Source organism: Candidatus Binatia bacterium (assembly GCA_029248525.1).
Classification (GTDB): domain Bacteria; phylum Desulfobacterota; class Binatia; order UBA12015; family UBA12015; genus UBA12015.
Genome location: JAQWJE010000014.1, coordinates 115,343 through 173,013 on the forward strand (window position 1 = coordinate 115,343; position 57,671 = coordinate 173,013).

Consider the following 57,671-nt stretch of genomic DNA (forward strand, 5'->3'; position numbering starts at 1 on the left):
GCGACGAGCTACCTGAACTTGCAGGAAAGATGGCAGTCACACGCCCGGCAGAAGGCCGCGCCCTATCGGTTGGCAACGGGCGAAACCGCCTACCTTGTGGACGTTGCGATCGACGGCGGCACTCGAACCGTAAAGGCGGCGATGGCACTTGGACATGGCACGCTCGACGGGCTCTGCGGCGATTGTTTTCTCATCCGCTCCGACCCCAGCCTCTGGGGAGGCGAGGAGCGTTATGCCGTGCTTCTGCAGGCGGGCGTCCGGGCTTGGAGTTTTGAAATGTCGCCAAGCGCGCAGAACTACCTCATCGAAAACTCTGGATGCAAGGGAGACGCAACCACCAGCGAATCGTGTTGCATCCCGGACGTCCAGGCAATCGATTGTTCAATTGTCCTCGATTGAAAGAACATCTCACATGCAAAACAGCGATTCTCTGAAATCCGATGGCCCGTGCCGTATCAGTAGCCGCGGACGAGACACTGTCGGGACTTCGCGCAGTTCTCGACAGCTTTCCGCAGTACCAAACGAAAGTCAGGAGAAGTAAAATGTTCGGACTGATCTGGCGTATCTACACGGGTGGAATTTTCGTTTTTTTCCTTCTCTTTCTGATCGTCGAAGAACTCCCTTTTGCGACGGCGCTCACCAACTCCATTCTGTGGCCGTGGGGGGTCTACCAGCAATACATCGCCGGCTCCTGAAACAGCCCATTACTCGCGGGATGCCGCGCCTATCCAACGCCTGCCGGGGATACTCACCAAATCTGTTCCGTCGTCAGGGGAAAGTATATTCATGCAAAGAATCGCCAAATCTCTCGCCTGTATTCTCGCCGCATTTCAACTTGCCAGTTGCGGATCCTCCGACTCCTCAATCGACACCAACAATGCGAAGACCACCGATCTCCTTCGCAAGCTCGACTGGGACACCTCAATTTCCGATACCGTGAAGGAGGAACCGGTAGGTGGAATCCAAACCCTGCTCGAGGACTCCCGGTTCACCGGCCCGGTGCACCAGATCAATACTCTGGCGATATTTGCCGACTGGTTCTACCAATGCCTTCCTGAGGGTTCTGATACCCGCCATTTCCTCGATTACTTCATTGCCAGCGCCTACCAGAGCGAGAACTTCATCTGGAACCAACGGGGCCTCCTTCCGCTGGGCTACGAGGTCGGCTTGCCGGTCGTCCGCGGGTCGACAGACTACCTGCCCGCGGTCTCCTCCTGGGCGACGGATAGCCAACGAGGCCGGCAGTTTCCGGTACTCAACTCGTCTGCGGCCGATGCCGTGATCGGCCTTGTCATGAACGAGTTTTCTCGTGATTCGTGTGCTCTCGGCTTCGGTCAATGGCAGCAGAGCCACGTCTCGGGATCGATCCTCAGTCTACCTTGGTCCGTCCCGGTAAATACCGATCAGAATCCGGTCCTCTTCAAGGATATCCCGCTCGCGGACGGAAATATCCGGATCGAAAACCCGAACCGCCACAAATTGGTCCTCGGCCCCATCACCTGGCTCTCCATGGGGCTTGATGTGCGCGTCTGGCACAATGAACCCGACCAGGCACGCTTCGCCACCGCAGTGTCCCGAGGAAAAAAAATCTGGCAGAAAGTACACGAGAATGTCGCGGTGAACCATGCTCTCTGCTCGGAGTTCCAATCCGAAGCAGGAAAAGGAGGCTTCTTTCGCACCGAAATCGACGAGCTGGTCAATGCCTTCATGAAGGTGCTCTGCGAGAGGCCCGCATCTTGCGCGACAGAACCGGAATGGAGGCTTGTGGTTGGCGCCGCAGCCCGCGCGATCGAAACCGTCGCTTGCAACATCCCGGGGCATAACTGGGATCATATGACCTATGATCGCGGTGTCGCCGCGCTGGCAGATGCACAAAACGCGCTCAGCAATACTTCGGGGCCCGGCGGAGGCCCCGACCTCGCCTCGATCGGCAACGCGGCGACCGCAGTGCAAAAATTCTACTTTGGCGAGAACTTCGCCCAACGACCGTTTCTCGATCCGCCCGTTGCGCCTCTGCTGCCGCCGGCGACCACGATACCCGCGCCATAGCCACAGCCCGGCGAATCGGAGGCGGGGCGATCCGCTCGGGGCGACCTTTCGAGAGGAAGTTTTGCGGTCGGGACGCCAAAGGCAAGGGAGACGCACTCAGGTCGGCTGACACGACGGAAATTTCACGCTAAGGAGAGCCCTGTGTCAGAAGAGCAGATTGATCAATCGACCAATGTTTTTGGAGAACCCCTCGAGGACTGCAGCCACAATCCTCTGACCGGATTTTTCCGCGACGGATGTTGTAATACCAGCAAACTCGATGGGGGCTCCCACACTGTGTGCGTCGAGCTGACGGCAGAGTTCCTCGACTTCTCGCGCCTCCGCGGCAACGACCTCTCGACGCCGCGACCCGAGTTTGGCTTCCCCGGTCTCAAACCCGGAGATCGCTGGTGCCTATGTGCCGCACGGTGGCTCGAGGCGCAACAGAACAAGGCGGCTCCTCGGGTGTGGCTGACCAGGACCCACCAAAGGGCGCTCGAAGTCGTGCCCCTGAAGATCCTGCGCGAATTCGCGATCGACCTGAACTGAAGCTTCAAGCTCGGGTGCGGCGCGCGCGCCTGCCGGGCCGCAGCCGGTAGCGCAGGGGCATTCGCTTTACACCGCCAAGAAAGCTCGAGCGCATTCGCTCGACCGGGCCAGCAAGCTCCACCGACTCCAACCGCGCAGACAGCTCCTCGAAGATCACGCGCAACTCCAGCCGCGCCAGGTGCGCGCCCAGGCAGAAGTGCTCTCCAATGCCGAATCCTACGTGCGGGTTCGGGTTTCGATCCACGCGAAACCGATCGGGGTCCTCGAACGCATCCTCATCTCGATTCGCCGACGGGTAGAGCAGACACATCGACTCGTTCGCCCGGATCGTCTGACCACGAAGCTCAAAGTCCTCGGTCGCGGTGCGGCAGAACTGAATCACAGGGGCCGTCCAGCGGGCGATCTCCTCGACGGCATCATCGACCAGAGAAGGGTCTTTTTGCAGCTTTGCCATTTCCTCGGGATGGTCGATCAACGCGAGCAGGCCTCCACTGGCCGAGTTCCGAGTGGTCTCGTTTCCCGCAACGACCAGCAACAAGAAGTAGGACAGGAGCTCGAAGGCCGGCATCGGCCCCCCGTCCATCTCCACGTTCGCCAGAACACTGACCATATCGTCGCGCGGCACCTTGCGGCGCTCCTCGGCAAGATCCGTGAAATACTCGAACAAACCAACCCGCGCCTGCTCAAGTCCGTCATAAGGCTCATCGCCGCTCTGATATTCCTCGTCTGCGGACCCCGCGATCTGATTGGTCCACTGAAACATCAAATGCCAGTCCTCGCGCGGCACCCCGAGCATATCGGCCAGAACGTTTAGTGTGAGAGGCGCGGCAAAATCGGCCACGAAATCGCCCTCGCGCTCCTCGCCATCGCCGGCCATCTCGTCCAACAAATCGCGTGTGATCCTCCGAACCTCCTCGCTGCGTCGCTGGATACTGCGCGGCGTAAACCAACCGGCACCCACGCGGCGAAACGCCTGATGGTCCGGTGGGTCCATATTGAGCAGGTGACGGGCGAGAGTCCTCTCGCCCTCGACCGGCGCGCCCTCTTCAAAGATCGCCAGACGGGGGCCGTTCAGGAAGCGATTTGGTTGCTTCGAGATGGAGACGATGTCCTCACGCTTCGTAATCGCCCAAAAGCCCACCCCTCCTTCGAGCTCGAACCAATGAACGGGCGCTTCGTTTCGAAGCCTCTTCCAGGCAGCGTGAGGATACCCATGCTGTGCGAACGTATCGGGCCCGATGATATCTTCGGTCGTCGGCAAAGAGGACTTTTGCATTCTCGTATCCTAGCAGGCTCCAACGATGGCGACAGGAGGCAAGTCTGGAATGTACCTGCAATGCCTCGCCCGGCAGGTCTCCAGCAAGAAACTCCACAATCCGCCGCCAGGCACTGGCATCCTGCAGAAGGAAGGCATGGCCGCCATCAAAAAACTCCAGCTCGGCATTTGGGATGCGCGACAAGAGGCGTTCCATATTCGCGAGGTTGCCAAGCCATCATGACGCCCCATACCCCGCGCGTTCGAAATAGAACCGCAAACCCCGAAGTTCGACGAACGGCATTGCGCCGAAGTCCTAGCTACCGCTGAACTTCGCGGGGCGTTTTTCCATAAAGGCCGACATCGCCTCCATCAAGTCATTCGAGTTCAGGGTCGTCGCCATGGTCCAGAGACCGTTGAGCAACAGGCTTTGCTCAGTGGTCAGTTCTTCACTTTGTCGCAGAATGAACTTCGTTCCGCGCACCGCCAAAGGGGCGTTGGCGGCTATGTCCTCCGCCATCGCCAATGCCGCGGCCTGAACGGCGGCTTCGTCCTCGTAGACATCGTTGACCAAACCGATTTTCTCCGCACGCTTCGCGTCGATATCCTTGCCGGTATAAGCCAGTTCGGCGACATGACCGTCTCCGACGATCCCGGGCAGTCGCTGCAAGGTGCCCACATCGGCAACAATACCGATTTTGGTCTCCCTGACCCCGAACGTCGCATCCTGCGAGGCGAGGCGGATATCACAGGCCGTCACCAAGTCGATCCCGGCACCGAGACAATGCGAGTGAATCGCCGCGACGACCGGCAACGGGCATTCGGCCACGGCTGTGATCGCATCCTGAAAGGCGCGCGTCACTTCCATCTGTCTGAGATTCGCAAGAGCGCCCGACGTCTTGCCTGCCCCCCGATCGTCACCCGCCGCCGGCTGGTTGCCCAAATCACCCAGATCGATACCAACACAAAAGCTCTTGCCACGACCTGCCAGCACGACAGCGCGAACTTCGGGTTCAGCTGCAATGGCATCGATCGCAGGTCGAAGGTTACTCCACATTTCGTGGGACATGGCATTTCGCTTCTCCGGGCGATCCAGCCAGAGCGTGGCTACGTGCCCATCGATTTCGATGCTCAATACGGGCGAGGAAAAATTCATGATTGGCTCCTTGTCTTGGTCGTCGGCGACCTGAAGGCATTGTTTGCCTCAAGGACATCACCCTCGTCAACTCTCCACCGGCCTCGCGTTTCGACGCACCCGTACCGAGGGATTCCGCATCCGCTCCTGGGGCAAGCCCGCTCACGGGACGATCTTCAGCTCGATCAGCGCAAGGCTGGCCGTGCTGCCCAGCGCGCCGCCTTGAGGCTCAAAATCGACATGCAGTCTGCCACTCGTATCGGCAGCAAGCCCCTCAAACATCACAACCGTGTCCTGGTTCCCCGCAAACCCGTCGCCGGAAGCCAGCTCATCACCAGACGAGTTCAGCGTCCGCGATTGCGGCGCGCCGGCCCCCGATACTCGATAGACGACGGTTTCCATCTCGAGGCCGGCCCTGCTGGCAAACAGACGGAGTTGCAGCGAGGCGTCCGGATCAAGCCCCTCGAAAGTTAGTGAACCTCGGCCGACAAGCACCGTGCCGGTCGCAGATACATAAAGAAAATCTGCGGTGGCTTCCGGCACCGCGAGATCGCCCAGAAACGCTTCGGAAGGATCGAGGAGGCCACCGTCACGCAAGCCTGCGCTAAACTTCGTCGCACCGGAAAACGTCAAGCGAAGCGAAGTGGCTTCTCCTGATGTCGTGACAAGACTTCCCAGATGTTCGCCGGAACTCAACAACGTATTCGCCTCGACAGGATGCCAGCTGTTCCAATGCCGGCCAAAACCATCTGGCGAGGGCGCCAGCAGTCCATCCTCCGGATTTCCGGGGCCGAGGTCGACAAGCAGGGTGGTTCCGGGCTCCAATGGATCGAACACTGCTGAAAATTTCGGCACGGTCGCTTCGAGATGCTCACGAATTTCCTCTGCCCAGATGGCATACCCTGCGTCGGATAGATGGAGCCCATCCGAGATGAAGAGATCGGCCGCAGGGGGCTCTCCGGTTGCCAGGAAGGCCGGAGAAGTATCGATGAAATGCAGTCCACGCCACTGGCTTGCCAATGCCGCGATCTCCTCGTTGGCCTGGTTGGCCTCACTCCACTGATCCCAGCGCAACGGCGTCGGTGTGATTGCGATGTAGTGAATCGAGACATCGTCCCCCAGTTCCTGAGCGACTGTCTCCACGATACACCTGTAAGAATCGACCACGACTGTCGGTCCCAGGTCGACGGCGATATCGTTGGTGCCCACGAAGATCACGACAGCTGCGGGGTCGTGACGGATTATCGTTTCGTCGATATATTCGACCAGATTCCAGCTGATTGCTCCGCCGAAACCTCTTTGAATCGGCGCCCAGGGAGACAGGTCTTCCTGGAGTTGTTCCCAGAAGCGAATACTGGAACTGCCGGTGAACACCATACGGCCCGCTTCGAACGGGGCCGCATCGGTCTGTTCCTTCCACCGCGACATCAGACCGTCGTATTGGTTCAATGAAGAAACCGTTTCGCACGGAGCATCCTCCCACGCGGGAAGCGCTGGGCCTGAATCGCTATCCGAGCATCCAGCCGTCAGGGAAATGCAGCACAGTAGAGCGATCTGCCATGGGAAATTTATCAAAATTCTCATTCGCAACCTCTATTCTTACCAATCCTCACCCGGCCCCGGCGAATCTGATTCTCGCCCGGCATGAATCCATGAAACACGAAATCACCAATAAGCCGCAAAACAACGAACAGACAAGGTCTCCCTTCTGACGCAAAATTCGGGCCCGCGTCAAACTTGCTGGTCCTGCGCCGCCCTTTGAAGACTTCCAACAATGCCTTCGCGCGTCCCGATTCTGAACGACGGGTTTTGGCGATCGTTCGGTTCGAGGATGCAGGTAGACAAAACAGGAGGCACTATGTTCAGAATCTTGATCGTACTGGTAACGTTGCTCGTGCTGACCGCACCGGCAGCCGAAGCATCCCGCTACTACCGCACCCGGCCGGCCTGGCGCGCAAAACCGTCCGCGATTCAGGTTCGTGCGGCTCCCGGTTCCCGAATACGATTGGTCGTCAAACGACCGCCTCGGCCCGGGCCTCGGTATACGTGGCGCGCAAGCGAGTGGGTCTGGCGCCCCCGTGGTTGGTATCGAATACCGGCCGCATGGGTCCTGCGGCCCTCTTCCGATCACAACCAGTGCAGGCACCGCTGAGCGGCTGCGACGATCGGGAATCGCAACGGGCCCGCCCTGGGCCATTCGGGCGGGTCAGGCTGCGGCGGGAAGTCCGGCGATCACGGCCTCCGCGAAGCCCGCGGTTCCGAGACTCCCGCCGATATCCGCTGTGGTCTGGCCCGTCTCGAGAGCATGGTCGTAGCCGGCCTTGATTCGCCGCGCGGCGGCGGCACATCGGCCATCGCTTCGAGTCTCTGCGAGATGATTGAGCATCATCACACCGGACATCAGGAGGGCGAGAGGATTTGCCCGATTCTGGCCGGCGATGTCCGGCGCAGAGCCGTGAACCGCCTCAAATATCGCCCGACCGTCACCGAGATTCGCCCCCGGGACGACACCAAGCCCTCCCACAAGGCCTGCGCAAAGATCACTGACAACATCCCCGTAAAGGTTCTCCATCAGGAGAACATCGAAGCGAGAGGGATCCTGCACCAATTTCATGCAGCCGGCATCGATGATCAATTCCTCCAATTCGATATCCGGAAAGTCTTCGTGAACCTCACGGGCGCACCGCAGGAACAGCCCATCACTGAGTTTCATGATATTCGCCTTATGAAAGACGGACACCCGATTGCGGCCTCGACTCGCGGCATAGGCAAAACCCGTCCGTGCAATCCGCAGGCAGGCTTTTTCGGTGGCCACCTTCAGCGAAGTGACTACCCCGTCCGTGATTTCATTCTCCACACCGCTATAAAGGCCTTCGGTATTTTCCCTGACGACGATCAGGTCCACGTCCTCATAGCGCGTCGCTACACCCGGCAAATTCCTTACAGGGCGGAGCGCTGCATGCAGCGAGAGTGTGCGCCGCAGCTGCACATTGACCGAAGAAAAACCCTCCCCGACCGGCGTTGTACAGGGCCCTTTCAGCGCGATCCCGGTTCGACGAACAGCGTCGAGAGTGCGACCCGGCAGGACTTCGCCCTCACGCTCGATCGCCGCGAGACCGGCAAGCTCCTCCGTCCACTCAATAGGAGCGCTCGCCGCATCGAGCACCCGCCGGACTGCCTCCGAAACCTCCGGCCCGATACCGTCGCCGGGGATCAATACAACTTCATGGTCTGACATTCACCTGAACCTCCGTTCTCATCCAAGCCCTTATTTCCGGCCGGCGCTAGACGTCACGGAAATACTTTCTCATCGGGCGCCACTCGTGGTTTGACCAATCCACGGTCTTTGGGGCAATAAATGCCCCTATGTCGTCCCAACTTCGCCCCCTGCTCTCCGCTGCACCTCTCAGGCGGCGCGCACCAGGCTGCTCGTGAGCGGGTTGAACACCAAAGAGATTCGGTTCGGCGCACACTTCTGGGCCCTGGCCGGATTCGGATTGCTGGCCCTGAGTTTGTCATGGCCTCTCGCAGCCCATTTGCCCACCGAGTTGCCCGCCCCGCCAGTCCGACCCGAAGGCTCTGGTTTCTTCGAGCGCGCCGACCTCGACCTTCTCGTCTGGATCCTTGCGTGGACAGCACGGAGCGTGGTCCTCGCCCCCTTTGAACTCTTCGACGCAAATATTTCCCACCCCGCGCGAAATGCACTCGCCTCCTCTGAGCACCTGATCGGGATGACCCCTCTGGCCACACCGCTATGGTTTGCCACCCGAAACCCGATCCTTACCTATAACCTGACCGCCCTTGGGGTCAGCGTGATTACGGCGTTCAGTCTCTGGTTGGCCGTGATTGAGGAAGAAAAGGCCCCTGTAGCGGCATTCGTTGTCGCCGCACTCTTCGCCTTCGATCCCAATATCAGCCTTGTCTGGGTTCGCCTCCACGAAAGCGCGATCTGGCTTTTCCCACTGGTTCTGCTGCTTGCCTTGCGCGTGGCACGAAATCCCAGCGGGCCGGGTTTTGCGATGCTGGTCCTCGTGACAGCGATCCAATTCCTCGCGGGCGCCTACCTGACCTTCATTCTGGCAATTTTTCTCGTTGCGCTGAGCCCGGCCCTGGTCCTGGAGGCCAGGAAGTACGGACGCTCGGGACTGCTCCCGCTGCTTGCACTTGCTTGCGGAGCGCTCCTCGCCGCCCCCTCCGCCTTGCCGTATTTGGATAGTGCGAATCCGCCAGGCTCGAGCTTGGAGCGAATCCTGGCCAGTGGCGCTCGGCTCAGCTTTACCGATTCGATACAACGCTTGTTCGAAGGCTCGGGGGTGCTGCTCTTCCCACTCGCGACTCTGGGACTGGTCTTTGGTCGCGCTCCTCGCTCGCTTCGCTTCTGTCTCGCGGGTGCCGTTTTATGCGGCGCTTTGCTGGCAATGGGACCACAGGGCTCTCTGATTCCGGGAACCGACCTTCCCAGTCTCTACCGACTCCTCATGGATACGATCCCGGGGTTCGGTACGATGCGAGCACCGGTACGTTTCCTCGTCGTCTCTCGCCTCGCCGTGGCGCTACTGGCGGGGTTCGGTTTGAGCTTCGCCTTGCGCGGCAGCCAAAGCTGGCGCTCTGGTATTCAGAAGATCATGCTGCCCACCGCGATCGCGGTGCTCTTCGCCATTCAGCCCGCGTGGCCCCTGTCACTTACGGGCCTCCTTCGCGCTCCATACACCACGGGCGCGCACAGCTGGCTTGCCGAGAACGGTGTCGATGGCGCCGTCCTCGACTTGCCGCCAACAACGCAGGTCGGCGATCGCCAGAGAGAGACCGGCCTTGCGATGCTGGGAGCGACCGAACACTGGCTGCCGCTGCTCAACGGATACTCGGGGTACCAGCCACCTTCGTTCTGGATGCTGATGTCAGTGGCGAGTCAACTCCCCGATCCTGCGGCTTTCGAGACCCTGTGTCGATTCACGGACCTGCGCTGGATCGTCGCTCATTTTGGACGCATGGACAAAAGTGAGGCAGCCTTCGTGAACCAACTTCCGATTGTTGAGCGCGCACGCTTTGGTCGCGATGTCCTTTTCGAAGCGCGTGTTGGCTGCGGCCGCGAAAAAGAACGACTCCTCGCACAGATGGAGATCCCCAAACCAGAGAGCCTGGACGGCTTGCCGACCACCGAGCTGCCCCTGCGAGATCGCCACAGTGACATCGTAGTCGTTCCGCTCGGCGCCAGCGAGGGCGGAACGTTCCGGCGAGCCCTGGTCACAGTCACAAACACGAGCACAAAAAGTTGGCCCGGTCTGGATATCGAACGCGCCGGTCGAGTTGAACTGGCGGCACGACTCCGGCTGGAGGACGGCACCGTGATCAAGGATTATCATATGCCGCTGGGTCGGGATCTTGCACCCGGACAGAGTCTCACTCTGGAGTTTGCTGCACCCGGCGCGATTCCGTGGGCCACATCCGCCGTCGAGTTCGGGCTGCGACAACGCGGCTTCGGCTGGTTTGCCGACCGCGGGGGTAGCGGCATCGAGCGCTTTCTCCTCGGGCCAGACGTCGCAGGGTAATGACCGCGGACTCAATCTTCGGGCGACCCGCTGGCTGCCGCGCGGCCTCTCTCGCGTTCGTAGAGACGAATCACCTCGGGCCCGACAAAATCGTTGGCCAGTCGCAAAGAGCCTTCGGCATCGAGATGAGTTCCATCCGGACGGAACAAGGGGTCCAATTCGCCGCCACTCGAGTCCCGAAGGTAAGTCGCTACGTCGAGGACGACAACCTTCCCCGGCCGCAGAACCTCGAGTTCCCGCACGAGTTCGTTGAAACGAATCATCCTCGCGACATCAGACTCCGGATAGGCTTTCACGGGCGCGGCACCGGTTTCCGGATCACGAACATCGATCGCTGGATGAGTGAGCCAGACGACCAGCGCCCCTCGCGCTGCGAGAAGGTCCACAGCCTCCAGAAGTTCCGCGCGAACCGCATCATCAACCGCGGGATCGCCCAGATGCATCCAGGAGCCCCCGTCGACGAAGCGCCGGTCGCAAACCTCCCAAGGCCCGAACGAGACGACCGCCACATCGGGATCCTGCGTCAAAATATTCGCTTCCCAAGCCGCACCTCGAGGCTGACAATGCGCCGGCCGCGGCAGTACTTTTCCCTGATACCGATAGTCCCCTTGCCGCAACAGTCCGCATCCCAGCTCCGAAACACCAATCCGCGGCTGACCCAGCCCCGTGCGTTCAAGCCAATGCGACAGACCAATCGTCAGCGCGGCCCCGGTCGAGTCGCCAAAAACGGCCACTCGAGGAGAGCCCGATCGGGCCGACGACTCCGGAGCTTTGACCGGCGGCAGCTGCTTCATGCGCTCGAACATCGGAACGATCTCGGCGACATGAGGCGACGGATCATATCCTCCGTCGGCAAAGCGCGGGACCGCGATGGCAGATCGGGACAAGGAGACGACCAGCACAAGAGCAAAGCCGGTGGCAAAATAAGGCCTCGCTCCACGAAGCCACTTTCCGCTGCGAATCGGAGATTCCAGAAAACGGTAGGAGCACTCGGCAAGAGCAAATGTGATCGAGACTCTCAGGAGCAACAAGGCCGGCTCCGCCAGGCCAGTCCTTTGTTCGTTCAGCAGCAGAAAGATGGGCCAGTGAAACAGGTATGCGGCGTAGGAAACACGTCCGGTCCAACGAAGGAATCGATTGGCGAGAAAAGTTCGCAAAGGCCCCTCTGGTTGTACCGACGCGAGAATCACGCCGAGTGAGAGAATCGTATAAAGCGCGAAGCCGCCTTGGTAGAGCCAAACCGAATTCAGATCAACGACAGACCACGTCCAGACCATGAGCACGAGACAAACGAGACCCACAACCTGCACCAGCAACCTTGCAGACCCTGAGAAGGCCGGGCGCCCGAAAGTCCAGACCGCCAGCGCCCCTCCCAGCAAAAGCTCGGCCGCACGTGTATCCGAACCATAGTAGACGCGGTCGATCGGTGCGCCTTGCCCTATCAGCAGGACTCCGATCACGACCGAAATACCGCTCAGACCGAGAAGGACGGCTGCCAGCACCCGATGCGAGCCACGACCGAGCAGCAATGCCCCCGCAGCCACAAGAGGAAATAGAAAGTAGAATTGCTCCTCGATGGCCAGCGACCAGAAGTGCTGGAGCGGAGACGGCGCCGAAAACAACTCTGTATAGGCCGTATTCGAAATGTAGAAGTGCCAGTTCGCTACGTAGAAAAGAGACCAGAAAACATCTTCCGCGAGAGCCGTTCGTTGCGCCGCCGAGGCTATGAACCGGGCAAAGATCGCCATGATCACGAGAGTCAGGAGAGCCGCCGGCATCAGGCGCCGGAAGCGACGCGCCCAGAAAGCTACCAGGTCCAGCCGCCCCGACCGCTCCCACTCGCTTAGAAAGAGCGAGGTGATCAAATAGCCGGACAAGGAAAAAAAAGTCGCGATCGGCAGAAAGCCTCCGCGCGCCCACTCGAACTGCGAATGGAAAAGAATCATCCCGAGCAAGGCAAAACCACGGAGACCTTCGAGTGCAGGCTCGAACTTGATTCGCTGAGGGGACGACATGAACGCTCCTTTTTGACCTAACCGCCCAGTATTCGTCAACCCGCGGCTCCAACCATGAGGCTTGCCCAAAACCGCATCGACTGCGCCGGGGCCAACGGAACTACATCCACGACCGCCCCGAAGACTCCACTTGGTAGAGGCTTCGATCGACAAGAGGCGCGATCGTCGATCGATCGACATAGGGTAGGTAGATCGATTCCGAAGCCAGCACAAACTGGAGATTGAGGCTCCGATGACGCCGCAAGAATGGACTGCTTGCGTACCCGATCTGCTGAAGTTTGTATCGCTCGAAGCAGAGATACTCGACTCCGATCAGACCCCTTCGGATATAGATGAACTCGTCGTCAAAGGCGTAGCCCCAGCGCCGCCATCGGAGCCAGGAGACGACAACGACGAGGATCGCCAAGGCCAGGCATCCGAGCGACACGACCAGCGGCAGAGCGATTACGACGGAAGCGACACAGGCGAGCGCCGGCCATATCGCCCAAAGAGAGTAGCGATTGATCAGCCTTTTGCTTGGGGCATGAAAGTCGATATTTCGCATCGCCGAATCAGGCATCGCGTCCGCTATCAGATCCCATGCCTCATCCGGGGTCACCGAAGGCACGAGCAGTTGGTCAGACTTCTCTACGCCCGGCGGCTCCGGCAGCCCGGAACTGTTCTGCTTGAGCAAAAGGTTCACCCGGCCCAGCACCAGATCAAGCCAGCTCTGCCGGTAGTGAATGCTCTGCAAACGTCGCGTCGGCATCCCAAACTCTTTTTTCGTCAAAAGCCCGGCCCGGCAGCAATAACGGCCACCTGCACGAGAGAGAGTGTAGCCGTAATAGGTCAGAATCGAGCCCATGATGGAAAACAACAACAGGCCCGAAATGACTAGCACGGCAAAACCGACAGCCGTCAGGGCCAACGCAACCCTGCTTTGATCCATAGCCGACGTCGGGAGCTGAAAATCCACCCCGCTCTCTTTGAGATAGGAAGGGATCGCATCCCCGATGCGCTGCAAAAAAGGCACCAGCACCCCGACAAATAACCAGATCCGGTTATTTGTCAGCCCATGAACCGTCAGATCTCCCAACGAACGACGGTTCAGGACCACTTCCCGCTCCTCATCGAGATCTTCCTCGGGCGCCCGAATGGGTTTTTTTGTCGCCAACAAGTTGGCTCGGAGCTCTCTCGCGCGGTCGAGGCGAATGGCGACGAGATGTGCTTCGCCCTGACTCGATCCGGCGGTATCCAGCCGGAGGCTGCAGTAGCCGAAAAGCCGAAAATATAACGGCTGTTCGATATGGATGTTCTGAATCCGATCAAAAGGGACGTGCGTTTGCTTGCGGAACAGAACGCCCGACCTGATCTCGATGCGGTCGGGGCCGACTCTGTAGCGGTAGCGCAACCAAACCAGCCCGCACCAGAAGGTGCCCAAGACAGGAAGAAGAGCGACAAGCCACAAGAAAGCCCCGAGTCGCTCCCCGATCTGATTGCGAGCGACAAAAAGTGGGGGAATGAGGTAGACAAACTGGCTCCCGAGCGCACGCAACCCGCGAAGCATGAAGAAGACCACAGCGAGCGGGGAGATCCGTTGCCAGGCGCCTTCGGGCGGTCCAGTACCGGTCGTTTCAGGACTCGTCATCGCGCGCGTCCCGGTGCTGAAGGATGAACTGCCTCAGGCGTTCGGCCTCGCTTCGCTTCAGTCCGGGGATTGCAAATGTGTGCTGTTGACCTCCTGCACTGAAGGCAAGCACGTTGGCCAGATCATACCTTCGCTCCAAAGGGCCTTGCGTGAGCTCGACATGCTGAATTCGGGCGATCGGCTGCGTGACAACACTGACGAACCACACGCCGGACCGAAAACTCAAATCGTGGTCACGAAGCGCGTAGGCTTTCCTTGGATCGGCCAGGCGCCGGTACACCGCCATCAATAGCCCCGCCATGGTCAGGACCGAAAAGGCAACGGAGACCGGACCCCAAAGTGCGAATGGCAGCTGCCTTTGAAACAGAACAGCAAGAACCGCCATCAGGGCAAAGAGCGCAACAACGGAACAAATCACACGCTGGCGCATGAGCGCATAGCTGGGCTCGAGGGATCGGAACGCCAGATCTCCTACCGCTGGAAGTTCGTCATCCGTCTTAATTTCGTTCGAGAATCCCAGTCTGAGTTCTCCCTGGTTTTGCATTCCTTCAATCCGCCAACGCCCGCCCCACCCCAAGATCGTCCGAGCGCACCGGTAGGACGCATATCCATGCTGATCTGTGCGCCTCAGGCTTGATCGATAGCCCCGAAGTTGCCCCTCCGCCAGAGCAACAGAACAACAGCGGGAGTCAACTCGATTCTACTCAGACGCGCGGCAGAGCGGCCCCCGCTGCCGCCCCGAGGTTCAATGCCGCAAACCCTACCCCGGACGGCGGTTGCCGGGCGGCCCCCCCGTGGCTGGAGCTACGGTGCCGACTCCTCGGCATCCTCGCAAGTTGGGGGATAGCATTCGTAGTCGCCATCATCCTGCAGTTCGCAATCCGTGTAGTCTCGACACCCGCAGCCGCTCACGATGAATGCGGTGCCAACTACCGCAACCAGCAGGCTTGCAAGCCAGAGGCGCGTCCGTGTGTTCGTTCCTCGAGAGACAGATTTTTTTCGTGGGCCTCGTGATCTCACTTTCATCACCGACATCTTGCCCCAAGTTGAGGACAGCGGTTGTCCATCCGTCAAGCGACAGACCAGATCACCGCTCTCGTTGAAAGTCTTGCCCGCCGGCCGTGGAGAATGCGCGACGGATGTTTGGAAAGGATCCGGAAAAACGCTAAATCGTGCCAATGCTCGATAAAAATAGCCGCATCGCGAGAGCGATGCTCTTGGCCATTCTGGCAACGTTTTTCGCGCCCCCGGTGGCCGCACAAGAGCCAGGCGCGGCGTCCTCCTATGTGGAGGCCATCGAGCAACCGACAGACGCCGGCGGAGTGATGGACGAGGTTGATGCAGCAGCGGCGCAGGTCGAGGAAGGTGCCCCCGACCTTTCCGCGGGCGAGCGGATCCGAATCGAGGAAATCGTCGTCACAGCCCGTAAGCGGGCCGAGCTGCTTGAGGATACGCCCGTCTCGATTACAGCGCTCAGCGAAAACCTGCTGCGCGAGGCCAATGTGAGCCGCTTCAGTGAGATCGAGGACCTGGTCCCCAACCTGGAATTTATCGGGGACAACTCGAATGGGCGGATCTATATCCGAGGCGTCGGGCAGGCACAGACCGGTGCCGCCTTTGACGCCGGCGTTGGTCTCTACATCGACGGGATCTATCTCCCCCGATCCCAGGTGTTGGTCTTTGACGTCGTCGATATTACGTCGATCGAAGTCCTTCGAGGACCGCAGGGCACCCTGTTCGGTAAAAACACCGTCGGCGGCGCCATCAACGTGACGACCGCGAAACCGAGCGATACTCTCGACGCCTCCGCATGGCTGAATGTCGGTAATCGAAACCGGGTGGAGAGCCGGGTCATGTTGAACATTCCGATCGATATCGGTTGGTTCGAGGACCGGCTCGCAACCCGCATCGCATTTGCTTCGGAGAATCATGATGGCTTCGACACCACACGCTATCCGAATCCAACCACCGGAGCGGCGGCCCGTTACACGTCTTCCGTGGCCAACCTGAGCTTTCTCGGATCTTTGCAGCTGGAGATCCTGCCCGAGTTGATCCTTGACGTATCGGGGTCCTGGCTCGAGAATCGCGCGGTCCAGGGCGTCGGCGAGTGCGTGATCGTCGAGGAGCAGGGACTGGGGCTTAACGATCCGGACTATTACCCCGCTTGCCGCGCGACCCGACCTTATGAGTATTCAGCCAACCGCAGGTCGAACCGGGGTGGCCGAAACTGGGGAAGTTGGGGGACATTGGCCTGGAGCCCCGGGCAGATGGGTTTTCTGGAAGATCTGAGCCTGAAATATATCGGCTCGTGGCGCGGGCAAAGCAACCACGCCCTCACCGATCTCGACCTGACCGACGTGTCCATGCTGATCCTCGCCAGCGATGGCGGAGGACCGGGGCTTCTGCTGGGCAAGCCAGGCCAATCGGAACAGGTGCAACAGGAAGTCCAGATGAACGCGTCCGCGCTGGACGGTCGGCTCAATTTTGTGTCGGGCCTGTTCGGGTTCTGGGAGACCGCGGAGCGTGGGAATGCCACCATTGCCACGATTGTGCCGCCGATCTCGCAGAGGACTCTCAATGAAACGAGATTTCGCAATTGGACATGGGCCCTATATGCGCAAGGCACGCTGGATGTGACCGAATGGTTGGGGCTGACGGTCGGGTTGCGTTACACGCAGGACAAAAAAGGTGCCTGGCAAAAAAACAAGCGCCTCACCGAGACCGGTGAGGTCGAGGCCATCACCAAGACAGGCAAGGGCAGTGAGGTCTTTGAAGCGTGGACGCCCTTGGTCAATGTGGCCATGACTCTTCCCGAGCGCTACCTCGATGAAAGCCCCCTCGACCACTTGATGGGGTATGTCAGCTGGTCGCAGGGGTTCAAGGGCGGTGGCTTCAATGCGGTAATCAACCCCTCGGACGAGTCGAACGAGTTCCTTTCCTTCGCGCCCGAAACGCTGGACAACTTCGAAGTCGGGCTCAAGACCGTCGCGTTCGACCGCACGCTCACCGTCAATCTTTCGGTGTTTGCTGCTCTGTACAACGACATTCAGGTCCGAACCTTTCAGCCGATTTATGACGAGGCCGGCGAACTGGAGACACTCCTTTCCTTGACGCTGAATGCCGCGGCTTCGGTCAACCGGGGCGTCGAGCTGGACTTTAGCTGGAGGCCCGCCCGCGGCTGGCGCGTCGAGGGAAGCCTCGGGTTGCTCGATGCGCGTTACACCGATTTCCCGGTCGGGATCAACAACGTCAATGGACAACAGGTCAATCGTTCCGGTCAGCGTTTGCCGGCCGCCATGCCGATCCAGAGCTATATGGCCCTGCAGTACTCATTGCCTGTAGATGGCGCCTGGGTCGGCTCCATGCGCGGATGGCTTACGCCGCGCATCGATTGGTCGTATCGGTCTGGCGTGAACTGGATCGGTCCGGAACTGACCGCTGCCGATCAGCCGGCATACAACACTCTTGGTCTGCGTCTGTCCTACGACTTTCTCGATGATCGAGCGCAGTTCGCACTCTGGGCTCGCAACCTGACCGACAAGAGAGTGTCGGGTGCGGGCGTTTCTCTGGCATCGTTTTACGGCGTCTATCAGCGGCCATGGATGCCGGGCCGCACTTTTGGCGCCGAGTTCGCGTATTCCTTCAATTGATCGTGCCGCGGCCCCTTCATGGGCAAAGAACTTGACGAAACGCCTATGGTCAGGTCAAGAAAAGAGAGCTAATTAGCTTGGAGTCCACTATCGCTGTCCCGGACGCCGGGCAGACGGAACCGCAGCGCGAGGAGCACGAGGCCATGTCGAACGAGTATCTCGAGGGGAATTTCACAGGAGTCAGTGAGGAAGTGACGCTCGCCTGTCCCGAAGTCGAAGGTCAGATCCCGTCCGACCTCGCCGGCAATTTCCTCAGAAACGGTCCGAACCCCGAATTCACCCCTCCGATGCCGGACCTCTACCATCCATTCGATGGCGACGGGATGCTTCATGGGGTGGAGTTCGACCAAGGCAAGGCGACCTACCGCAACCGCTGGATTGAGACCCGGGGACTGCTGAGGGAACGAGAAGAAGGAAAGGCTCTGTGGGGCGGCTTCAATACGATCGGCAAGGTGGAACCGCCCGCCGATATGCCGATGAAAAATTTGGCCAATACGGCGATGGTGTATCACAACAAGAAACTTCTGGCGCTCTGGGAGGCTGGCCTCCCACACGAGATCAGCCTTCCCGATCTCGGAACCGTGGGCGAGGAGAACTTTGGCGGCTGGAACCATGCGGTCAGCGCACACCCGAAGGTGGATCCCGTGACCGGTGAGATGATCCTCTTCTGCTACTCCTACGGGCAGGCCCCCTTCGTCAAATATGGAGTCGTCGACCCCAAAGGCAAGTTGGTCCACGAAACCGCGATCGATCTGGCGGGCAAGCCGGTCATGATCCACGACATGGCCATCACCGAGCACTACAGCCTGATCTTCGATATGCCGGTGACCTTCTCGCTCGATCGCGTGATGAACGGCGGTGAGGCCTTCGATTGGGAACCCGAAAACGGCGCGCGGATCGGCGTGGTGCCAAGATACGGCCAGGGCAGCGAAATCAAATGGTTCGATGTCGAGACTGGCTACATCTTCCATACCTTCAACGCTTGGGAAGAAGGCGACGAGATCGTGCTTCAGGCCTGCAGGTCCGAGAGGACCTCCATCCTGGTATCCGAACAGACCGAGGATCAACTAGGCAAGATGCGACGATATCGCCTGAATATGACTTCGGGTTCCGTGAGCGAGGAAAAAGTCAGTTCGATCCCGATGGAGTTTTCCCGCATCAACGAAACCATGTTGGGCCGTGAAACCCGCTACGGCTATGCATCCCGCTTCCACCCGACACGCGGCCTGCTCTTCAGCGGCATGCTGAAGCACGACCGCAAGACGGACGCCATCGAAACCGTGGAGTTCGGCGATACTCAATTCCATCAGGAAATGGTCTTCGCGCCGCGCGTGAACAGCCAGTCCGAGGACGACGGCTATGTGATCGGCTTCGTGCATGATGAAACCGACAATCACGCGGAATGCTGGGTCGTTGATGCACAAAAGTTCAGCGACGGACCGGTCGCCCGGGTGCGCATTCCGATTCGAGTGCCTTACGGGTTTCATGCGAACTGGGTCGGGGCCTGAGCTGCTCCTGCAGCCCGGCCAACCCCGCCCCATGAACACACAACCCGGGTATCAGTGAGGAACTGTCATCGATTTCGGCGGCCGAACAACGATATCGGCGATATTCACTTCTATGGGCTGAGTCACGGCAAAGAGAACCGCTCTCGCCACGTCATCTGGACTGCCCAGCAATTGCTTCATATTGCCCGCCAGGGCCTCGAGTGCCTCAGGCGGAAGCCGGTCGCCTTTCTCCAGTTCGATCTCCATCCCCCCCATCTTCGCCATGGTATTGATGAAGTCGCGGTCGAAGTTCCGCGCAAAGTTGGTGGCGATCGCGCCCGGCATGACGTTTGTTACGCGAATCGTGTCCTCCTCGAGTTCCTCGCGCAGCGTCGCAGAGATGGCGTTGACCGCATGCTTGGTCGAGCCATAAACACCTGACGCCCGGCGTTCTGCCGCGACGGACGAGATATTCACGATCTGCCCGTCCGCCCCGCAAGCGCGCATTGCCTTGACCGCGGCCTGGCACCCGACGAGTACAGCCAGAATGTTCGTCTCGAGCATGGATCGCCATTCTTCCGGATCGCCCTCGATGATCGTTGCCGGGTAGGACAATCCGGCATTATTTACCATGATATCGAGCCGACCAGTTGCTTCGACCGACGCGTCGATCAGCGAACGAACCTGCGCGACATCTCGTACATCACCGGGGATCACGGTGGCCCTGCCGCCGGCCGCCTGGATCGTCTGCTGCGATTCCTCCATCGACGAAGACGTTCGGCCCGACAGAAAGACGTGCGCTCCGGCGGCCCCAAGGTGCTCGGCGATCGCGCGCCCGATGCCGCTCGATGCCCCGGTAACAACAGCCGTTTGTCCCGCAATGACTTTTGATTCAATCAAAATGGTTATCCTTTCAAGAATTGTAGAATTTGATTCGGTAGATCCGCGCGGTCAAGGCGCAGAAAAGTCAATGCCCTCTTCCCATATTCACTGGCAGACTGCTCCTCGACTCAAGCACATTCAATCATACATACCAGAGCGCCGCCCTCAGCCCGGGCCGCCGGCCACTCGTTTCTGTCGACCACGAGCAACGAACCTTGGTGACATCGTGCTCCTCGCCCTGTTGATGGCGGGCCACCCTCCAGCTAGACGATCTCAACCGAACTTCCGGGCCGAGGCAAGGTCCATCTCCGGGTCTTGCCGGACCTCGGACGGCCTCGATGACCGCCATGCAGAAAGCAGCCTCACCACCCCCCAACGAGGAGGACGACTACAAAGTACCCGGCTGGTACCGCTGGGCTCCGTTTCTGGGCAAACCACCCCGAATGAATTCTCACCAGTGGCGCGTCCTCGGCCTGCTCGGGATTGTGAGTCTCTTTGACCAGTACGATCTCAGCCTCTTCTCGCTGGCACTGAAACAAATTCAGGCCGACCTCATGATTCCCGAAGCACAGCTCGGCGACCTCGGCGCGCTCGTCCGACTCGGCGCCCTGCCCGCCTTTCTTTTCGGGGTGATCGCCGACCGGGTGGGTCGGCGCAAGGTCCTCCTTTTCACGATCGTCGGCTACACCGTACTGACCGGGGCTACCGCCTTTGCGCCGGATGCAAAAACCTTCGTTATCCTGCAATTCTTTGCCCGGACCTTCGCTGTGGGGGAACTGATTCTCGCCTACGTAGTCATCGCCGAAGAACTCGACCCCGAGACACGCGGCTGGGGAGCCGGTGCGCTCACGGCACTTGCTGCCTGCGGCTCCGGGCTGGCACTCGCGCTGTTCGGGCTGGTGGATGTTTTACCCATGGGGTGGCGGGCACTCTATCTCATCGGATTGATCCCTCTTGCGATGGTCGCCTGGATGCGACGCAGCCTACCAGAAACGACTCGGTTCGAGGCGCAGCAGAAAAATTCCGGCGTGAGGCGGCAGGAAAACTTCCTGAAACCCATTCTCGATCTGATTCGGATGTACCCCAAGCGAATTCTCGGTATCTGCTCGGTACTCCTGCTGCTGAACTTCTCCGCTGATGCCGCGAGCTTTTTTGGCCCCAAATATCTGCAGGAAGAGCACGGATGGCTTCCCTGGCATTATTCGATCATGGGGATCTTCGGCGGCTGCATCGGCGTGGTAGGCGGCCCCTTCGCCGGTCGCCTCTCGGACCGATACGGGCGCAAGAAGGTCGCGGCCGTCTTTCTCACCGCCAATCCGATCCTGGCGATCGCCTTCTACCAGCTCTTCGGATGGGCGCTGGTTCCCATCTGGGTGGGCATGGTGTTTTCCGGTATGGCCGCCGCAGTAGTTCTGAACATCTACGGAAACGAATTATTTCCCACGTCCTATCGTTCCACCGCCTCGGGGACCCGCGTAATCGTTGCTACCATCGGCGGCGCCTTGAGCCTGATGACCGAATCCATTCTGTTCGGCATTATGGGGTCGCATTGGAATGCCCTGTCCTTGATGGTGATCGGGTCGCTTGCCGCACCGATCATGGTTCTGTGGATGTTACCGGAAACCAGCGGCCGGGTCCTCGAGGAGATTTCGCCCGAGAAGTAGTCGCGATCCGCGCGGTTGACAATATCGGCGGTCAGCAGCGGGTGGCCCACCATGCGTGAACCCTAAGAGGCTCCGCGCAGAGCAAATGGGGCGAAGAGCTGAAATCGAACCCCATCGCGTCACCCATGGTGTTCTGTCGGATCTCGCACTCCGCCTCACGAAGTGTCCAGGGCGGGTGCTCGATCTCCCCCCGAAAAAGCTCACCCCTCCGATTCGCGCTATACAGACAGTATCGTCCGGTCAGCCACTCCTCCAATGTTCCAGCCTCCGCCCGAAAAGCTTCTCCCCTTGCCCCGTATTCTCCACTGAAATCAGCTGCGGGCTCGTTACGATGCGTTCGATGAGACGCAAATTGGAGTACGGCGGATTTCTTACCTTGCTCGAGAGACATGCTTGCATCCATATAAGGCAGATTGAACGTCGCTCGGGCCGCTCGAACCGCGATCCTGTTGGCTGCGTCGAGGGAGAAGAACCAGACACCACGTTTTCCGTTTCTGGTGACATAGGTCCGGAGGTTGAGCTCCAGGAATCGACTTAGGCCCGGAACTGCGGGAAGCCCACGCGGTGCGACATCGCTCATCAAAAACGGCACCACACCAACCCACGCAGAGCCATCAAAGGTGTCGACTTCAAGCCCCTTCGGCAGGTATTGGCGAACCAAAGCCGGTTCAACCGGCCAATGCGCGAACAGCAACTCCGACCATTTCATTCGCATGACCCAAGGCCCGGAAGGCAGGGCCCAGGTGCGATCGCTTGATGGTGTTGGCTGGTTCAATCTCGCTACCTGCAAATGACCGCAGCCCCATTACCGCTCAGCCGACAGTCGGCCTGCGGTTTGGGCCCGGGAAACTCGGCAACCGCGCAAAGGCCGGTCGAGGGGTCTGTCGGATCCAGCCATACGGTCGCCGCCAGCGGCAGCTTGACGCCGGGCTGCGCAAACACGCCGGACTTGCCTGTCACGATCGCGGTCACTTCGCCGGGCTTCCTCGGGTTCCATTTCAGGATCACCTTCGGTACCAGCCCGCCCAGAGGCGTATTCGTACGATACTGAAACTTTTTGCCGCCAGCCGTGGGAATCCAGCCGCTGCGGGTAACCGGGTCGTAGAGGCCCGGCGGAATCTCGAGATCGACAAGAACCTCCGCATCGGCATCGCGAACCAGTAACCGGAAGCCCTGCGTCTGCGGGTTGATCGATACGGCATCCTCGAAAATGAGCTTGGCTTTATATTTCAGCTTGTCGACCGCCGTTCCCGTCGAAAAGTTCGTTGCCTTGAGCAACGGCTTGAAGGCCTCGGCACCACTCGTACAGAAATCGCAACCAACGGGAGGGCCGTCGTCGCAGACAGATCCGCAAGCTCCGCCGTTACCCACGGCTGATTGCGAACCGCCGACGGTGAGTCCCACCAGGAGGTCCTCAACGGTGGACGGACACAAAACGGGATTATTGGCGACGCTCACGTTGCCGCCCACCGACGTCAGCCCTGCGAGTCCTTCGAGGTTTGTCAGAGAGCTGTTGTTCTCCACGATTAGATCCGCGCTGACAGAGCCGAGCATCGTCAGGCCATCGATGTTCGCCAACTCCGTGTTCTCGATCCGCAGGCTGCCTCCCGTGATCGTCTCGCAGCCGTCAGCCACCGCGGTCGCATAAGTTCGGTCACCGACACAATCGATCTGGGGCGACGGTGTGGGCGACGGTGTGGGCTCCGGGGTCGGTTCGGGACTCGGTGTCGCGACAGGCTGGTTTCTCAAAAGGAGTTCGTAGACCGGTGACGCGAGGTACCCGGAGTCCGCCACAAACCGGAATCGAACCGGATAAAGACCCAGTTGCCCCTCGGGCACGATCACTTGATAGGAAGGATGGATATGGAGCGAAGAAGCCGTGCCAAGGTCGGCCGACTCACCGACTGCGTCCAGAGTCATCGCCCCGACTCTCACGCTCACCGCAGGATCAATCTCGACGATTTCCATCAGGATTCCGGTGCCTGGCGCAACCTCCGAATACGAACCGTTGCCCGAAGATGGCGTGATAATCCCTGGATTGGACGTGCTGTAGAGGCAAGCAGATGGAAAACAGATGCTGTCGTTCTTGAAAACGGCATTGAGGCCGGGCTCAGGCAGACCCACCAGCGATCCAGCACCGGTGGCGTAAACCGCGATATCCTCGTGAACGACTTGCGCGTCCAGCGACCCGACCCACCCGGCGATAGCCAGCAGTACAAATACGATCCCGATCCTGTTGCTTTTTTTCATTTTCCCCACCCCGATCAGCGCAATAAGCCGCCGCCCCCCTGCACAGCCATAGTTTGGCGAAAACTCTTTGGCCTCGCCACTCCCGAGGCCCCGACTCACGAAAGAAAAGGAGGGCCAAGCCACCAAACCCGACAGCAGTTGCGAGGATGTAATGGGAGGATCTACAGTTTCAAAAGCAACTCCGGCGCGCCTCTCGAATGGATCACTGTTCCAACTCGAAAGGCCCGAGATCGACTCCTCCACCCTGAGGCCGCACAACGTGATCGAAATCCGCCGACGGGGCCGATGCGGCGTTGCCCGTATCGATCAAGTCCGAGGCGCTCCTCAGCAGATGAAAATCCAATGCGTAGGTCTGCACCAGGGCGTCGATATTGGCCGGCGCGAACTCTCCGCTGGTCGCATGCGGATCGGGACGAGCAACGCTGATATCGAATACATTCTCAAAAAGGTCCCCCAATGCGTCGGCTTGGGAGAAGGCGATGAACTCGTTGTCCTGCGCCGTCCCGAACTGCGACAAACCCACTACGTAGTTGTTGGTGGTGAGCACGTTGGAAGCATTGCCGTTGTTTTTCAGTCCGTAGTCATTGCCGTCTCGCGCCCATATGACGTTGTTGGCAATCAACAGATCGTCGGCGGTATTCACCGTCATGCCGGTATAATTCGATGTGCCCGGGTAGGCACCGTTTTGAAAAACCAGATTATTGACCAGTTCGCCCCGATCGGTCTTGTGGTACACCACCCCGCCAAAACCGTTATTAAACGCGATATTGTTCTCGAATCGCATACGACCGTATTGGTAGGTGGTGTTGTTTCGGGTCACGTAGAGCCCTTGGCCGTCGATAATGCCGCCAGTGTAATAATCGCAGTTGCCATACGCGTCTGCGGTGCTGCTCTCCAAAGGCGAACTGCAGAACTCCATGAAGTTCCAATTATTGTATACGACGTTCCCCGAATACAGGAATTTGACCGCATCTTCGGTGTCGATACTCAGCGCTGTGGCAATGACGATCGCACTCTCCGCGCTGGTCGACCACCATGTTGTGTTGGAAACGGTATTTCCCTGCACGAGGATGTAGTCCGCCTTGTTGAATCGGATGCCCGAAGCTGGCGTGTGGTGAACGTCACAGTTTTCGATCACAATATGGTGCACCGGCCCCCAGCTATAGATACCGCGGCCCGTATAGAAGTTCTCCTTGGACCAACGGTGCTCGTGGGCCCATTCGTATTTGATTTCCTGGTTTGGCCCCTGGATTTCGAGGCCTTCGATCCGAACGTAGTTGGCCCCACTGCCGATTTGAATGCCGCCAAGCCCGTCGAATTGCAGCAGCGGACGAACATCGTTTCCATCCGGATAGGCCGCGATCGTGATCCAGTTGTCGGCGGTTCCCGATGCCGTCAGCCGCGCCACCAGTCCGTTGTTGACGCTCACATTCCCGTCAATCCCATGCGCCTCCGCGAAGCCCGTATTCCTGTAGACTCCATCCTTGATGTAAAGCGTGTCCCCGGCCGTGAGCTGGGAAACCGCGTAGCCTATCGTCGCGAAGGGTGACGCCTCGTCGCCAAGATTACCGTCATCACCGTTTCCATCGACAAAGTAGACCGCACCGAGCGAGGGGCCGTACTCCACAACGCTCAGCGTCGCGGAATCGCCATCGACCTCAAAACCGGAAGCCGCCTCCAGAGAAAAGACGATACTCTCCTCCCCCTCCAATGCCGGAGTCCTCAGGGGATCGACCTCGATATCCACGCTTTGTACACCGGCAGGAATGATCAGAGGGTTGGTCAGGAGCGTTCCGCCCGCAAGCAGTTCGTAGTCGACGCCGATCCCGGCGCTGCCACCCAGCGTGAACGTAATCTCGGTATCACGCGGCTGCACCGCCGAAAGCGAGACACGCAAAAGACCCGACTCGAGCCCGCCCTCATGGAGACTGGCGTCGACGGCGACCACCGAGGCGGACAAGATAGAGCACCTGCCCACTTGACCGAGCGCCGCCGCCCCCGCCCCGCAGGTCGGGCAGCTATCGTTCGCAGCCCCATCGTCAAAAACCTCGCAGTCCGCCTGCAGGCCGTGAGCCTCGTTCGCAGAGAGACAGAGCTGACAGCGAGATCCGGCGCTCAGGCAACTGACGAGGTCCGACGACCGGCTGCACAATCCCGGGAACAGTATCTCCGTCTCGAAACCGAGGCATTTCCTGTCGAGAACTTTGCGGACCTTTGCCTCCAACTTGGCGAGCTTCAATCTGGGATCGTCAACCACTGCCTGCAGGCACTCCGACTCGATATCGCCAACATCGGAGAGCGTACCGGCCTTCAACTCATTCTTGAGGCACGTACCGAAAAGCTTGGCCGTCGCAGCAGAAAGCTTCTGTGCCATCCGCAGGACGAGGTGCTGACATTTGCCCTCCTCATCGGCCCGCAAGGATCCCGCCAGATCGGAGCCGAAGAGCTCGAGAATCAGATTGCGGCCCAGTCGCGTCGCGGCCTGATTGATCTCATCTCCGGTGGCGACACCGAACGTGGGCACGACCGGGCAAGTTTCCACCTCGGTCTCGAGAGTTTTCCGAGTGGCCTTGGCAATCTTGCCCCTGTTGTCCCTCACCGCACAGCCCAGAGGGTCCAGTTCAACGCCCTTGATCGCCGACGAAACACATTTCGCGAGTTCACCGGCCACGGTATGGCTGACCTTCTGCCCGTCCCGAACCAGTCCATTAATGCACTTCTGGGCCGCCTTGTCGGGTGCGGTCGCCCACGACCGAGCAGGCGCGCTCAGGATCAATACAAGGAAGAGCAGGACAATTGTGGCAGGATCGAGGCGGTTGGCTTGAAACATCGAGGGACTCCTCAGGTCTATTCAGAAGACCGGACATCCTGAGTGTTCCAGATGAAACACCCGAGGTCCATATCGCCAATCACCGTTTCGGATCCGGAGCCTTGGGTCCGATGCCCGCACCCTGAGAAACCCGAACTCCCGGAGCACCTGAAGCACCGTGCCGGCCTGCAGGCCAGTTGATCCCGTGGGTACCGCTCCAACCCCTTGGTTACGGGCGACCCCCAGGCGGAGCGGGGCTGAGAGGATCAGGATCCCCTCAGCCCCGCCAAATGCTCTACTTGAGCGGTTGAAGCCCTCCGGCAGAGGCTAGGGTGCCAGGGGCGTGGAGGAAGATTCCAGATTGAACCCGACAGGATCCCCAAGAGAAACCATACTCTGGAAATACTCGATCACTCCGGAGTCCGAGACATCCAGCGCCGGCCACTGTGGCCAATCAAAGGTGTCGTTCATGAACGGCTCCATCTGATCCCAACCGAGCACCGTCAGGTGGTTCACGTCGTGATTGATCGCCACCCCTTCCAATGATCGGAAGCCATGGGTCCGCCCATGCATCCATCCTCCATAATGCGGCTCCATCTTCAGCGTATGGATGAAGGTATCCACGATCTCGTACTCCTCCAGGTACGCCGCGTAGCCCGCGTGACCATAGGACTCGACCATCTCCATCACTTGAGCTCTCATCGCTTCCTGGTTGGCAACGGTGCGCGCCGTGCGTTGGATATCCGCAAGGATTTGCGGATCGTACCGCTCGTCCGCAATCCATCCAACCTTGGCACCCTGCATTGCGTACCAGAGTCCCACACCGAGCAGATCATTGCCCCAGGCCTGACTGTTATTGGTCAGAGATTCCGCGAACGCCCACGTGCCGACATCCTCGATTGCTGCGGCGGGAAGACCGAAGAAGGCTCGCAGGTGATTGTAGGCCTCAACCGCTTCGGTCGTGATCGCCGTGCGACCGCCCACCAACTCATCATGTTCGGAGTTGTGGTTCGAGCCGTGGAAAGTGCCCCAGGTGGTTATATCCACGTAGTCACCGGTGCTGGCCGGCGGAGGCATATGGTCATGTCCGCCGTCATCGTGGCCATCGTGACCGTCCGGCTCCGCAGGGTCAGCTGGCGGCGAATTCGTCGGCGACGGCGTTGGCGACCAGGGTGTCGGTGTCGGAGAGGCCGGTGATGGTGTCGGCTCTACTGTCGGCGCCGGAGGAGGTGTGCTGGACGGCTCGCCGGGCGGGAGCGCGTCAGAGTCCGGCCCCGGAGCGGTATTGGCCGAGCATGCTCTGCCGTTCAATCTAAAGGCCGCCGGGTCCAGCGGCGGATCGCCTTCGTAATCGGCGTAGAATCCGAAGCTGACGGAATCTCCGGCAGGTATCACTCGGTTCCATCCGACATTCTTGACGCGAAATCCCGATGCGTCTTCCTGAATGATGCCGTCCCATAACTCCACAATCTCCTGTCGTTCCGGAACTTCGAATGCGAAGTGCCATCCGTTTTCGAGATCGAGGTCGCGCTCACCTTCGTTGTAAATCTCCACGTTTGCAATGAAGCCGCCGGTCCATGCCTGAGTCACTTCGTACTCCACATGACACGGTCGTTGTGTTTTGCAGGCTGAGCCAAATGCAAAGCACAGAGCGATCATTCCATAACGAGAGAAAGAGCTTCCGTGTTTTTCTTGCCACATATCAAATCCCCTTATCGTTGGTTGTTCCGTGTCCGCTGAGAACATGGGGAAGCAGCGCTGGAATCGGTACAGCGGAAACACCATTCGAGCCGATTTTCGCGCTTAAGAAAAGATGCCGGAATCCCCTACGCAACGCGCAATCGAGATGCGAGGTCATTTGAAGTGGGCGTTGGGCAGGCAGGCCGAAAACCCCTGGGCATCAAGCTCTGCGGAGAGACGTCCTGACAGGAGAAACTTTGCGTATCGGTGCGCACAAAAAATTCACGGAAACTCAGCGCATGCGATGGACCGACTTCGGAATACTCTACGAAGAGTCTCGCCGAGCCGCCCCCTCGAGGGTCCAGCCGCGCGCCCCGACATGAAAACTTCAACTCTCCGCAGCAGACGCAGAATCATAAAACGAAGTCGTCGGAAGATCCGCCAAAAGTGAGAAGGCTGATTGCGGAACGAGAGCGAACAGTATTTCACACCCCGCGGGATGAAGCCGGACAGATTTCGGTCGATAGCGTGAGATCCATGAAGCTGCCGTTGCCGCGGCATCAAATGCCTGCCCGTCAAGCTGGCACTGCAGCCCGCTCGCAGTCGCTATGCAACCCCGGTTGTGGCCTGAATCTCCGCAACGGACTCCCGCAATGCCTGCTCAAGAGGTCGATATTCCATGCCGAGTTCGCGCACAGCTCGGCTGCCATCAAAAAGCAGCGAGCCCGCCTGGGTAGTCTTGAGGATGTCCACCGGGAGCGCAGGACGTTGACCGGTGATCGATGCAAGCCATTCGAGGGCATACGCTACCGGAAGCAGAAGAGCTTCGGGGAGGTTGAGCGATGGTGCCGAAACCCCGGCAAGTCGCCCGATGATTTCGAAATACTCACGCGTCGTTGCCCGCTCCGTGCCCACCAGGTAAGCACGCCCCGTCGATTCATCCGAAAACAGGGCCCGCACGATTGCTTCGGCCGCATCCCGAACATGAACGTAGGTATAAACAGTATCGGCCCCGACCAGTGCAGGCAGATTCCCCGTCACGGCGCGCCCGACCTCCATTGTAGGTCGAGGGTCACCCGCGCCGATCACAGCCGCGAGGTGGACGACTGTAAGCGGAAGTTGCTGCTCGCGGTAGAGATCCCAAGCCGCTCGATCACCAAGGTGCTTACTGCGGGCATAGTCACTCGGATGAGGACCCGCTGGTTCGTCCTCGTCAAAAGGAATCCTTGCGGGCACGCCGAAGGCTAGCGGCGTGCTGACTTGTACTGCCTTTCCCACCCCGGCCCGCACAGCTGCACGAAAGACATTCTCGGCACCTCGCTGGTTGAGGTCGTAATACGCCACACGGCTCGGGCTCCAAAAGTCGCGGTTTCCGGCAAGGTTGATGACACCCCAGACACCGTCGAGCAATTGCTCAAGGCCGGCGGATGTGACGACGTCGCCCTCGACATAGCGGACTCGTCCATCGGCTTCTCCGCCCTCGGCCGCATCCCGCGCCGACCGACTCAAGCAGCGAAGCTCGATGTCGGGCTCGCTCAGCAAGCGCTCGACCACGTGGCGCCCAACAAATCCGGTGGCCCCGGTAATCGCGACAATACGTTTATCCGACATCGACCTTATTAAAGCTCGCTTTGCGCCTTCTGCAACCTCGCCTGTCGCGATCGAGCGGCGACCCGGCGATCAGCCACACGTCAAAGGGCCATCTCGACAAGAGTCATTTCGAAACCTTGATGAACCTGCACTGCGGTCCGCATCGGCCTGGATGGAACGTCCACGATTCCCGTGCAAGCGAGCCTGCGTCAGGCACCTCGACAGAAGTCAGCGATGCTGCGTGCCGTTTCACGGCTGATTTCGGGGCAAAGAATAGGCATCGTGTCAGACCCGTGAGCGGTACCCATCAATTGGCGACATTGGGCGGGCACGCCGGCTTCGAGAAGAAGTCGATAGAATGCGATACCCTCGTCGCGCAGCGGGTCACATTCGTTCACGCTGATCACAGTTGGCGGCAGACCTTTGAGATCTTCGGCCTTCGCGAAACCGGGCCACGCCAGCGGGTTCCTCTTCTCGAGTTCTTCGATTCCATACGACATCGCCCCCTGATTATTATGAAGGTCCAACAGGATGCCGTTGTTCTCGGTTGACGATGGATTCTCCGGCAGCGGCCATATCCCGGCGATATAAGGACAGAGCGCGTATAGTCCGGCGATCAAAGCCGTATTGCCGTCCTCAAGCAGTCGCATCCCTGTCGCCAGAGTTAAATTCCCACCACCGCTCTCTCCGGCCACTATGATCCGCGCTGGATCGATACCGAGACTTTGGTGTTCCTCGGCTACCCAGGAAAGACCCGAGACACAGTCGTTCAAGCCCGCCGGGAAGGGTGCGACTTCCGGAGCCGACGAAGGCAACACCGAGTTGCGAAAGTCGACCATGGCCACCGCCACTCTTTGCTGGGCCATCATCCGGCCCCAAGCCCGATAGTTCCCGTCAAAGCAAGACATCATCATCATGCCTCCCCCATGGATATAGTAGACGCAGGGAACAACCGCGTCATCGTCGGGCCGGATGAACTGGATCTTGATCTGATTCCCATCCGGTTGCGAGGTGAATTCGAGCGTTTCGATCCGGAGCCCCGACGAGGGCGAAATCTCCTCGGTATCGCACATCGCCGCGAAGGTCTCGAAAGCCTTGCGAGCCTCCTGAGATTCAGGAGTCGCCTGGTCCGCCAGCAACGCTTCTCGACTATCGACGTCCCGCATCTCGGGGTCTGGAAATAGAGCAAGCATGGTCCTGATACGTGGATCCATGCGCCGATCGGTCTTGATATCAAATTTGGGCAAGAGAGGGCTCCTTGAGTTCTGGGCAGGCCGCATCATGGCCCCCGGTTTTCTTTTTCGCCAAAGCGGATGCCTTGGTCAAATCGAACCCCGGACCGACATTCAGCCCTCAATCATCCTCTGCTCCGGCGAGAATCCATTCTCGCACCTTCGCGACCAGAACCGGCTCAAGCAGGGTCGGTGCGTTCCCCGGCATATGCGCAAATTCGGTCCCTTCATCATCGAGGGGCTCACAACGCGAAATCAACCGATAGAGCCAACTCCCGTCGGGATCGCCGGGGGCAATCAGCGGCATCTCGGTTCGAGCCGTCACGACCGGGGCACCGACCAGCGCGGCCAGATCTCCAGTCTCAAGGTCAAGCCCAGCGGCTGGAGTCACGCTGCCATGGCACGCCGAGTAGTTACAAGATGGGGCAAAGATCGTCTCTCTGATACTCGAGAAGGTGGGCGGAGCCTCTGCCGATGCATCGTTCGGGGTGTCTACACATACGGGCCTTGCCGGCAGGTCGATATCTTCCGGTGCCACTTCGGGAACGTAAAGGTCGGCATTGATCTCGTCTGCTGTGGGCGGACCCTGAGCCGGATTACGCGGAACTGCCAGAATCGAGCACGGCCCCGTACCCAAAGGAACACCGCGGTCTTCGCCCGCGCTATCTGTCGTTTCACTGACTTGCAGATCCATCATGATTTCCGTCTCGGCAAGCCCCAGCATAACGCACATCTCCTGGTCACCGATGCCCCATCCAATGCTCTCGTCTCTGGGGTTGCGAAAGCCGCAGACCACGCGCAAACCAGTCGCATCGCCGAGATCAAGAGGCGGCTCGAGCGCCAGTCCATTCGCATCACCGTTGAACGTATTCAACTCATGCAGGACACGACCGTCGTTCTCACCACCGACAACTTCGACTCGAAAATGATTTCCAAGCTCATGCGTGTGCGGCAAGACCCAGTGCAGCTTCATATCGAAGGGCCGATCCGCCGCCCCTGCAAAAGCGCTCGCCATATCGCATTCAATGGCATAGCGCTGTTCGCTCTCCGGTGGAATATCGAGAGCGTAATAGCTGAAGCGAAAAGGCGAGAGAATCGCCTCGACGTCGCGAGGATGAATCAGTTCGAGCGACATTTGCAGGCCCGTGCGCAGCTCTCGCGCAGAGAGGTTCAGGAAATGCACGCCGGCAACCACCTTGTGGCGAGGGGGAATCTTCACGACCGCACCGGGCCGAAAACCCTGGACCTCGAAAAGTGATTGCGTCGATTGCGCAAAGATTACCGTGCCAGCGACAGCCGCGCCGATCTCGCTGAACTCTCGATCTCCACAATCAAAATAACCGTCGGGCCCGGCGTAGAGGTCGTCGGGAACCACAAACCAATTTGAATGGTGCGAAGCACCCGGGTTGCTGAGAGTCACAGACTGCACGTAGAGTGCCGATTCGTTGCCAAGCGTCCACGCAACACATTGGGACGCTATTTCTTCCCCCGGGCCGAGAACCAGCTCTCCCAGGAAATGTGTCAGTCGCGCAGCCTCGAGATCAGGAGTCGGCTCCGGCATCGGATCGGGCGTTGGCTCCGGTACCGGCGATGCGTCAGGCGTTGGACCCGACGGCGTATCTCCAACGTTTCCGGTCTCGGTGCCGGACCCACCACATGCAGCGCCGAGAAGCGCCGCGAAAACCATCGTCGGTAAAACCCATCTCATGCTTGATCCAATCGCAAGAAGTGGGTCGGAGGCAAGCTCTCGCTCAAAAGAATCTACCAAACTCAAGCTGGAGGCCGGTTGCGCCTCTCCTTATTGGCCCGTGCGCCATGAGTAGTAATCATCCGGAACGACAGCGCCAAGATGGCACATCCGACAGATCTGGGTCTGCTCAAAGGGACCGTAGGGCTGACGTATTTGCGAACCCAGCAGGCCGCGCGGCGTCTGCCATATTTCGATCAGGCCATCTGTCCCGAGCAATTCTACACGCGTTGCATCGATCCACCCATCGTAGCCCGCCGGAGCATTCTTTCCGACCAGCCATTGTTCGATCCGCCCGTAGCGCGCCTCGGAGGCTTCCCGCTGGTCGAGTGCCGCGTACGCCTCCGCGAGGTTGATCTCGGCACCGACCTGCTTGAAGGGAGCTAGCGATGTTGTGCGCACGACGCTCCAGTTCTCACCGTCGTTGAACCCGTCGATCCCGAACTGGATCGGATCCTCCGGCGAGTTCAGAAGGCTGGTATGCCCCGACAGCCCCACATAGCGCAGTTCCGAACCGTAACCGACATTATATTTCGGCGAGGGTCGACCGAAGAGCAACGCGACCTTGAGCATTTTATCGAGTACACCCTCCCCGTCGAGTCGCGACGATTCGACCCGCGACTCCAGCAGAAACTCGGCAAGCGAGAGGTAATAGAGCCCCATGGCAAGCGCATTGGGGTTGTAGACGTTCAGACGAATTGAGCGCACGATGTCGCTTGCACCACTCACGATATAGCGGATTCCCGCGGGGTCGCCCGGAGCGTATGCGGTATAGACCATGGTATTGCCAAAAGCCGCGAGCTTGAAGATCCGTGCCCGGTAGGTGCTCTCGCTGGCCGTTGCGTAGGCAACCGAATCCTGCGCCCACGATTTCATTTCTTCAACCGCAGTATTTTGCACGATTGCCCAGAATTTCCTCTCCATCGCGAGCTCGAGATTCGAATCCTGCTCGCAGGGCGTGGAGGAATCTCCATCCGTACAGTCCGCTGGATACTCCACATTGGGGATCGTTGGCGTCAGCGGGATGCCGGCGGGCCATGCCGCCGGCTGCGGCGGGGCCGCTACGACCGGCAGAACACTCATCGGGCGAGCCAGGCCATCATCACCGGACGCTATCCTTGCTGCGGATTCCTCCTCGGCAAGCTCCACTGTGTCCTCCAGAACATCGAGCAGCTGATCTCGAGAAACCCTCAAATCCGCAAGGGCTCCTTCCAACCCCTGATTTTGGCCTCCGGGCGAAGAACCCGAATCGCCGCAAGCACTCAAGACCATCGCGGTCGCCAAAACCGAACAAGAAGAAACGAGAGAACGAAAAAAGACAGAGGACATGAACGCCCTTTTGCCTCAAGAAGTCTCCTTCGGTCAAACCGGAAAATCTGGAACTATTCTCCGCTAAACCAAATCGGAAGCCGCGGAGGACTCACATACCCTTGCGACATACCGGCCATACCGGCCATACCGGTTGTGCCGAGGGTACCGGAGACCATGATCCGGGACGCCGCTTCACGTCAAGGTTTTCTCCAAGGCCCGGCCGGTCGCTCTTTGATAAAAAACGCCGAGTGCATCTGAAAACCTCTGCGGGAAGAGCCGCGACAAGATATCGATCACGACGGCATCGAAGCCGACCAATTGGCGCTTTCGGTTCTTCAACATCCCTCGGATAATGATGCTCGCCGCCTTTTCGGCGGAAGTACCTGCGATCTGATCAAAACGTGTGATTTTCTCTTCATGGAGGTCGTCGGACTCGTAGCTTCGGGCATTGCGAGCGATATCCGTCTTGACGCCGCCGGGATGCACAGAGGTGATATGAACCGAGGTTCCATTCAATTCTTGTTGAAGAGTTTGATTCAAGGCTTTCACCGCGTGCTTCGCACACGCATAGGGGCCGTTCATCGGGGTCGATACAAAGCCGTTGACGCTGGAAATATTCACGATGTGAGCATCGGGTCGTTTTTTCAGATGCGGCAAGAATGCTTTGGTGCCGTAGAGGACTCCGTAGAAAACGATTCGAAACACCCAATCAAAATCTTCGTAGGAGATCTCTTCCACGGTCGCGATGGAGGCGACGCCCGCGTTGTTGATGATGCCGTCCACATGCCCGTGAACCTTGATTGTCTCTTCTGCCCAGGCGTAGACCTGATCGCGATCGGCCACGTCGACCAAATGCGTGGTGACCTTGACCTCCTTTGATACGAGATCCTCAGTCGTGCGCAGACCTGCCTGGTCGACATCCGAGAGCGAGAGATGGCTTCCCTGATCGGCCAATTGAATCGCCAGACACCGACCGATCCCAGACCCGGCACCGGTGATGGCAATCACTTTTCCGTGCAAATTTTTCATGATCAATTCCTCTGGTTCGATTGAGCAGTATGAGGCCTCTGGTGCGGAGCAAACCTGAACTCCCGTTTTGTAGCAAGAGAACTCAGGCGCCCCGACCGGGCTCGCCGCAGTTCGGACCGCGGCCCGAACCATATACCCGTTGCACATGCGGGATGCGCCAAGTATTCGACTGCATACCGCCGGCCAAGCGGTCCCCCCACCGTAAGCTGATTTTCCAGCAGCAATACGGATTGAAAAACTCGATGCCAAACTTTCTCAGCAACGCAGACTGGAGCTTCCCCGTACCGATTCGATACGGCCCGGGCCGGCTCTCCGAGATCGGGGTCGCCTGCAAGGAGCATCGTCTTGCGAATCCGTTGATTGTGACCGACCGCGGCAGTCGCGATTTGCCGTTTATCGAATTGGTCAGCAGAGCCTGTCATTCCGCAGGCGTGCAAAGTTCGGTATTCAGTGATGTCTCGCCAAACCCTACCGACCGGAACATCGCGCTGGGGAAAGCCGCGTTCAACAAAGGTCGGCATGACGGGATCATTGCCATCGGCGGTGGCAGTGGCATGGATGCGGGAAAGGCAATCAGCCTCGTCAGCCGGAGCAATACGGATCTATGGGCATTTGATTACGACCAGTCGGAGGCTCCGGACCTGAGTTTCGAGGCATTCGCACCGCTTGTGTGCGTCCCGACAACCGCTGGTACCGGTGCGGAGACCGAAAGTACGGCGATGCTCACCGATACCGCGGTCGGCACGAAACGTTGTGTTTGGCATCGCCACCAGAAGCCTCTTCTGGCCATCCTCGATCCGGAACTCACCGTCAAATTACCGCCCGACCTTACCGCCTGGACTGGTTGTGATGCTCTCGTTCACGCGATCGAAGCACTCTCGGTGCCTGACCTGAACCCTCTCTGCGATGGGCTGGCGCTTGAATCCATTCGGCTCATCACTGGTTCGCTGGAAAAGGCCGTGGCGCATGGCGACGACCTCGAGGCCCGCGGCGCGATGCTGGTCGGTTCGTGCCTTGCAGGGATCTCGTTTCTCAAGGGCTTGGGGCTGGTCCATGCCATGAGTCATATGGTTGGCGCGGTCTGTGATACCCATCATGGCTTGACCAACGCCGTGCTGCTGCCTCCGGTCCTGCTCTTCAACAGGGCGGCATTGGAGGAAAAAGCCCCTCTGATCAGCGACGCCATGGGCTTGGGGACAGAGGATTTTGACTCGATGTATGCCGGTATCGTTGGGCTGTTGGACGAGCTGAAAATTCCCCGTGGTCTCGCGGACCTTCAGGTTCCCGAAGAGGCGCTCGACGCCATCGCGGAAAAAGCTATCACCGATTCGGCGCGAGCGACCAATCCGGTCCCGTCGACAGTCCGGGATATTCGCGCACTCCTCGGCAGATCCTTCGTGAATGCGCGCTGAGGCAGGCGCCCCGTGCGCCTCCCCCCGCTATTCAGCCTCGGCCACACCTGTTAGGAGTGGCTGCCATGACGATGCCTACCAGCGACGAGAAGCTCTTCGAGATCATGTACAGCTGCCGCGCCATGCGGCGACTCAAACCCGACCCGGTCCCCGAAGAGACCCTGCTGCAGCTGGTCGACGCGGGCCTTCACGGCCCCAGCGGCAGCAATGCGCAAAACTGGAAATTCATCATCGTCCGCGAGACGGCCACCAAGGAGAAAATGCACGCGCTCTGGAAGCAGACGTGGGGCTTCTACATGGACACCTTCGCCGTCGCAGATCCTCGGCCTGGCGAGGACGTGGCCGCCCGTGATCGGATTACCAAGGCGGCTACCTGGCAACTCGACCACTTCGTCGAGATTCCCGCATTCATCTGCGTCTGCGTCGCGCGCGACGAAGCCATGGCCAAAGCCCTCGCATCACCGTCCACGTTAACGAGCGCTGTGCGCCATCTCGGATTGGGAGGCGCGCTGCGGCTGGCGACAAGCGGCGGACGGACGGCCGGGATCGCCGACGGCGCCACCGCCTTTCCGGCGGTGCAGAACATCCTGCTCGCAGCCCGCGCCCTTGGGCTCGGTGCCGTACTCACCACCCAGCATTTTTTCGTGCCGGGAGAGTTCGAGAAAATCCTGGGCATGCCGTCCACAAGCACGCTGGCCGCGATCATTCCGGTAGGTTGGCCGACCGGCAAATTCGGTTCCGTCAAGCGTCCCAACCCGGCCGACGTCGTAAGTTGGGTTTGAGCCTCGATCCGACGCCCGACCGGTGCGGGTTACGGAGCAGAGAGCGAAGTCGGAACGGAGTGTGGCCGATTGAAAAAGGTTCTGAAATACGGCGCGGTCCTGCTTGCTCTGTTGGTCTTGAGCGGTGCGGTATACCAAGGGGTCCGGAGCGCGGCTGACCGAACGGCCTACCCGGTACCGGGCGAAATGGTAATGGTCGACGGGTTGGATCTTCACCTGGACTGCCGAGGGTCGGGGCATCCTGTCGTGCTGTTGGAGGCAGGGCTTACCACAGGCTCCACCAGCTGGGCGCTGGTACAGGACGAAATCGCCTCCTTCACGCGCGTATGCGCCTACGACCGCCCCGGGATCGACTGGAGTGAACCCATTGACGGAACGGCCGGCCCGGTGGAGGTGGCGCAGCGACTACACCGACTGATCGAAGTGGCCGAAGTCGACGGCCCGTGGATCCTCGTGGGGATGTCCGCCGGAGGCGTCTACGCACGAGAGTATTTTGACGCCTACCCCGAAGGCGTGGTCGGGATGGTGCTGGTGGATTCCTCACACGAGGAACAAGGGCTCAGGCTTCCGAGCGAGGATGGGAGCCTGCTGGATTTGGCACAGCCGCTCGCCATCTGCAGCTACTTGCAGCCACTGGGTCTGATTCGTGCGCTCGGGATTGTGGACGAGTCCATCGAGATGTTCTGGCAGGTGGACATCCCTCCGTCAGCCGAAGGTGCGATCAAGTCCAATGCCAATCAATCGCACGCATGCGGAGCGCTCTACTACGAGATGGTGAGCTTCGACGAAACACTGGCGCAGCCCCGTGCGCCCCGCTCGCTTGGAGATCTGCCCTTGATTGTCCTCTCTCAGGGGGTCGAGCCCTACGCGGTCGAAGAATTGGGTGTCTCCCTTGAGTCAGCCCGAGCGCAGCGAGCCGCCTGGGATGAATTGCAGGAAGAACTGGCCCGACTCTCCACGCGGGGAGAGCGGCGAGTCGCCAAGCAGAGCGGTCACCTGATCCAGATAGAGCAGCCCGAAATCGTCATCGAGGCGATTCGTGACATGGTCGTGGCCCAGCGTCAGGTCGCGGCCCCAAGCGGCTGAATCCGTCCGCCCTGCCGAGCGGCAGAAACCCTACCTGCAGCCGCAACTATCGATGACCTTTCCTCGCGGAGAGCCAGGACGCGTCCCCGATGAGTTGGACCGTACTTCTGCTCGAGATGCTTCGCCTAGGCGACCGAGAGGAGACGATGCGCCCCGACCAGCCGTTCCTGAATCGGGATCCCTACCGGGCAAGATCCGGCACAGGGAGCGGGACAACTCGCACAGGCGGATGCGTCATGAGACAGCTTCGCGTAGGCCTCGATCCCCGATCGCTCGGCGCGGTAGTCCTCGAAGTACATGCGATGCCGCAGAACATCGGGGATAGCGACATCATTCGGACAGGAATCGAGGCAATCACCGCAATGAGGACCACAATAGGTGCCGCGGATCTGCTGGTCGTAGCGTGCGAGTCGCGCCATATCGGTGCCCTCCGGACGACCACCCGATGCGTAGAGGTACTCGTCGAGATGCTGCAGCTCGAAAAACGAAATGATCGAGCAGGAAACATCCGGATTCGAATTCACCCATTTCAGTGCCGACTGGGCATAGGAACTCGCATCGTCCTGGAAGCCCTCGAGCCCATGGTGCTTGGCCCCCTTGAGGGTCTTCATGGCAACGACACCCATATCCTGTTCCCGGCGCGCCTTGGCGATCAAGCGATTCAGTTCCGGCCAGATGCCGTGATGGTAGGCGACCATCATCACATCAAATTTACCCGAGTCGATCGCCGCATCAGCGACCTCGGTCAGCTTTGGCGTGTGGGAGGAAAAGCCGAGAAATCGCGCCTTGCCCTCTTCTCGCAACTCGGCAAACGCCTGGTGCATATTGGGGTCCATCAACCGGTCGACGTCATCGCAGGAGTGCACATGAATCAGGTCGACATAGTCTGTCCCGAGCCGACCAAGGCTCGCATAGATGACCTCCTTGTACTCCGAGACCGATGTCCCTGCGGGCAGATGCCCGATCGGCGTACAGAATTTGGTCGCTAGAAAAAGTTCCTCGCGGGGGCGATCCTGAATCGCAAGACCGACCGCCTCCTCGGAGCCTGCAGCGGAATAGTCCGGTGCGGTGTCGATGTAGTTCACCCCTCGGTCGAGAGCGAGCTTGACGACCTCCGTGCCCTTGTCTCCCCGGATCTGGCCGGCTCCAAGGACGATATCTGACACCGGCCAGTCCGTCCGACCCAATCGGCCGTACGACTGCACGCGACTACCTCGCCACGGCGCTTCGAGGGTGGGATGCGTTTTCACAACGTCACCACCAAAGACCTCGCCCACAGGCCGTTGCCAGCCCGGCCCGCCGGTCCCCCAGCCCAAAAAGGTGCGCCCGACCATTGTACCACCGCCGGCAACAATGGCTCCCGCACCCGTCGCCATGCTGGCGAGCAGCGTGCGCCTTGCCGAAGCCGGTGCGGCCCCGGCGCCAACCTCCTCGGCACCGCGAGCACGCAGAACCTGTCGCATTCCGAAAAAGGCAAAAACGCCAAGCAGAAAAATAAGGACAAAGGCCGAGATCATCCCGCCAACAGCCTTCGTGGCCTCCGGCATCACGGTCATCACGGCAGATTGGAGTCTCTCACCTCCCGGAAAGGCCGAGGAATCCAGACCGACAAGAGAGTCGTAGAGCAAAGGGCCAGCGACGAAAAGGCCGATAGCAGCACTCGTTCCCAAGGCGGCCAGAGCAACGGTTGTGGGACGCATGAGAGATTCCTCCAATCGCAGGAAACCTGCGCAGCCAGCCTCGGAAATGAAGCCTTGACCAAGACTAGCCCAGCTACCTCGTTTTCCCAACAGGTCATTTCGCGGCTGCCGAGGGGTGCACCTTCCGGATGCCCCTCAGTCCGGCACCAAAGGTCACCCACACGTGCATCCCGGAACGACGCGGCCAGCACCTGGCCGAGAAAAGGCTCGTAATCACAACGGCAATCCGACGGCTCCCGCGTGACTCGAACGCGCAATCCAAAGATCAAAAATCGGATCAAACACAACCCGCCGAAGCTCCACCCGACGCGGGTGAGGAGTCCCGACTCGACTGAAGTACCCTCCCCGCGAAATAGGTTTCGGGTTCGCACTGACCGACGCGTTACAACTCGAGTGTTTTTTCATGGAAGGCTTCACCCCCGTTGCGCCGCTTCCCGGATTCAGTAGATGCAGCTGCAGGCGCCTTGAGACGAGCACAGGCCACCGCAGATCGAGCAACTTTCGCCACTGGCACAGGCCCCCGGGGTGCATATCCCATCCGTGCAGATGTCAGAGCGGGTACAAAGTGTGCCATCGCAGCTCGCCGGCCCGTTTGGTTTGAACTGACAGTCCGCCCCACAGCACGACGTCGCTTTGCCGTTCTTCGAGCCCTCGTCGCATTGCTCACCTGCATCGACCGACTCATTCCCGCACAACTGCAGATCAACGAGAGCTTCCTCGCAATCGAGTCGAGGGAAGGACAACCCATTGCTTGCATCGGTAACCAGCACCGAGGAGCTCTTGAGTGCATTCTCGATCGACTCGGGGGTGCGCGACGGATCGTCTTCGATCAGCAGAGCGGCGCAAGACGCAGCGATCGGGGCAGCCTGCGAGGTCCCGGCGTAGGTGGAAGCACCACCTCCCATCCCGGTAGATGTCATCCAGGCCCCCGGCGCGAAGAGGTCCGTGGTGGAGCTGCTATTGCTGAAGCACGTGACTTGGTCCGCAGTCGTTCCCGACTCCGAGCAGCCCAATACACTGGGCGAACCTTCCGCCGCATCCCACACGGCTCCAACCGAGATGGCATTCCCGACACAGGCAGGGACCTGCATATCGACTCCCGAGCCGTTGTTGCCGGTCGAGACAAAAGTCATCACTCCGTTCGCCCGAAGGGTATCGATGGCCGCAGCAAAGCCCATGGTATAGCTGGTCGCGCTGTCACAATTACCGGGGAATCGAGCCTCGGTGCCCAGGCTCATATTCACGACGCGCACCTCGGGATGGTTGTTGATCAGGTACTCAAGCCCGGCGATCACATCCGATGCGCAGCAGAAAGAGTTATTATCGTCGAGAACCTTGATGGCGATGATTTTTGCGGCCGGCGCACCCCCTGTCGGGGCCTCGGTGCCCGCGAATCCGTTTGCTGCGGCACCGGAGGTAATCACCCCCGTCACATTGGTGCCATGGCCGTGGTCATCCTCGGCCGCGCCAGTTCCGCTCTCTGCCGTTCCTCCGCCCGGACAGCAACCCCCGCCACCGCTGCAGAAGCAGGCCTCACCCGCGAGATCGCCAGCCAAGTCGGGATGGTCCGAGTCGTAGCCGCTGTCGAGGACCGCAACGCTGATCCCTGCACCTGTCAGCCCGTCGTTCAGGCGAAGGCTGTCCATCTTTGTCAGGGGCAGAGCCTCGGTCAAATTTCCGCGGCCCGGAGCATCGATGTCCACACGCAGAACCTCGGGGTGATTGACCAGTTCCAGAACTCCATTGGCCGTGACCCGCCCGGCCAACGCACCGATTGTCTCAAAGCGGTGCCGTAATTCGAATTGGCCCGGTTTGAGACGACCGAGAATGGACTCGCCAGTACTGGCGATCAGGGACCGATTCCGGCTGAGCATCTTTCCTCTCGCCTGCGTCTGCTTTTCCCCGGGGGCCCGAAAAGCAATCATGACCCGGACGAAGCCCTTCGAACGGAGCCCATCGATGACTCCCTCCGAGACAATTCCCGACGCTCGAATCCGCTGCTCCGCATCACTCGAAAACGCCCAGACCCCCTCTGCGATGGCGAGAGCTCCAGCGCCCAACAACAGAAGCAGCAATTTCACCCTCGTCATGCGAATGCGATCGTTCCCCCAAGAAGCCCCGCTCATTGATTCGGTCAATCCGATCTCCGGCATCGAGTAAAGGTTGATGCCATGGTCGTCAGGTTGCCTCGGGCGCAGGCCACTACGCAACACGAAAGAAATCTTTTCCTAGCCGGCGCCCTATCGGTCAATCCTGCGTTTGTCCGATTCTCGTTTTTGCGCGGCCGGCACGTTGAAAATGGGACAGAACCACATCCACAAGGCACAGCCGCGAAAAGCTCGCGACTGCAGAACCAATCCAACTGCCCCCGGCGTGACTCGAACACGCGACCTACAGATTAGGAATCTGGCGCTCTATCCACCTGAGCTACGGGGGCTTTGGATTGGCTGGAAGTGTCTTTCCTAACGCAGGCGGCGGTCGCCTGCATCAACGGCCATCGCCCGGACCCGCAGAAGTCAGGGTCGGCGCAGGCCGGCATCAGGTTCGGGTCAGTCAGCGGCCTCCCTTGAGGCTGAGGAAGTGGCTGAGGACGAGGCCGCCGCCGGGATCGGACCGGTCACCGAGGCCAGTGGGATCGACACCATCCGGTCTCCTTTGGCGGTGCCCAGATAGAGCTTCTCGCCCACAGGCAGAGCGACTGTTGCAAAGCCCATCGGCGGGCCTTCATGCGCGAACACGGCCCCGCCCTCCATGGTTTCGGCATCCGCGCGGACCACAGAATAGGCAAGCGGGCATGGCCCCTCCGCGTCGAGACAACTCGTATTACCGATGAAATGATGATGGCCGACAATCCAGATCCGCCCCGCATCATCCACGGTCACATTATCCGGCTGCTCGACCGCCACCTCCCCGAGATAGGCACCGGTCGTGGCGTCGCGACGAACAGAACGGTTCTCCATATAATTATTGATATACAGTGTCTTGCCGTCGCGAGACGAAGCAATCCCGTTGGGCATCACAGCCTCCGACTCCGGCAGACGCGAAAATCCGGTCGCCGGGGACCAGATCCAGACCCAACCCGTATGGACCCCGAGTAAAAGCTTGCCCGCCGTGACGATCGTCCAGGTATCCTTGTCCCACATATGAGTGACGGCAATCTTTCCGTCCGGCAAGGCCGCTACGTCATTGAGGAGCGGGTCGCCCGCCGGCGCGACACAACCACGCCAGGAGATCGACCATTCGCCAGGTTTGCCCACCAACTCAAAGAACTCCACCGACTCCCGTCCCCCGTGGTTCACGACATAGAAACCGCGACGCCCGTCCTCGCGGCTGCGCAGATCGATGCCGTGCGGGCTGAACAAGCCGGGATCGGGTGCCGGACATTTGCGATCGGCCCAATTCTCGCCGTTGCCGTTCCAGTCAATCGGTAATTCGCGTCGCGAAGCGCCTTCGATCTCAAAAATCGCCAAACTGCCGGGCGTCCCTTTGAGGAAATTGCCCATCTCGCTCACGAATAATTCCTGACCGCCCGGTGCCGCGACCAGATCTTCGGGATTGGTGAAACCGCAATACGAGGTGATGCCGTCAGCCACCACACAGGAGTCCGTTGCCTCTGCCGCTTCCCCCGCAGCCGACGCGGAGGATGCCGGGGAAGCGGCAGACGTGCCACCGACCGTCCTGGTGGCAGCATTGGTGCACCCATTAGCCAGAAGAAACGGGGCAAGAACCACCCAAAGGGCAAAGAACCTGCGATTCGAAAGACGCTCGCTCATGGGCATTGACGCTATCACCCGAGGCACGGATCGCCGAACGCTTGCCTCCGATACGAAAACCTTGCACCGTGGTGCGATGATAGAATTGATGCCCACGTGCGCTGCTCTTCGCCCCCTCCCGCAGGCCTTCCTGCGCGCCACATCTGCCTGCATGATACTGCTCGGGTTGGCCGCTTGCTCGGGCAGTTCTGCGGCGCCGCCGGACCCGGCGGCACCACAGGCTTTCAACGCCGAGGGTTGCACACCGGTAGACTACGAGACAGGACAGACCACAGTCGTCGACATCGAATTCGACGGCCTGGACCGCTCCTACCGCCTCTTCCTACCGACCGGCTACGATAGCGCCGCACCAACGCCACTCACCCTCAACTGGCACGGCCTCACCTCAACGTCCAGCCAGCAAGAGGCCTATACCGGGACGGCCATCGCAGAAGAACGTGGCTATATTCTGGCGTTCCCCATGGGCATCGGGAACGCGTTCAACGGCGGTGGTTGCTGCAGTCAATTCGGCAATCCCCCGCATAGCGAAGATGACGTGGGCTTCGCCCGGGCCATCGTGGACGATATCGCCAGCCAATTCTGCGTCGACCGGCGTCGCATCTATTCGACCGGGATGTCCAACGGAGGTTATATGTCCGAGCGATTGGCGTGTAACGCCAGTGACCTTTTTGCCGCCGTCGCTCCGGTCTCGGCACTTGGGTATCCGGTACCGAACTGCGAACCTGGCCGCCCGGTGCCGCTGCTCGCCTTCAACGGCACCGAAGACCCCTTGGTGAGCTACGACGGCTCCACCCAGAGCGCCCAGATTTGGGCTGCCCGCAACGGCTGCGACCCGGAGCCGGTTCGCGCGGCGCGCGACGGGGATTATTGCGAGCGTTGGCTCTCGTGCACCGATGGAGCTGAGGTCGAGCACTGTACCATTGTCGGGATGGAGCATTGCTGGCCGAGCGACACGCAGGACATCGTCCTGCCCGGATTCTGCGCAACCGGGGGACTGGGCCCGATCGATGCCAACAACGATATGTACGACTTCTTCGCAGCGCATCCGATGGTCGACTAGAGATCAGCGGTTCAGGCCAAGGGTCAGAGGTCGGTCAGAGGTCGGGCCGAACCGAGAAGATCAGGACGCCAGGGAGTTTCTGCTCCAGGCGCATGCCAAATTCATGCGGCACCTTGCTCGCGTCGACCCATTTCTTGCGGGGCGGACCGTTCAGCTTGAACAGAAGCACGACAATCGTCGTCAAATCGGTACTCTCCTGTAACCGCCGCAGAGCGGCCAGGTCCGGCAGAGCCTGCGCGTCGGCCAGCCGCTCGGCAAATCCCGCTGGCCAATAACCGTTGTAACCGTTGAGGACCGGGCGACGATGGTAGATCGAGCGATACATGGCATTGACCTGCCCTACCGGATCGAGAACACCGCGCCGATTCAACAGGGCGGGAAGTTCCAGAACCGGGCCCGAGCCCTCGGCCAACGCCGCCGCCACGATATCGTCAGGTGCCGGAGGCTGCAGCAGAGGGTATCGAGGTGGTACGACGCGGGGCCTCGCATAGCGGTCGGGTCCGACCCCCACCGCACTTTCGTAATAAACCAGGCCCGCCCCCAGCACGACCACAACCCAACCAACGACAGCACCCGCACCCATTCGTCGGAGCGCGCCCGATACCGCCACGCCACAACCTACCGACAGCCCGATCAAGGCGACAATTGCGAGTCGGTGTGGTTCGCGCACGACGTCGTAGACGCCGAGCCATTGCCCCAGCCACGCATGCGGGAGGCGGATCATCCCGCTCTCCAACCGCGCCACAGGCGTGAAGGAAACCAAAACTCCGACGCATACCCAGAAAAGAGCCATGCGAATCCCTGCAGCCTCGAGCCGTGGGGCATTGCGGCGGACACCCGGGAGCAAGCATATCCCGAGCAGAAGCAATGCGGACAATCCGACTCCGGTCGGCATCCGGGCATCGAGCGGCCCCCACGGGAGACGCGTGAGCTGCATGACACCGCGCCATACGCTCTGGGACGCCAGATCAGGGTTTTCTACGCGAGTCAGTAAATAGGGGGCAAAGGCGAGGACGAGCGGTACGGCCGCCAAAGCCATGGCCCCCAACACCCGCCATCCCTCGGCTCGGCGCTGCGGCGAAAGCAATCGCAGCAGGCAGACCGCTCCCACCACGAGGTAGGTAGCAACGGCCAGGTACACAGTCGCCAAGCCCTGCAGAGTCAACAAGAAGGCCAGCACCAACAACCGGCGATTGCTCGACACTCCGGCAACAAGGAAAAGGAAAATCCAGGGCAAATAAAAGAGCATTGCGTAGTTCGGTGCGCACGGTGCCCATTGCCACCATAGCCAGCGGGAACTGAGCAACATCACAACCCCCGCAAGGCCCGCGGCGTGACGGCCCGTCAGCCGACGAACCACCAAATGTACACTGCCGGCGGTTGCGACCAGTCCGAAGAAAAACACCAGATTCAGTGCCAGTGTCGGGTTTCCCGACAAGGCAAAAACCGGCAGGAAAAGCGGCAACGCGCCGAAGGCGGCCTCTCCCAGAAGGATCGTCCGAGCCGCCGGGTAAAAGGCGCCTCCATCCAGCCATCGTCCCGGCGAAAAAAGCAGGGCATCAGATTGGTGGGCCAGTGCCCAGCCTACGAGCTGGCTATCGAAACGACACGCTTTTCCGCTCAGCGGCAAACCCGCCGCGAGCTGTGTGACCAAGGGCCAGGTCAGCCAAGCGGCGAGCAGGCCATAGGCAGCAAAGACCGCAAATATCTCAAAACCCCGCAGGCGATCCGCCTCCGAAAGTCTGTACCCCCGATCAGGAGACGCCACGAGCCGAACCCGAAAAAGGCTCCGAGGACATCAACCCCCATCGGGCCAATCGGAATTTCAGGGCTGTTCCGAGGCAACCAAATCCATATTGGACGCTGCGGACAAAATTAATCGAGCTGGCATCGGTTGCGTAACGCGTGGGGCAACTCACCTCACCGATCGCCTCGTCGAGCCATAAAATCTGGGCCAGCATCTGATTATCAAATACGAAATCGTCCGAATTCGAATCCAGAGGCAGCCGGCGCAGCAGCTCCGCAGAGAACGCTCGATAGCCGGTATGGTATTCGGAAAGTTGCGCTCCCATCAAAATATTTGCGAACAGAGTCAAGAAGCGATTGGCGACAAACCGCCACCAGGGCATGCCCCCGCGCAAAGCATGGCCGCCCAAAATCCGGGAACCGAGCACGCAAGGGTAGAGACCATTGCCGATCAATCCGCTCATCGCCGGAATCAACTTGGGCGTATATTGATAGTCCGGGTGGACCATAATGACGATATCGCCGCCCTGCTCGAGCGCCAATCGGTAGCAACTCTTCTGATTGCCGCCATAGCCTCGATTCCCATCGTGGCGATGCACCAGAGTGTTGGGCAGCGTCGCCGCCAGCGCCACGGTCTGATCGCTGCTGCAGTCGTCCACCACAATCACGAGGTCCACGACTCCCTGAGCCATCACCTCATCGTAGGTCTTCTGCAAGGTTGCCTCCGCATTATAGGCAGGCATGACGACGACGACTCTCTGATCCTTGAAAATTAGCGCATCTCCTTACTGCTGCAGCAGAGAACCCGTCAGGCGCCCGCCTCGCAGCCTCCTTAAATCCTGATCGAGGGCGCAGCACAAGCAACGCTTTTACGCGAGCGAAGATTGCGATATCCGGTAGACCTTGAAGACCGCGCGCGCATCATACCTGTTCTGGACGATCGCGTTTCTGCTCCTCTCGCTACCGATTCTCCCGCTCCTGACCGATCATCTGGCCGACAACCCCAACCGGAACGATGCACGTCTGATCGTCTGGATTCTGGACTGGGTCTGGTACTCTCTCCTCCACGCCCCCGACATGATCGCCGAGGGGCCAATCAACTTTCCTGCCCCAGCCCAGCTCACCAGTTCCGATTGGTTCTATAGTGCGCAGACCGTTTTCGGTCCGATCCATGTCTGGACCGGAAATCCGGTACTCGCGGCGAACCTGACTGCGTGGCTGACCTATCCGCTGGCTGCATTCTGCATGGAACGTCTCGCCCGACGACTGGGCAGCGATCCGCTTCCCGCCATCACAGCGGGCCTCTTTTTCGCCCTCGCCTCGCGTCGGGTACCTTTCAATATCCACATTCTCCAGAACGCCAATTTTCTTCTGCCGCTGGTCGCATTGGCCGTCTTGAGCCTCTTTGACCGACCGGACCTTCGACGGACGTTGGCAGCGACTGCCGCGTTCCTGCTGGCCTGCCTGAGTGCACTCTATGGAGCCTTCTTTGCCGCTGTGACCGGGGCGATCGCCCTTGCGGCAGCATGGTGTCGGCCGACCGCCTCGCGCGGCCGTGCGACGGTCTACGCTTTGCTGGCAGCCGGAATCGCCGGTGGCATCGCGGCGATCACGCTGCGACCCTGGCTGGCGCGAGCCACTGACGAGCTTCGGCCCCTCGCCATCGCCGACGCAAACCTCGCCAACTACGGCTCGGCACTGCTCGGTATCAGCCGGGTAGATCCGGTCTCGGCCATCAATTTCGCTTTGCCTGTGGTCTTCCTCGGCGCGCTTCTTGCGGCCGTCGCGCAACGAGGCGTGCGGGTCGGCGTAGCCTTCGGCGTCAGTATGTGGCTGCTGGGAGCCCTGCTGAGCCCCGGCTACCCCAAAGCGCTGGAATCCGTTCTGGCAGGGTCCCCTCTCTCTTTTCTCGCCTACCCCGACCGGCAACAAATTGTGGCCGATGTGGGTCGCGCCATACTTCTATCGCTTGCTTTGACCGGGCTGCGCAGTCTGCCATTCCGCAGTCTGCCACTCCGAGGTCTTCAGACATCAGCCTGCGGCCTTGTCGCGATCCTGCTTCTGTTGGTGCGCGGAACAGCTCTGGTCGACGGCAATTTCAGCCGTCCGCTTGCCTTCGGCAGTGACCGCCCTGCCTACCTCGCCCTGCAGGCTGCCCTGCAACCAGCTCCGGGCTCATCCGCACGGGTTACCTCCGGTCCCCTCCTTGAACTGCCGCTGCGACGACCGAACCCAAATGGAAGGGCAAAGGGAACTCCGGTCGCGCCCGATGCCATGCTCGGGCAAACAATCCATCGGATTCCCCTCGTCGATGGCTATACGGGCTATCACCCTCCGCATCGCGCATTTCTGCTCGACGCAATCGGACGGCTGCCTTCCGGCCTCGCCCTCGCCGACCTGCAGCGAGCAACAGGTCTGGAATGGATCCTCCTGCGACCAGAAGCCGAGTGGCAGGGATATCCCACCAAGCGCGCCAGCGTCATCGACCTTCTCCGGAAATCCCCCGAGGTCGAGGAGATATCCGATCTCGGCGGATGGACATTGGCTCACCTCCGAGCCCCTTCTTCCTCGGATTGGCGCCAGGCCATAGCCGCGGGAACGGGCCGCAACCAGACAGCTCTCGGGTACCCGGCGGTTCCATTGACGGCGGCATCGACATCGGGCGAACTGAACGTGCAGGCAAGCCCCAGCGCAGGCCGCGCCAACCAGTATCTCCCGTTAGATGTGACACTCACCAATACGGGCGAGACACCGTGGCCAGGATCGCTCCAACCCCGGCGCTCCTGGATGCTCGACTTCGGTACCACCCGACCAAGAGGCCGCTTTCAGGAGGGCGTCCTGCAACGGCCGACGCCCTTCCCGGCTGAAAAATCCGTCGTTCTGGCGATCAGGTGGAAGCCGCTCGATGAGGGAGCGAAGGCTCAGCCTGCGCAATTGGTGCCGCTACCACGCGACTTGCCCAACGGAGAGAGCGTCAGGTTTCCGGTGTTGCTGCGCTACCCGAAAGGATCCGGTTCCTATTCGTTCTCTCTGCAGCCCAGCCAGATCCTCGAGGGCAAACCGGTTGCCCTGCCAGTGGCCGCAGCAACTCGAAGGGTTCAGGTCACGCCGTAAACATTCGGGCCAAAAGGGGCCCAGTGGGAATTCGAGGCAGTTGAGGCAGTTGGCAAGGCGGCATCGTGCCGAGCCCCGACTGGGCGAGCCGTTGTCAGCCTTCGAGTCGTTCGGGCCGAATATTTCCATACTCGACCAGCGCCTGCCCGGCGCGCTCGGCTCGGTCGATTGTGTGGATCACTTCCTCCCAGGCGGGATCCATGCGGATCGCGGGATTCTCTACGGTCGCGAGAACCTCCTGAGCTTGGCGAACAATGGAAAGAACCTTTTCGGCGACCTCTATGGGTTTGGCACTCATCGAATTCCTCCAGATCTCAACCGCGAAACTTTGCGATAATATCGTTGGCGTATTGCTCGATCGGCTGCAGCTTCTCCTCGTAGGAAACGTCGCCCCCACGATAGAAGTCACGGAAACCGATGATCACATCGGTAATGCCGCGGTCCTCGAGTCGCTTCAAACCATCGACGGAATATCCGTCCATCGAGATCGCATGGACCTCGAAGGGTTCCTTCTCTCGACCCGCCTCGACACGAAGCTCGTGTAACCGCGCCAGATAGGTATCCAACTCGGCGGGATCGCCACCCGCATGCATCCAACCATCTCCCAGACGCGCGGCTCTCTTCAGGGCCGGCTCGGAGTGGCCGCCGATTAAAATAGGAATTGGCTGGGTCACGCCCGGGCATATCTTCGCACTCTGGAGGTCGTAGAACTCGCCCTTGTAGGAAAAGTACTCGCCCGCCTCCAGGCCGCGGATGATCTCGATCATCTCGTTCATCCGCTTGCCGCGTCGTTTCCAGGACTGGTTGCAGATATCGAAATCTTCCGGCCAGGGACTGAGACCAACCCCGAGTGCGAGCCTGTTTCCGGAGAGGACAGCAACCGACGTCGCTTGCTTGGCCACCAGTACCGGTTCGCGAATCGGCAGTTTCACCACGAAGGTCGCGAAACGCAGTCGAGTGGTGACGGCCGCCATTGCCGGGATGAGAGAAAACGGCTCGATGAAAGGCTTGCCATCGAGAAAACTACGATCGCCATCATCTGTATAGGGATATTTACTATCCGAGAATTGCGGGTAGCAAATGCTGTCCGGAACCACGGCCGTGTCCCAACCGCAGGCTTCTGCGGCCTGCGCCAACGGCAAATAATGGGTGGGATCACCCATCGACTCTGCGTAGGAAAATCTCATGGTTCTGTCCTATCGGGCTCTAGTTGCCCAGCTTGGATCGATCGGACCAGAAGAGCACCACCGGTGCCGCGATATAGATCGAAGAATATGTGCCCGTGATGAAACCGATCACCAACGTGAAGGCGAATGGTTCCAGCCCCTTGCCGCCGAGGAAGAACAAGGCGAAAAGCACAAAAAGTGCCGTTCCTGTCGTCAGCAGCGTTCGCGACAGAGTGTCATTGATACTGCGATTGATGATATCTCCAAGTTTGCCCTTGGGGTTTCGCTTCAGGTTCTCGCGAACGCGGTCGGACACGATAATCGTGTCGTGCACCGAGAAGCCAATCACCGTCAGCAAGCCGGCCAAAGTCGTCAAATCAAATGTATATTGGGTCAACATCAATGCCCCGGTGGTAATCAGCACGTCGTGGATCAAGGCGATGACCGCCCCCAAGCCGAAACTCGTTTCGAAACGGGCAGTAATATAGAGCCCCATGAAAACGGTCGCGAAGAGAATTGCCATGAAGCCCTGGCGCCGCAGATCTGCCCCGACTTTGGGACCGACACTCTCGACGCTGAGAATCTCGACGCCTCCCTCCCCACCGGTCGCGGCGAATAGCTGCTTGAGCGTGCGCGAGATGGAGTTCATTTCCTCGCCTTCAGTGATTTCAAAGCGCAGGAGGAATTCGCTTCCCTGGACACCGAAGTCCTGCACCGTCAAATCGCGCAGATCGAGAGGCACCAGTTCAGCCCGGACCGCATTGGCATCCGTAGGCGCTGCAAAGCGGACTCGCATCGAAGTTCCACCCGTAAAATCGACGCCGTAGTTCAGAGGGCGAGCGAAAAAGAGGACGATGGCCAGAACGTTGAGAATCGTCGAAATGATCAAAAAGAACTTGCGGCGGCCGACGAAATCGATCGCCAGGCCTTCCGGGAGGAGGCTACGAAAATTGAGATCAGCAGAGGCTTTTCGCCCCGCGACCTTTGCACCTTTGTCCATATCCACCTCGACTCCGAATTCTACTGAAAACCCGTGCTTTTACTAGCAACACGGAGCCCCGCGCTCAACCGGAGGCCTACATATCGCGTCGACCCGAAAGCGAGCGGGACAGCGTCATGGCGTCGCTGTACTCGACATCGCCTCCCATGGGCAGCCCCATGGCAATACGCGTGACCCGAATATCGGCCTCGGATTTGAGCTGTCGGGAGATCCACAAGGCCGTCGCTTCCCCTTCCGCGCTCGGATTTGTGGCGACGATGACCTCCCGGATTTCGCCGGAGCGGGCTCGCTCGATCAGCTCCGCACAGCGCAGATGCTCCGGCCCAACGCCTTCGAGGGGAGAAAGGGCTCCCCCCAGAACGTGATAGAGGCCTCGATATTCCCGGGCTCTCTCGAACGCCATCATATCGGCCGGCTCCTCAACCACGCAAACCTCATGCTTATCCCTCCGCGGGTCCGCGCAAACGCCGCACGGGTCGGTCTCGGTCAAACCGAAGCACATCGAGCAAAAGCGACTTTGTTCCTTCACGTCGAGCAAGGCCGCTGCCAAACTCGCCGCAAACCCATGCTCCTCACGAAGGGTAAAAAAAGCGAGACGCGTCGCCGTCTTTTCACCGACGCCGGGAAGCTTCTTGAGCTCTTCGACCAGCCTCTGCATCGAGGGGGTTAGCGCAGACGACATCGAACCCGATTCCTGCTCAACCGAACCCCGGCAGTGAAATTCCGCCAGTCAGTTGCGTCATTTCGTCGGCCATCATCTTCTGGGCCTTGCGAATCGCATCGTTCACGCCCGCAGCTACAAGATCCTGCAGCATCTCGCGATCGTCGTCCGCGTATACGCTATCTTCGATCGTGATCCTGCGGATCTCCAACTTTCCGGAAACCTCTACCCGCACCATGCCACCGCCTGCGGTACCCTCAACCGTGCGCGCACCCACCTCTTCCTGCATTGCCTGCAAGCGATCCTGCATGGTCCGCGCCTGCTCGAGAATATTTCCCATCCCGCCCAGATCAAAAGGTTTGGCCATCGCTCCCTACTCCCCGCGTTTCTCTCGAGGCAATACAGCCTCGATTTTTCCGTCCAGCAATTCCAGTCCCAACTTCACGACCGGATCTTGCCGAGCTTCCTTTTCCAGATCGGCCACACGCGGCACTGCCCCCGATTCTTCAAGGACGACCGGCGAAAATCGGAGAGACTTCCCGAAAGCGTTGGCAATCGCCTTCTCGATATCGGCGCGGACTTCCGGGTTGGTCAGTGCCGTCACCGCATCCTGTCCGGTAACTCCGACTTTCAATTCACCCTCGGCCACCTCAAGAAGGCGGCTGTAGGATAGCCGGAAAAAGCGCGAAGCCTTTTCCTTCTGGAGCGAATCCACCACACCCTTCCAGCGAGGTTGCTCGGGCGAAGCCTTTGCTGCCTCCGGAGGCGAACCCGAAGCTCGCGCGTTCGGCGCCTGAGACGCCCGCGAAGCCGCGCCCGTCTGAGGCGGCGTTCCGGCAGACGGCGGCGGCGCTTTGGCTACCGTGGCGCCATTGCCACTGCCCGTGGGTTTGCCGCTCTGCGCAGGCTCGGTCCTCGCGGCTGTTCCACCGGAACCCGTCGGAGATGCGGTCCTCGTTCCAGCAGAACGATTCGACGGCCGGTCCGCATCGGCCCGGCCGTCGCCGGCGACAGCACCGCGACCGCCCGCGCTCGCTTTAGCGCGTCCGCCAGCCTGACCGCTCCCACCAATTTGGCCACCGCCACCAGAGGCAAGTTTTTCAAGCCGTGCGACAAGCTCATCGACCGGAACCATCTCGGCCAGAGTCGCCATCTCCACAAGCGCCATCTCAAGAACCAGTCGGGGCGCAGCTGTTCGACCCAATTCCTCCTGCCCACGCAGCAAGATGCGGAACCACCGCTGGAGATCGTCCGCCGGGATTTCCCTCGCCATCTCCTCCAGTGCCGCGATTTCCGGCGGACTGAGGTCCACAAGAGTCGCCGCCGAGGCAACTTTGAGCACGGTCAGATGGCGAAGCTCCTCGAGCAAGTCGAGAGCGAACCGCGCCAGATCCGCGCCTTGACCGACCAGATCATCCACCACCCCAAGGACCGTCGCCGCATCACGCGACTGCAGGGCGGCCACCACCGCTCGCAACGCTTCCCGATCCGGGATTCCGAGGGCGGCATGAACCATCGAGGGATCGATATGACCGGCGCCATAGGCCAGAACCTGTTCCAGAAGAGACGTCGCATCGCGCAAGCTACCCCCGGACTCTCGGGCGAGGATCGCCAGAGCCGATTCATCCGCACTCTTCCCTTCACCTTCGACCATTGCCGCCAACGCACCGATAACCTCGACAACCGAAACCGAGCGAAAATCGTAACGCTGACAGCGCGAGAGGATCGTGGAGGTGAGCTTTTGCGGTGCCGTCGTCGCCAGAATGAATTTGGCATGCGGCGGTGGCTCCTCGAGGGTCTTGAGGAACGCGTCCACTGCCTGTCGGGACAAGCCATGCGCTTCGTCAATGATATAGACACGGAAGCGCCCCGCGGCTGGCTGGTACTTGACGGTTTCCAGAAGTTCGCGAGTGGCATCGATGCCGGTCTGCGAAGCTGCATCCACCTCGAAGACATCCAGCGAACGCCCCTCGGTGATCTCCACGCAATGCTCGCAGATATTGCAGGGTGTCGAGGTCGGCCCTTCGGCGCAATTCAAAGCCTTCGCGAGGATCCGGGCCGTGGTCGTCTTGCCAACACCGCGCATTCCGCTGAAGACAAAGGCGTGGCCCAACCGGCCTCCGTCGACGGCATTCGCCAGAGTTTGGGTCACATGATCTTGCCCCACCACCTCGGCGAAGAGCTGGGGGCGAGACCGTCTGGCCAGAACCTCATAGGGCTCTGCTGCGGAGGAAACCGCCTTTCCGGTCTTGCCCGGACTTCGCTTGGAACCTCCAGCGGACCTTTCGAGAACGTCAGTGATAGCTAGGCACCCCCGCGGCACAGAGAAATTATCGGTACCGTTGCTCCCTTCCGGGCCTGGCGGAATTCGCGATCCTCTCTTGCGCAGGACCTAGCTATCACTGGCGTGCCCGACCTTGCATCGGCCATGAGTACCGTACTACCGACGCTCCAACCGCCGCGCAACCGCTCAACCATCTGCATCACGAAGAGCCTGCCATTTTCGGAAAAAACGTACGTGATACGCGACCCCGGACCAAACAGCCAAAATCATCGCGATCCAGAGAAAGCACATCCCGGCAGCGAAAAAATCGAGTGGACCATAGGTGTAGTGAACCATCAAGCTGAACAGCGCCACGACCTCCATGACCGTCTTGGCCTTGCCCAGAGACTCCGCCTCGAGAACGACACCTTCCTCGCGCGCGATTGCGCGCAAACCGGTCACCGCAACCTCGCGTGACGCGATGACCGCCACCATCCACGCGGGTACCGCGAGGTCCCGAGGCATCGCTGCCAACATGATATAGCCGCTCACAATCAGGATTTTGTCTGCCAGCGGGTCCAGAAATTTTCCGAGGTTGGTGATAATCCCGTCTCGGCGCGCAAGATACCCATCCAGCCAATCGCTCAGACAAGCGAGAAAAAAGAGAATGGCCACCACCGCGGACACTGTTGGGCCCGGAAAAGTCAGCAACCAGATCATCAGCGGGGTGAACGCAACTCGGCCCAGAGAGAGCAAATTAGGCGTGCTCCACAAGTCGTTAGCCAGGCTTGAGCTGTCTTTTGTCGGGTCGGACATGGTTCTCTTTCAGGATTCCGGAATCTTCCGCTTTTCTACCATATGGGGAAGCTTTTCGCGCGAACGCAGGTATTCCTGCCGGTAGGCGCCAACCCGCTCGACATAGGAGCGGGTCTCCGGAAAAGGCGGAATCCCTCCGTGCTTCTCGACCGCGGTCGGCCCGGCATTAAACGCCGCCAACGCCAGAGTCGCGTCCCCGCCGAAGCGATGCAGGAGGCGGCGGAAATAAAGCGCTCCACCCTCCAGGTTCTGCTTTGGATGAAAGACGTCCCGGACGCCGAGCGAACGTGCGGTCTCCGGCATCAACTGCATCAGCCCTTTCGCTCCTGCGCGAGAGACAGCCTGCGGATCGTACCCTGACTCGGCTCGCACGATTGCCGTGAGGAGCGCCATTTCGATGCGGTAACGAATCGCAGTTTCCTCAATCATGCGAACGAGAGTGGGAGGCGGCACTGCCACAGCACGGACCCTGCCGCGCTTCGCCACGTCCCCGCGGCTGGGACCATTTACCCTCGCCCTCGCCTCGGGAGAAGAACCGTTCCGGGGCGGCGGGGAGGCCGTCACCCCCAAGTCGGTGCCTGAGTCGTTCCCCGAATCTTCCGGAAGACGCTCTCCCGGCCGGACTCGATTGAACCGATGGTCGGTGGGGGCATTCGAAAAATGGAGCACGCCATTGGGATCGCGGTAGCGAAAGATCTCGCCGGCCAGAGCCTCAAGCGATGGAGCCGCTCCTACCCATACCGCCCCGCAAAAAACGAGGCGGAGCATATTTCTACCGAGCCGAGACACAGCCCTGACACCACCTCCTCCGGAAGGCTTTGTCAAAGGCTGGATAGAGTCCGCCACATTCGGTCCTTGCGAGCAGCTATTTCTGCACCTAGGCTTTTGGCATGGGAGAGGAGCAATCAGGCCCCGGGTCTGAAACCCGGCGAGATTTTGACTTTCTCGTGATTGGCAGCGGGATCGCGGGATTGAGCTTCGCATTGACCGCAGCGGAGCGCGGTGAGGTTGCTGTCGTCACAAAGGCCAATCTGCCCGAAGGTTCCTCGCAATACGCTCAGGGAGGCGTGGCTTCCGTCTGGAGCCCTGACGACTCCTACGACGAGCATGCGCGAGATACCGCCGGAGCGGGTGCGGGACTTTGCCACGGCGATATCGTCGATATCGTCGTCAGGGAGGGCCCGGATCGAGTTCGTGAAATGATCGCCTACGGCACTCGATTTGATCTTCGCCCTGACGCCGAAAACGAGTTCGATGTGGATCTGAGCCTGGAGGGCGGACACTCCCGACGCCGCATCCTCCACGCCGTGGACGCCACCGGTCAGGAAATGATGCGTGCGCTTGTCGAACGCGTCCTCGCTCATCCGAGAATCCAGATCTTCGAGCAGACCCTCGCCATCGACCTTCTTATGTCGAGCAAATTCAAGATCGAGGGACCGGAGCGCTGTCTGGGCGCGTACGTGCTCGATACCTCCTCCGGATCGATTCATACCTATACGGCCGGCGCTACACTGATCGCGACAGGTGGCGCAGGCAAAGCCTATCTCTACACCAGTAACCCCGACGTCGCGACAGGCGATGGCATCGCCATGGCCTACCGAGC

Annotated in this window: 46 protein-coding genes, 1 tRNA gene and 1 other RNA gene (2 of these 48 running past the window's edge); 15 read left to right on the plus strand and 33 right to left on the minus strand. The window is 60.0% G+C overall.

Annotated elements, in window-relative coordinates:
- From P8K07_03785 to P8K07_03800, 4 genes are all read left to right on the plus strand, one after another.
- Nucleotides 1-399, plus strand: the 3' portion of a protein-coding gene (locus tag P8K07_03785; protein ID MDG1957642.1) for a hypothetical protein. It extends 369 nt beyond the left edge of the window; 399 of the gene's 768 nt are visible here — the last part of the coding sequence; its start codon lies off the left edge, out of view; the stop codon is at nucleotides 397-399.
- 143 nt (nucleotides 400-542) lie between these two features.
- A complete protein-coding gene (locus tag P8K07_03790) occupies nucleotides 543-695 on the plus strand; it encodes a hypothetical protein (protein MDG1957643.1) in 153 nt (50 codons plus the stop codon).
- 91 nt (nucleotides 696-786) lie between these two features.
- Nucleotides 787-2,049 (plus strand): hypothetical protein, encoded by a 1,263-nt coding sequence (locus tag P8K07_03795; GenBank protein ID MDG1957644.1) that lies wholly within the window; start codon nucleotides 787-789, stop codon nucleotides 2,047-2,049.
- A gap of 141 nt (nucleotides 2,050-2,190) precedes the next feature.
- The gene (locus tag P8K07_03800; GenBank protein ID MDG1957645.1) at nucleotides 2,191-2,577 is read left to right on the plus strand and encodes a DUF2237 domain-containing protein; all 387 of its coding nucleotides are present in this window, start codon (nucleotides 2,191-2,193) and stop codon (nucleotides 2,575-2,577) included.
- A gap of 4 nt (nucleotides 2,578-2,581) precedes the next feature.
- Here the strand turns inward: P8K07_03800 and P8K07_03805 are convergent, their stop codons facing one another.
- Nucleotides 2,582-3,853 (minus strand): cytochrome P450, encoded by a 1,272-nt coding sequence (locus P8K07_03805; GenBank protein ID MDG1957646.1) that lies wholly within the window; start codon nucleotides 3,851-3,853, stop codon nucleotides 2,582-2,584.
- 49 nt (nucleotides 3,854-3,902) lie between these two features.
- Here P8K07_03805 and P8K07_03810 point away from each other — a divergent pair, with 49 nt between their 5' ends.
- Nucleotides 3,903-4,076 (plus strand): hypothetical protein, encoded by a 174-nt coding sequence (locus P8K07_03810; GenBank protein MDG1957647.1) that lies wholly within the window; start codon nucleotides 3,903-3,905, stop codon nucleotides 4,074-4,076.
- Between the two features lie 72 nt (nucleotides 4,077-4,148).
- Here P8K07_03810 and P8K07_03815 read toward each other — a convergent pair whose 3' ends face one another.
- From P8K07_03815 to P8K07_03825, 3 genes are all read right to left on the minus strand, one after another.
- Nucleotides 4,149-4,988, minus strand: coding sequence for a crotonase/enoyl-CoA hydratase family protein (locus P8K07_03815; GenBank protein ID MDG1957648.1), 840 nt, complete (start codon nucleotides 4,986-4,988; stop codon nucleotides 4,149-4,151).
- Between the two features lie 141 nt (nucleotides 4,989-5,129).
- Nucleotides 5,130-6,551 carry a GDSL-type esterase/lipase family protein gene (locus P8K07_03820; protein MDG1957649.1) on the minus strand — a complete coding sequence of 474 codons (1,422 nt, stop codon included), beginning with the start codon at nucleotides 6,549-6,551 and terminating at the stop codon, nucleotides 5,130-5,132.
- A 622-nt stretch (nucleotides 6,552-7,173) separates the two neighbouring features.
- Complete coding sequence (locus P8K07_03825) at nucleotides 7,174-8,205, minus strand: isocitrate/isopropylmalate dehydrogenase family protein (GenBank protein MDG1957650.1); 1,032 nt, start codon at nucleotides 8,203-8,205, stop codon at nucleotides 7,174-7,176.
- A gap of 193 nt (nucleotides 8,206-8,398) precedes the next feature.
- Here P8K07_03825 and P8K07_03830 point away from each other — a divergent pair, with 193 nt between their 5' ends.
- The gene (locus P8K07_03830; protein MDG1957651.1) at nucleotides 8,399-10,516 is read left to right on the plus strand and encodes a hypothetical protein; all 2,118 of its coding nucleotides are present in this window, start codon (nucleotides 8,399-8,401) and stop codon (nucleotides 10,514-10,516) included.
- A gap of 11 nt (nucleotides 10,517-10,527) precedes the next feature.
- On the opposite strand, the gene P8K07_03835 is transcribed toward P8K07_03830, so the two are convergent.
- The 4 genes from P8K07_03835 to P8K07_03850 form a co-directional block, all read right to left on the minus strand.
- Entirely contained in the window at nucleotides 10,528-12,531 is a 2,004-nt protein-coding gene (locus P8K07_03835; GenBank protein ID MDG1957652.1) for an acyltransferase family protein, read from the minus strand.
- Nucleotides 12,532-12,631: 100 nt separating this feature from the next.
- Nucleotides 12,632-14,158: a PH domain-containing protein gene (locus P8K07_03840; protein MDG1957653.1), complete on the minus strand. Its 1,527-nt coding sequence runs from the start codon at nucleotides 14,156-14,158 to the stop codon at nucleotides 12,632-12,634.
- On the minus strand, nucleotides 14,145-14,702 hold the full coding sequence (locus P8K07_03845) for a PH domain-containing protein (GenBank protein ID MDG1957654.1): 558 nt from the start codon (nucleotides 14,700-14,702) through the stop codon (nucleotides 14,145-14,147). Before P8K07_03845 ends, P8K07_03840 begins: the two co-directional genes overlap by 14 nt.
- 260 nt (nucleotides 14,703-14,962) lie before the next feature.
- Nucleotides 14,963-15,184, minus strand: a complete 222-nt coding sequence (locus P8K07_03850) for a hypothetical protein (GenBank protein MDG1957655.1) — start codon at nucleotides 15,182-15,184, stop codon at nucleotides 14,963-14,965.
- Nucleotides 15,185-15,336: 152 nt separating this feature from the next.
- On the opposite strand from P8K07_03850, the gene P8K07_03855 reads away from it, so the two are divergent.
- Complete coding sequence (locus tag P8K07_03855) at nucleotides 15,337-17,808, plus strand: TonB-dependent receptor (protein ID MDG1957656.1); 2,472 nt, start codon at nucleotides 15,337-15,339, stop codon at nucleotides 17,806-17,808.
- Nucleotides 17,809-17,885: 77 nt separating this feature from the next.
- Nucleotides 17,886-19,316: a carotenoid oxygenase family protein gene (locus P8K07_03860; protein ID MDG1957657.1), complete on the plus strand. Its 1,431-nt coding sequence runs from the start codon at nucleotides 17,886-17,888 to the stop codon at nucleotides 19,314-19,316.
- A 51-nt stretch (nucleotides 19,317-19,367) separates the two neighbouring features.
- Here P8K07_03860 and P8K07_03865 read toward each other — a convergent pair whose 3' ends face one another.
- On the minus strand, nucleotides 19,368-20,195 hold the full coding sequence (locus P8K07_03865; protein MDG1957658.1) for an SDR family oxidoreductase: 828 nt from the start codon (nucleotides 20,193-20,195) through the stop codon (nucleotides 19,368-19,370).
- A 425-nt stretch (nucleotides 20,196-20,620) separates the two neighbouring features.
- Between P8K07_03865 and P8K07_03870 the strand changes: the two genes are divergently transcribed.
- Nucleotides 20,621-21,841 carry an MFS transporter gene (locus tag P8K07_03870; protein ID MDG1957659.1) on the plus strand — a complete coding sequence of 407 codons (1,221 nt, stop codon included), beginning with the start codon at nucleotides 20,621-20,623 and terminating at the stop codon, nucleotides 21,839-21,841.
- 31 nt (nucleotides 21,842-21,872) lie between these two features.
- On the opposite strand, the gene P8K07_03875 is transcribed toward P8K07_03870, so the two are convergent.
- From P8K07_03875 to P8K07_03915, 9 genes are all read right to left on the minus strand, one after another.
- Nucleotides 21,873-22,550, minus strand: coding sequence for a DUF2071 domain-containing protein (locus P8K07_03875; GenBank protein MDG1957660.1), 678 nt, complete (start codon nucleotides 22,548-22,550; stop codon nucleotides 21,873-21,875).
- 71 nt (nucleotides 22,551-22,621) lie between these two features.
- Nucleotides 22,622-24,091: a hypothetical protein gene (locus P8K07_03880; protein ID MDG1957661.1), complete on the minus strand. Its 1,470-nt coding sequence runs from the start codon at nucleotides 24,089-24,091 to the stop codon at nucleotides 22,622-22,624.
- A gap of 202 nt (nucleotides 24,092-24,293) precedes the next feature.
- Complete coding sequence (locus tag P8K07_03885) at nucleotides 24,294-26,921, minus strand: right-handed parallel beta-helix repeat-containing protein (protein MDG1957662.1); 2,628 nt, start codon at nucleotides 26,919-26,921, stop codon at nucleotides 24,294-24,296.
- A gap of 306 nt (nucleotides 26,922-27,227) precedes the next feature.
- Nucleotides 27,228-28,601, minus strand: coding sequence for a cellulose binding domain-containing protein (locus tag P8K07_03890; protein ID MDG1957663.1), 1,374 nt, complete (start codon nucleotides 28,599-28,601; stop codon nucleotides 27,228-27,230).
- Nucleotides 28,602-29,186: 585 nt separating this feature from the next.
- Nucleotides 29,187-30,191 (minus strand): NAD-dependent epimerase/dehydratase family protein, encoded by a 1,005-nt coding sequence (locus P8K07_03895; GenBank protein ID MDG1957664.1) that lies wholly within the window; start codon nucleotides 30,189-30,191, stop codon nucleotides 29,187-29,189.
- Between the two features lie 188 nt (nucleotides 30,192-30,379).
- Entirely contained in the window at nucleotides 30,380-31,417 is a 1,038-nt protein-coding gene (locus P8K07_03900; GenBank protein MDG1957665.1) for an alpha/beta hydrolase, read from the minus strand.
- Between the two features lie 106 nt (nucleotides 31,418-31,523).
- Nucleotides 31,524-33,110: a hypothetical protein gene (locus P8K07_03905; GenBank protein MDG1957666.1), complete on the minus strand. Its 1,587-nt coding sequence runs from the start codon at nucleotides 33,108-33,110 to the stop codon at nucleotides 31,524-31,526.
- Nucleotides 33,111-33,200: 90 nt separating this feature from the next.
- Nucleotides 33,201-34,478: a hypothetical protein gene (locus P8K07_03910; GenBank protein ID MDG1957667.1), complete on the minus strand. Its 1,278-nt coding sequence runs from the start codon at nucleotides 34,476-34,478 to the stop codon at nucleotides 33,201-33,203.
- A 174-nt stretch (nucleotides 34,479-34,652) separates the two neighbouring features.
- A complete protein-coding gene (locus P8K07_03915; GenBank protein ID MDG1957668.1) occupies nucleotides 34,653-35,489 on the minus strand; it encodes an SDR family NAD(P)-dependent oxidoreductase in 837 nt (278 codons plus the stop codon).
- A 242-nt stretch (nucleotides 35,490-35,731) separates the two neighbouring features.
- On the opposite strand from P8K07_03915, the gene P8K07_03920 reads away from it, so the two are divergent.
- From P8K07_03920 to P8K07_03930, 3 genes are all read left to right on the plus strand, one after another.
- Nucleotides 35,732-36,901, plus strand: a complete 1,170-nt coding sequence (locus tag P8K07_03920) for an iron-containing alcohol dehydrogenase (protein ID MDG1957669.1) — start codon at nucleotides 35,732-35,734, stop codon at nucleotides 36,899-36,901.
- Nucleotides 36,902-36,966: 65 nt separating this feature from the next.
- The gene (locus P8K07_03925; protein MDG1957670.1) at nucleotides 36,967-37,683 is read left to right on the plus strand and encodes a nitroreductase family protein; all 717 of its coding nucleotides are present in this window, start codon (nucleotides 36,967-36,969) and stop codon (nucleotides 37,681-37,683) included.
- Between the two features lie 69 nt (nucleotides 37,684-37,752).
- The gene (locus P8K07_03930; protein ID MDG1957671.1) at nucleotides 37,753-38,769 is read left to right on the plus strand and encodes an alpha/beta hydrolase; all 1,017 of its coding nucleotides are present in this window, start codon (nucleotides 37,753-37,755) and stop codon (nucleotides 38,767-38,769) included.
- Between the two features lie 125 nt (nucleotides 38,770-38,894).
- Here P8K07_03930 and P8K07_03935 read toward each other — a convergent pair whose 3' ends face one another.
- From P8K07_03935 to P8K07_03950, 4 genes are all read right to left on the minus strand, one after another.
- Entirely contained in the window at nucleotides 38,895-40,469 is a 1,575-nt protein-coding gene (locus P8K07_03935; GenBank protein MDG1957672.1) for an aldo/keto reductase, read from the minus strand.
- Between the two features lie 440 nt (nucleotides 40,470-40,909).
- Nucleotides 40,910-42,682, minus strand: coding sequence for a S8 family serine peptidase (locus tag P8K07_03940; protein MDG1957673.1), 1,773 nt, complete (start codon nucleotides 42,680-42,682; stop codon nucleotides 40,910-40,912).
- Between the two features lie 150 nt (nucleotides 42,683-42,832).
- Nucleotides 42,833-42,906: transfer RNA gene (locus P8K07_03945), tRNA-Arg, on the minus strand.
- 112 nt (nucleotides 42,907-43,018) lie between these two features.
- Complete coding sequence (locus P8K07_03950) at nucleotides 43,019-44,242, minus strand: SMP-30/gluconolactonase/LRE family protein (protein MDG1957674.1); 1,224 nt, start codon at nucleotides 44,240-44,242, stop codon at nucleotides 43,019-43,021.
- Between P8K07_03950 and P8K07_03955 the strand changes: the two genes are divergently transcribed.
- On the plus strand, nucleotides 44,241-45,302 hold the full coding sequence (locus tag P8K07_03955; protein ID MDG1957675.1) for a PHB depolymerase family esterase: 1,062 nt from the start codon (nucleotides 44,241-44,243) through the stop codon (nucleotides 45,300-45,302). The genes P8K07_03950 and P8K07_03955 overlap by 2 nt on opposite strands.
- Before the next feature lie 34 nt (nucleotides 45,303-45,336).
- On the opposite strand, the gene P8K07_03960 is transcribed toward P8K07_03955, so the two are convergent.
- The gene (locus P8K07_03960; GenBank protein ID MDG1957676.1) at nucleotides 45,337-47,070 is read right to left on the minus strand and encodes a hypothetical protein; all 1,734 of its coding nucleotides are present in this window, start codon (nucleotides 47,068-47,070) and stop codon (nucleotides 45,337-45,339) included.
- The gene (locus P8K07_03965) at nucleotides 47,057-47,821 is read right to left on the minus strand and encodes a glycosyltransferase family 2 protein (protein ID MDG1957677.1); all 765 of its coding nucleotides are present in this window, start codon (nucleotides 47,819-47,821) and stop codon (nucleotides 47,057-47,059) included. Before P8K07_03965 ends, P8K07_03960 begins: the two co-directional genes overlap by 14 nt.
- A gap of 130 nt (nucleotides 47,822-47,951) precedes the next feature.
- On the opposite strand from P8K07_03965, the gene P8K07_03970 reads away from it, so the two are divergent.
- Complete coding sequence (locus tag P8K07_03970) at nucleotides 47,952-50,162, plus strand: hypothetical protein (protein MDG1957678.1); 2,211 nt, start codon at nucleotides 47,952-47,954, stop codon at nucleotides 50,160-50,162.
- 94 nt (nucleotides 50,163-50,256) lie between these two features.
- Here P8K07_03970 and P8K07_03975 read toward each other — a convergent pair whose 3' ends face one another.
- The 9 genes from P8K07_03975 to P8K07_04015 all read right to left on the minus strand — a co-directional run bounded on the left by P8K07_03975 (nucleotide 50,257) and on the right by P8K07_04015 (nucleotide 56,836).
- Nucleotides 50,257-50,460, minus strand: a complete 204-nt coding sequence (locus P8K07_03975) for a hypothetical protein (GenBank protein MDG1957679.1) — start codon at nucleotides 50,458-50,460, stop codon at nucleotides 50,257-50,259.
- Between the two features lie 16 nt (nucleotides 50,461-50,476).
- A complete protein-coding gene (locus P8K07_03980) occupies nucleotides 50,477-51,349 on the minus strand; it encodes a TIGR03619 family F420-dependent LLM class oxidoreductase (protein MDG1957680.1) in 873 nt (290 codons plus the stop codon).
- A gap of 19 nt (nucleotides 51,350-51,368) precedes the next feature.
- A complete protein-coding gene (gene secF / locus P8K07_03985) occupies nucleotides 51,369-52,328 on the minus strand; it encodes a protein translocase subunit SecF (GenBank protein ID MDG1957681.1) in 960 nt (319 codons plus the stop codon).
- Between the two features lie 76 nt (nucleotides 52,329-52,404).
- On the minus strand, nucleotides 52,405-53,010 hold the full coding sequence (gene recR / locus P8K07_03990; GenBank protein ID MDG1957682.1) for a recombination mediator RecR: 606 nt from the start codon (nucleotides 53,008-53,010) through the stop codon (nucleotides 52,405-52,407).
- Nucleotides 53,011-53,026: 16 nt separating this feature from the next.
- The gene (locus P8K07_03995) at nucleotides 53,027-53,356 is read right to left on the minus strand and encodes a YbaB/EbfC family nucleoid-associated protein (protein MDG1957683.1); all 330 of its coding nucleotides are present in this window, start codon (nucleotides 53,354-53,356) and stop codon (nucleotides 53,027-53,029) included.
- A 6-nt stretch (nucleotides 53,357-53,362) separates the two neighbouring features.
- Nucleotides 53,363-55,195 (minus strand): DNA polymerase III subunit gamma/tau, encoded by a 1,833-nt coding sequence (dnaX, locus tag P8K07_04000; GenBank protein ID MDG1957684.1) that lies wholly within the window; start codon nucleotides 55,193-55,195, stop codon nucleotides 53,363-53,365.
- A gap of 93 nt (nucleotides 55,196-55,288) precedes the next feature.
- An RNA gene (gene ffs / locus P8K07_04005) (signal recognition particle sRNA small type) lies at nucleotides 55,289-55,387 on the minus strand.
- Nucleotides 55,388-55,459: 72 nt separating this feature from the next.
- The gene (gene pgsA, locus P8K07_04010) at nucleotides 55,460-56,068 is read right to left on the minus strand and encodes a CDP-diacylglycerol--glycerol-3-phosphate 3-phosphatidyltransferase (protein ID MDG1957685.1); all 609 of its coding nucleotides are present in this window, start codon (nucleotides 56,066-56,068) and stop codon (nucleotides 55,460-55,462) included.
- Between the two features lie 9 nt (nucleotides 56,069-56,077).
- Nucleotides 56,078-56,836, minus strand: a complete 759-nt coding sequence (locus tag P8K07_04015; GenBank protein MDG1957686.1) for a transglycosylase SLT domain-containing protein — start codon at nucleotides 56,834-56,836, stop codon at nucleotides 56,078-56,080.
- A 122-nt stretch (nucleotides 56,837-56,958) separates the two neighbouring features.
- On the opposite strand from P8K07_04015, the gene nadB reads away from it, so the two are divergent.
- Nucleotides 56,959-57,671, plus strand: the 5' portion of a protein-coding gene (nadB, locus tag P8K07_04020) for an L-aspartate oxidase (GenBank protein ID MDG1957687.1). The gene runs 952 nt beyond the window's last position; the window shows 713 of its 1,665 coding nt (coding positions 1-713); its start codon is at nucleotides 56,959-56,961; the stop codon falls past the right edge of the window.

Excerpts from the sequence above, each read along its gene's own strand:
- P8K07_03870 (MDG1957659.1), top strand. The coding sequence starts at position 20,621 with ATGAATTCTCACCAGTGGCGCGTCCTCGGCCTGCTCGGGATTGTGAGT.
- P8K07_03850 (MDG1957655.1), bottom strand. The coding sequence starts at position 15,184 with ATGAAAGTGAGATCACGAGGCCCACGAAAAAAATCTGTCTCTCGAGGA.
- P8K07_03840 (MDG1957653.1), bottom strand. The coding sequence starts at position 14,158 with ATGACGAGTCCTGAAACGACCGGTACTGGACCGCCCGAAGGCGCCTGG.
- secF (MDG1957681.1), bottom strand. The coding sequence starts at position 52,328 with ATGGACAAAGGTGCAAAGGTCGCGGGGCGAAAAGCCTCTGCTGATCTC.
- P8K07_03815 (MDG1957648.1), bottom strand. The coding sequence starts at position 4,988 with ATGAATTTTTCCTCGCCCGTATTGAGCATCGAAATCGATGGGCACGTA.
- P8K07_03880 (MDG1957661.1), bottom strand. The coding sequence starts at position 24,091 with ATGAAAAAAAGCAACAGGATCGGGATCGTATTTGTACTGCTGGCTATC.
- P8K07_03895 (MDG1957664.1), bottom strand. The coding sequence starts at position 30,191 with ATGTCGGATAAACGTATTGTCGCGATTACCGGGGCCACCGGATTTGTT.
- recR (MDG1957682.1), bottom strand. The coding sequence starts at position 53,010 with ATGTCGTCTGCGCTAACCCCCTCGATGCAGAGGCTGGTCGAAGAGCTC.
- P8K07_03920 (MDG1957669.1), top strand. The coding sequence starts at position 35,732 with ATGCCAAACTTTCTCAGCAACGCAGACTGGAGCTTCCCCGTACCGATT.
- P8K07_04015 (MDG1957686.1), bottom strand. The coding sequence starts at position 56,836 with ATGCTCCGCCTCGTTTTTTGCGGGGCGGTATGGGTAGGAGCGGCTCCA.
- P8K07_03975 (MDG1957679.1), bottom strand. The coding sequence starts at position 50,460 with ATGAGTGCCAAACCCATAGAGGTCGCCGAAAAGGTTCTTTCCATTGTT.
- P8K07_03980 (MDG1957680.1), bottom strand. The coding sequence starts at position 51,349 with ATGAGATTTTCCTACGCAGAGTCGATGGGTGATCCCACCCATTATTTG.
- P8K07_03845 (MDG1957654.1), bottom strand. The coding sequence starts at position 14,702 with ATGCAAAACCAGGGAGAACTCAGACTGGGATTCTCGAACGAAATTAAG.
- P8K07_03950 (MDG1957674.1), bottom strand. The coding sequence starts at position 44,242 with ATGAGCGAGCGTCTTTCGAATCGCAGGTTCTTTGCCCTTTGGGTGGTT.
- P8K07_03925 (MDG1957670.1), top strand. The coding sequence starts at position 36,967 with ATGACGATGCCTACCAGCGACGAGAAGCTCTTCGAGATCATGTACAGC.
- P8K07_03935 (MDG1957672.1), bottom strand. The coding sequence starts at position 40,469 with ATGCGTCCCACAACCGTTGCTCTGGCCGCCTTGGGAACGAGTGCTGCT.
- P8K07_03905 (MDG1957666.1), bottom strand. The coding sequence starts at position 33,110 with ATGAGATGGGTTTTACCGACGATGGTTTTCGCGGCGCTTCTCGGCGCT.
- P8K07_03995 (MDG1957683.1), bottom strand. The coding sequence starts at position 53,356 with ATGGCCAAACCTTTTGATCTGGGCGGGATGGGAAATATTCTCGAGCAG.
- P8K07_03790 (MDG1957643.1), top strand. The coding sequence starts at position 543 with ATGTTCGGACTGATCTGGCGTATCTACACGGGTGGAATTTTCGTTTTT.
- P8K07_03810 (MDG1957647.1), top strand. The coding sequence starts at position 3,903 with ATGTACCTGCAATGCCTCGCCCGGCAGGTCTCCAGCAAGAAACTCCAC.
- P8K07_03835 (MDG1957652.1), bottom strand. The coding sequence starts at position 12,531 with ATGTCGTCCCCTCAGCGAATCAAGTTCGAGCCTGCACTCGAAGGTCTC.
- P8K07_03820 (MDG1957649.1), bottom strand. The coding sequence starts at position 6,551 with ATGAGAATTTTGATAAATTTCCCATGGCAGATCGCTCTACTGTGCTGC.
- P8K07_03955 (MDG1957675.1), top strand. The coding sequence starts at position 44,241 with ATGGGCATTGACGCTATCACCCGAGGCACGGATCGCCGAACGCTTGCC.
- P8K07_03805 (MDG1957646.1), bottom strand. The coding sequence starts at position 3,853 with ATGCAAAAGTCCTCTTTGCCGACGACCGAAGATATCATCGGGCCCGAT.
- P8K07_03885 (MDG1957662.1), bottom strand. The coding sequence starts at position 26,921 with ATGTTTCAAGCCAACCGCCTCGATCCTGCCACAATTGTCCTGCTCTTC.
- P8K07_03825 (MDG1957650.1), bottom strand. The coding sequence starts at position 8,205 with ATGTCAGACCATGAAGTTGTATTGATCCCCGGCGACGGTATCGGGCCG.
- P8K07_03875 (MDG1957660.1), bottom strand. The coding sequence starts at position 22,550 with ATGAAATGGTCGGAGTTGCTGTTCGCGCATTGGCCGGTTGAACCGGCT.
- P8K07_03915 (MDG1957668.1), bottom strand. The coding sequence starts at position 35,489 with ATGAAAAATTTGCACGGAAAAGTGATTGCCATCACCGGTGCCGGGTCT.
- P8K07_03855 (MDG1957656.1), top strand. The coding sequence starts at position 15,337 with ATGCTCGATAAAAATAGCCGCATCGCGAGAGCGATGCTCTTGGCCATT.
- P8K07_03890 (MDG1957663.1), bottom strand. The coding sequence starts at position 28,601 with ATGTGGCAAGAAAAACACGGAAGCTCTTTCTCTCGTTATGGAATGATC.
- pgsA (MDG1957685.1), bottom strand. The coding sequence starts at position 56,068 with ATGTCCGACCCGACAAAAGACAGCTCAAGCCTGGCTAACGACTTGTGG.
- P8K07_03795 (MDG1957644.1), top strand. The coding sequence starts at position 787 with ATGCAAAGAATCGCCAAATCTCTCGCCTGTATTCTCGCCGCATTTCAA.
- P8K07_03910 (MDG1957667.1), bottom strand. The coding sequence starts at position 34,478 with ATGTCCTCTGTCTTTTTTCGTTCTCTCGTTTCTTCTTGTTCGGTTTTG.